At 31.5% G+C, this 45,969-nt stretch carries 29 protein-coding genes and 1 pseudogene; 14 read left to right on the forward strand and 16 right to left on the reverse strand.

Annotation, left to right across the window (positions count from 1 at the left end; all coding sequences use genetic code 11):
• Positions 1-181: 181 nt before the first annotated feature.
• The 12 genes from HN894_04870 to HN894_04925 form a co-directional block, all read right to left on the reverse strand.
• The gene (locus HN894_04870) at positions 182-3,940 is read right to left on the reverse strand and encodes a PKD domain-containing protein (GenBank protein MBT7142650.1); all 3,759 of its coding nucleotides are present in this window, start codon (positions 3,938-3,940) and stop codon (positions 182-184) included.
• Between the two features lie 263 nt (positions 3,941-4,203).
• Entirely contained in the window at positions 4,204-4,983 is a 780-nt protein-coding gene (locus tag HN894_04875) for a radical SAM protein (protein ID MBT7142651.1), read from the reverse strand.
• Between the two features lie 16 nt (positions 4,984-4,999).
• Positions 5,000-6,061 carry an MBL fold metallo-hydrolase gene (locus tag HN894_04880; protein MBT7142652.1) on the reverse strand — a complete coding sequence of 354 codons (1,062 nt, stop codon included), beginning with the start codon at positions 6,059-6,061 and terminating at the stop codon, positions 5,000-5,002.
• Positions 6,062-6,064: 3 nt separating this feature from the next.
• A complete protein-coding gene (locus HN894_04885; protein ID MBT7142653.1) occupies positions 6,065-6,883 on the reverse strand; it encodes an MBL fold metallo-hydrolase in 819 nt (272 codons plus the stop codon).
• Between the two features lie 160 nt (positions 6,884-7,043).
• On the reverse strand, positions 7,044-7,721 hold the full coding sequence (locus tag HN894_04890) for an HNH endonuclease (GenBank protein MBT7142654.1): 678 nt from the start codon (positions 7,719-7,721) through the stop codon (positions 7,044-7,046).
• Positions 7,718-9,004 carry an AAA family ATPase gene (locus tag HN894_04895; protein MBT7142655.1) on the reverse strand — a complete coding sequence of 429 codons (1,287 nt, stop codon included), beginning with the start codon at positions 9,002-9,004 and terminating at the stop codon, positions 7,718-7,720. Before HN894_04895 ends, HN894_04890 begins: the two co-directional genes overlap by 4 nt.
• Positions 9,005-9,113: 109 nt before the next feature.
• Positions 9,114-11,270 (reverse strand): S46 family peptidase, encoded by a 2,157-nt coding sequence (locus HN894_04900; GenBank protein ID MBT7142656.1) that lies wholly within the window; start codon positions 11,268-11,270, stop codon positions 9,114-9,116.
• Between the two features lie 49 nt (positions 11,271-11,319).
• On the reverse strand, positions 11,320-12,120 hold the full coding sequence (locus tag HN894_04905; GenBank protein MBT7142657.1) for a radical SAM protein: 801 nt from the start codon (positions 12,118-12,120) through the stop codon (positions 11,320-11,322).
• Positions 12,104-13,279 carry a molybdopterin molybdotransferase MoeA gene (locus HN894_04910; GenBank protein MBT7142658.1) on the reverse strand — a complete coding sequence of 392 codons (1,176 nt, stop codon included), beginning with the start codon at positions 13,277-13,279 and terminating at the stop codon, positions 12,104-12,106. Before HN894_04910 ends, HN894_04905 begins: the two co-directional genes overlap by 17 nt.
• A gap of 249 nt (positions 13,280-13,528) precedes the next feature.
• The gene (locus HN894_04915) at positions 13,529-13,807 is read right to left on the reverse strand and encodes a type B 50S ribosomal protein L31 (GenBank protein MBT7142659.1); all 279 of its coding nucleotides are present in this window, start codon (positions 13,805-13,807) and stop codon (positions 13,529-13,531) included.
• A 127-nt stretch (positions 13,808-13,934) separates the two neighbouring features.
• Positions 13,935-14,498, reverse strand: coding sequence for an aminoacyl-tRNA hydrolase (locus tag HN894_04920; GenBank protein MBT7142660.1), 564 nt, complete (start codon positions 14,496-14,498; stop codon positions 13,935-13,937).
• A gap of 111 nt (positions 14,499-14,609) precedes the next feature.
• Entirely contained in the window at positions 14,610-15,230 is a 621-nt protein-coding gene (locus HN894_04925) for a 50S ribosomal protein L25/general stress protein Ctc (protein MBT7142661.1), read from the reverse strand.
• A gap of 297 nt (positions 15,231-15,527) precedes the next feature.
• Here HN894_04925 and HN894_04930 point away from each other — a divergent pair, with 297 nt between their 5' ends.
• The 3 genes from HN894_04930 (at position 15,528) to HN894_04940 (ending at position 21,803) form a co-directional block, all read left to right on the forward strand.
• Positions 15,528-17,930 (forward strand): response regulator, encoded by a 2,403-nt coding sequence (locus HN894_04930; protein MBT7142662.1) that lies wholly within the window; start codon positions 15,528-15,530, stop codon positions 17,928-17,930.
• 133 nt (positions 17,931-18,063) lie between these two features.
• Positions 18,064-20,508: a YfhO family protein gene (locus HN894_04935; GenBank protein MBT7142663.1), complete on the forward strand. Its 2,445-nt coding sequence runs from the start codon at positions 18,064-18,066 to the stop codon at positions 20,506-20,508.
• Entirely contained in the window at positions 20,505-21,803 is a 1,299-nt protein-coding gene (locus HN894_04940; GenBank protein ID MBT7142664.1) for a glycosyltransferase, read from the forward strand. Before HN894_04935 ends, HN894_04940 begins: the two co-directional genes overlap by 4 nt.
• Here the strand turns inward: HN894_04940 and HN894_04945 are convergent.
• Positions 21,800-22,294, reverse strand: a complete 495-nt coding sequence (locus HN894_04945; GenBank protein ID MBT7142665.1) for an HAD-IIIA family hydrolase — start codon at positions 22,292-22,294, stop codon at positions 21,800-21,802. The genes HN894_04940 and HN894_04945 overlap by 4 nt on opposite strands.
• On the reverse strand, positions 22,284-23,060 hold the full coding sequence (locus HN894_04950) for a DUF2520 domain-containing protein (GenBank protein ID MBT7142666.1): 777 nt from the start codon (positions 23,058-23,060) through the stop codon (positions 22,284-22,286). The genes HN894_04945 and HN894_04950 overlap by 11 nt, the downstream gene beginning before the upstream one ends.
• Positions 23,061-23,204: 144 nt before the next feature.
• On the opposite strand from HN894_04950, the gene radA reads away from it, so the two are divergent.
• Together radA and HN894_04960 are read left to right on the forward strand one after the other, a co-directional pair.
• Positions 23,205-24,560: a DNA repair protein RadA gene (radA, locus tag HN894_04955; protein ID MBT7142667.1), complete on the forward strand. Its 1,356-nt coding sequence runs from the start codon at positions 23,205-23,207 to the stop codon at positions 24,558-24,560.
• 182 nt (positions 24,561-24,742) lie between these two features.
• Positions 24,743-25,867 (forward strand): annotated as a pseudogene (locus HN894_04960) (ATP-binding protein).
• 11 nt (positions 25,868-25,878) lie between these two features.
• On the opposite strand, the gene HN894_04965 reads toward HN894_04960, so the two are convergent.
• Positions 25,879-27,831, reverse strand: coding sequence for a tetratricopeptide repeat protein (locus HN894_04965; protein MBT7142668.1), 1,953 nt, complete (start codon positions 27,829-27,831; stop codon positions 25,879-25,881).
• A gap of 43 nt (positions 27,832-27,874) precedes the next feature.
• Positions 27,875-28,885: a class I SAM-dependent methyltransferase gene (locus HN894_04970; protein ID MBT7142669.1), complete on the reverse strand. Its 1,011-nt coding sequence runs from the start codon at positions 28,883-28,885 to the stop codon at positions 27,875-27,877.
• 108 nt (positions 28,886-28,993) lie between these two features.
• Here HN894_04970 and HN894_04975 point away from each other — a divergent pair, with 108 nt between their 5' ends.
• The 9 genes from HN894_04975 to HN894_05015 all read left to right on the forward strand — a co-directional run.
• Complete coding sequence (locus HN894_04975; protein ID MBT7142670.1) at positions 28,994-30,226, forward strand: spore maturation protein; 1,233 nt, start codon at positions 28,994-28,996, stop codon at positions 30,224-30,226.
• Between the two features lie 9 nt (positions 30,227-30,235).
• Positions 30,236-31,771 carry a polyamine aminopropyltransferase gene (locus HN894_04980; GenBank protein MBT7142671.1) on the forward strand — a complete coding sequence of 512 codons (1,536 nt, stop codon included), beginning with the start codon at positions 30,236-30,238 and terminating at the stop codon, positions 31,769-31,771.
• A gap of 457 nt (positions 31,772-32,228) precedes the next feature.
• Positions 32,229-33,230: a quinolinate synthase NadA gene (nadA, locus tag HN894_04985; GenBank protein MBT7142672.1), complete on the forward strand. Its 1,002-nt coding sequence runs from the start codon at positions 32,229-32,231 to the stop codon at positions 33,228-33,230.
• Positions 33,231-33,289: 59 nt separating this feature from the next.
• Positions 33,290-33,859, forward strand: coding sequence for a 3'-5' exonuclease domain-containing protein 2 (locus HN894_04990; protein MBT7142673.1), 570 nt, complete (start codon positions 33,290-33,292; stop codon positions 33,857-33,859).
• Positions 33,860-33,903: 44 nt separating this feature from the next.
• Positions 33,904-35,778 carry a tRNA uridine-5-carboxymethylaminomethyl(34) synthesis enzyme MnmG gene (gene mnmG / locus HN894_04995; GenBank protein ID MBT7142674.1) on the forward strand — a complete coding sequence of 625 codons (1,875 nt, stop codon included), beginning with the start codon at positions 33,904-33,906 and terminating at the stop codon, positions 35,776-35,778.
• Between the two features lie 74 nt (positions 35,779-35,852).
• Entirely contained in the window at positions 35,853-37,496 is a 1,644-nt protein-coding gene (gene ade, locus HN894_05000) for an adenine deaminase (protein ID MBT7142675.1), read from the forward strand.
• Positions 37,486-39,306: an excinuclease ABC subunit C gene (locus HN894_05005; protein MBT7142676.1), complete on the forward strand. Its 1,821-nt coding sequence runs from the start codon at positions 37,486-37,488 to the stop codon at positions 39,304-39,306. Before ade ends, HN894_05005 begins: the two co-directional genes overlap by 11 nt.
• Before the next feature lie 315 nt (positions 39,307-39,621).
• Complete coding sequence (locus tag HN894_05010) at positions 39,622-44,982, forward strand: hypothetical protein (GenBank protein ID MBT7142677.1); 5,361 nt, start codon at positions 39,622-39,624, stop codon at positions 44,980-44,982.
• Positions 44,983-45,107: 125 nt separating this feature from the next.
• The coding region (locus HN894_05015) for a hypothetical protein (protein ID MBT7142678.1) at positions 45,108-45,969 on the forward strand (862 nt) is incomplete at its 3' end.

The raw sequence follows: 45,969 nt of genomic DNA on the forward strand, positions 1-45,969 counted from the left end.
GGGTCAACATGCTCCGTTTCTCGAAAGCCGCCGCCGCAAAAAAGGGGTCAACATCTGCCGGAATGACAGACAAATTTCACTCAGAAAAACAACATTTTTTTTATCGCTCGGAGGGGGTCAGCTTGCTCCGGTATATCCAACAATAAAGAATATGAATTTTAAAAACCCTATGAAACAAAAACTACTGAACAAGCAATTTCCCAGTTTTCAGGACACTGTTTTGAGATTTTATTTTAAATAAATATGTGCCGCTTGACAAATTTCCTCTATTGATTTCAATTTTATTTTCGTAAATCGAATAGTCAATTTTTTGATTTTTCCCGATTATATCGTAAATATCGAAACTTATTTCTTCAAAATTCTGCATATTTTTTAGGAATATAAATGCCTTGGTTTTTATGGGATTCGGATATATTACACAAAAATCTGAAGTATTTATTGCTGAAACTGAAGTATTAAAAATTATTACATTTTCGCAATAGGGCAAACTTGATCCATCGGGGTTTGTTGCAGTCAGGCAAACATTATAAGTGCCGTCACCAATGAAACCATGAATTGGATTTTGCTCAACACTTACTGAATCATCTCCAAAACTCCACTGCCATTCATCAGGATTGTTTGTTGATAGGTCTGTAAATTTCACCAAAGTGTCGTTCAAATATTCGTAACTAAAAATTGCATATGGGTTTGGATTTGTATTTATATCGACATTCTGACAAAAAATATGGCTCCCGAGATAATTGCTCGCTGTGAGGCAAACTTCAAAAATTCCATTTGTAGAAAATGAATGTGTTGGATTTTCGGTATTCGAAGAATTCCCATCTCCAAAATCCCAAAGCCACTCATCAGGAATTCCTGTTGATTGATCGCTAAAAATAACATTTGGCGAACTGCCAAGATTATATGCAAAATCGGCAACAGGTACAGAATATGCATCAATTTCAATTGTCTGACACAGAGTATCGTCGCCATATGAATTTTCTACAATCAAGCATACCTCATAATTTCCATTTGTAGAATATGTATAAATAGGATTTAAGTCGTTCGAGGAGTTTCCATCTCCAAAATTCCAAGTCCATGAGTCGGGTATATTAATTATTGAATCGCTTGATTGGTCAAAAAATTCAATTTCCGGCGAATTTGAATTATTGTATGAAAAATCGGCAATAGGAAAGGTATAACAATTTATGACTACTGAATTTGTTACGCATAGATTGTCGCTACCTTCAGAGTTTGTTACAGTTACACAAACATTATATGTTCCATTTTGAGAGTAAGTATGCAATGGATTTTCTTCAATTCCAGTGTTGCCATCACCAAAATCCCAAAGCCAGGATGTTGGTATTCCTTGCGACATATCTGTAAATTGCACAATTGGACAATTGCTAGTATTATTTGTAAAATTTGCAGCCGGGACAGAGTAAATATTAATTTGTATAGTATCGCAAAAAGTATCGCTTCCTTCCATATTTGCCGAAGTCAGACAAACTATAAAAGTGCCATTTGTTAGAAATGTGTGAACAGGATCTTGTATATTGCTCGTTGTACCATCTCCAAAATCCCAAGTCCACTGTGTTGGCGAATTTGTAATGGAATCGCTCGACTCATCATAAAATTCGATGGTTGGCGAATTTGTTGAAATGTAAGAGAATCCGGCAGTTGGGGGAATATAACAATCAATAATTATGGTATCGCAAAATGTGTTGGCACCAATTTGGTTATCGGCAGTTAAGCATACAATAAAAGTATCATTTTGGGTAAAAACATGTCCAGGATTCATAAAATAGCTTGTAATTCCATCGCCAAAATCCCAAATCCATGAGTCTGCCGAATTTATTGTAGAATTAGAAATTTCGTTAACAAAATAGATGGCTGGCATACTGCTTGCATCGTAGGCAAAATGCGCAATAGGTGCAGTATAAATATCTACAACAATGGTATCGCAAAATGAGGAAGAACCAAAATTATTGTAAACAAAAAGACAAACAGTATAACTTCCATTAGTGCTGTAGGTGTGAACAGGATTTATCTCCGTACTTGTTGTGCCATCGCCAAAATTCCAACTCCATGTTAATGGATAATCAGTTGATAAATCGGTAAAAGAAATTGTTGGAGTAGAGTTTGTATCAATAGAAAATAAAGCTGTGGGTGGAGTATTTCCAACAATACTAACTGTACTATAAGCAGTATCGCTTCCAATTCCATTTGAAGCAACCAATTGAACATTAAAATTTCCATTGGTGCTAAAGTGATGTATGGGATTTTGCTCGTAGCTGTATGTTCCATCATCGAAAACCCATTCCCAATAAGTTGGGTTATCAATTGAAGTATCAGTAAAACTTACAATTGGATCGTTAATAGGATCGAAAATAAATCCTGCTGTGGGTACAACACAATTGTTTACTGTAACTATTTTGCAAATTGTATTGTCGCCGGCAAAATTTCCTGATGTCATGCAAACATTAAACGTTCCGTTGAAAGGAAAAACATGATTTGGATTTTGATCAGTGCTTGTAAATCCATCATCGAAATCCCAGAACCAGCTTGTTGGAACTGCCGAAGAGGCATCGGTAAAATTGATTATAGGATCGTTGTTCGAAAGGAAGGAAAAATCGGCTATAGGCGCTCCAGCAACTTGCGATGTTACAACTCTGAAATGAAAATCATCGTTTACAAGCATCCAGGCACTCGGAAAGAAAAAACTTCCGTAAATATATGAACGGTTTGCAATTCCTGGAGTTGTCTGGTTTAGCCAAACTTCTTGAGGAAAAGTATCTACTTCGAATCCAACAAAAATATCTCCTGAAATTCCTGCTAAAGAATCTGAAAATGGCCTTAAGTCAATTGTAGTAATTTGGTGAGGAAATTCTAAACTTGCAGCTGGAAAAACTTTAATTGGTTCAATCAAATCGGCTCCTGGAATTCCCGCATTTTCTGCCCAAATATGAACAATCATTGTGTCATTTGGCCGGTTTATATCGGTATAATTTCTAATTAGAGCATTAACCAAATCTGTGCTTCCGTTTAAAGAAAATCTCACAGCTGCCTTTTTTTCGGCTGATGTGGGAGCATAACCTACTGATGTAACAAAATCGACTTCGGCATTGTCATAACCAATATAATTTCCTGCAATATATTCGAAAACTTCAGAGGTATCCGTATTCAAACTATCTGTATTGTCGGTTGCAACAATTCTGTAATCGACATAAGCTCCGGGCGTTTGTTGTGGAACTGTGTATAAATAATTGTCTCCGTTGGTATTTATTCCTTGAACAGTTTGGGCTGCAGGAACTCCATCTACCGAATAAAATAAATATGTGTTAAACACTCCAGAAATATCAATGATTTCTGCTACAACAGTATGGTCGTACAATGAGCCTTCGTAATGAGCTTGAGGTTGATGAATAATAAATGGTGCTGTCATATCCATCGGGTAGCTTGTAATCTTTAGCTCATCGATATACATACCGTCTGTGAAATATCCCTGGTCGGAAACAAAACGAAAACGAACTTTCACATCCGAATTTCCAACAAATCCGGCAAGCGAAAATGTATATTTTACCCAAACTGTATCAACACCATTAAATGTAGTTACGACATCCCATGATTGTCCATCGTCTGACGATGCTTCGAGATACATAAAATCGAAACCTAATTCAATATCGTATCGTGCATAAAACTCAATTAAACAATCGAATGCTCCATCCAAATCGAAACTATTTGCTAAAGTTGCTGTTGTAGAAACTAAATTTTGGTAGTTGCCATTCGGACTTTCACTCATAGAATATTGTGGCGAAATAAAATTCATTGTTGACAAACCCCAATCGCCTGTAAAAACCCAATTCGATGAATTATCGAAACTGTCGTATAATAATTGTGTTTGTGAGTATGAGCTATAGATGCTTACAAAGATGCCTACTATCACTATTAACTTTTTCATTTTTTCTCAATAATTAAATCAATATTAGTGCTATAAATATAGGACGATTTTTTTTAACGACAAACTTGAGCTAAATTCAGGAAGTTGCAAAAATGAAATTTGCTGTAGATTTCTATATTTATAATCAAATTAAATGTGTGATAATCATAGTAATCTGTATCAGAGTTTTTGAAAAATTCAAGTTTAAGCTTTCAAAATATACCAAAATTTTTGATAACAACAATTGACTATTCTTATAGTTACAATTTACGAAAAATCGAAAATTATCCCGAAACCTGAACTTCAATATTTAATAATCGAACCATTTCGGCTATTTGGTTCAATTTTTCAATGGGGACTTTTTCGAGCCCTGAGCTTGGCGTGTCTCTATGGATGGTATAAATCATGACTCGTTTAGGTTTAATATCTTTAATAATATCTATCCAAGCCGCTATTTCTTTTTCTGTAGTATTGTCAACTATTCGATTTTCATAAGTTCCGTGAAGAAACATGGTTTGAATAGTTAAATTCTTCTTGAATGTTTTGAGGTTCGATATGTGATTTTTTAAATCGAATTTCCGCAATGGATTATTAAACAATAGGTTAGTTTCCTGAAATGCACTATCTATTTTCAGAATATTGTCATCGACTTTGTGCAGAGCATCGTAAACTTTTTGGTTTTTTATCATTGTTGCATTCGAGAGTACAGCAATTCTTGCATTCGGAAAATGTTGGTTTCGCTCTTCGATAGTATCGTCAATTATTTCAGCAAAATCAGGATGAATTGTTGGTTCGCCATTGCCGGCAAAAGTTATAACATCAAGATTGTTTTGATTTTGCTTCATGTCAGCTAGCTTTTTGCTTAGCTCAAGTTTTACTTTTTCTCGTGAAGGTAAGTTTTTTTTGAATTTGTCTTGAGAATTTGTCCAACCGCATTCGCAATAAATGCAATTATAATTACAAAATTTAGAATCGTTTGGCAATAAATTTATGCCTAGCGAAACTCCTAATCTTCTGCTAATTACTGGACCAAAAACTGTTTTATCAAATAGAAATGTTGCCATTGAAAAATTGTGTTATTTAATTGTTAAGTTTGAAAATATGACCAATGTTAGGAACAAAAAACTTAGATTTTATTCTATATAATTTTGCTTCTTCTATTGTCCATTTTAATAAATCGTCTTCACCCAAAACTTCCTGATTATAGTTTTTCATATCTTCATTTCCACTATAATGAATGAGCATAGTGTTTTCAATTCTCAACTCTTGCAAAAATTCAAAAACACTCATAAAGACATTTGTTTTAATAATATTTTCTTTAAGAAATGATTCGAAAAACGAATATGTTTCAGAATCAAATTTTCTTTTTAAGTGAGGCGAAATTAGACGAGTATAGGATAAATCCTTTTTATAATCGCTTAACTTTTTAGAAATATCTTTGCTATTTGGTTCGTTTGAAGTTATGCTCCAATGATTTGTTTGAATACTCGGAAAACGGTTGTTAGAATCGACATAAATAACTTTTGCATCTGACAAAAAATCTATATCTATATTTCGGAGAATAGGGCACAAAAGGTCTCCTGAAAAAATTGCCTTATGCTTATCATTTTTTTTGTCTTCTATCTCAACAACGAGCATTGCCGAACCAAGCACATTGTCGCCATGATATACAGGAAATGCAGTAAGTTTCATATTCTCAATTTCCGAAACCGAAGTTTCAATACCTGGTTTTAGTTCATGAAATTCAACCATATCTTCAAGATGCGAAAAAGACCTTAAAGTAAATTCCCAACATAATTTTGTAGCGTAAACAGGGAATTTCTTCTTGTTATATCTGTAGTAAGATTGAACTATCCAGTCGGTAGAAATTGTATGATCGATATGTGGATGAGTAAGAAAAAGAGCTTCAGGAATGCGATTATTCTCTTTAATTAAGTATTGAATTATTCCATGTCCTGCATCTATCAGAACCTCCCAATTTATTTTTTCGCTTTCATTTTCTTCTCCATTTTGAGAAATTATTGAAAAGGAAGAATTTGCAATTTCTTCAAATTGGTTTTGATTATAAAAAGCATGTTCTTTGCCAAGAGGAATGGGCCAGGCATTTCCTCTCCCATTTGTTCTGATATTTATATTTTCCATTATTTATTCATTTGAAGGTTTCAAAAATATTTCTTTATAGTTTTTTACAGCAGTAATTCCTTTGTATTCATACACATTTTTCTGATGACCAAAAAATTCGATTTGACTATGTGCTTTGAAACTATCTGTTTGAAAATGAATTATTGCATCAAAAGCTCTGCTCAATCGTTTATATCGCATCTCTGGTTTGCCATGGGCTCCAAAAATTTTGAAATCCGGATTAGTTTTTTCTATCAAAATTTTCAGGCTGTTTTCGTATTCGTTTATATCATCTATCAGCAACAGTCCATTGTATAACAAATCTCCGGTAAACAAATATTTTCTGTCATTGTCAATTATTGAAATTGATTCGGCAGAATGACCGGGGGTATGAATTATTTCAATAATTCTGCTTCCTAAATCGATTTTTTCATTTACCGGCAGCCATTTGCTCAATTTAACTTTCTTTGGAAAATCAGACAATACTTCAGAAAAAGAAAAATGATATATGCTATCGTTTGAAATTTTGTTTTTCAAAATTTCAAGATCAGGAAAAGCTATTTTATCAAATTCATGAATATTTTGTGTGTGATCGAAATGAAAATGCGATAGAAGCAGGTCTATTGGTACATTTGTCAATTTTCTAACAAGCTCAGATATTTTTAGGCTGTCGTGTGAAATATTCTCGCCAGTGCCCGAATCAAACAGAATTGCCTTATCGCTTCCAACAATTAAATAGCTAACATTTTGTTGAGAACTTTTGCTTTCGAAAATTATGAAGGTTTCATTATCAATTTTTTCTACAGAGAACCAATCTGCTTCATTTTTACATCTGTTGTTCATAGTACAAAAAAAAATCAGACTGCTTAAGAAAACTATTTTTTTTAATTTATAATTCAAAGTGTTAATGTTTTATACTTGATTTTATAACCTTTTTTTAGTTTACTTGGAGCTTTGTATCAAAACTAAAAAAAATTACATCAAGCACATTGATATGCTTAATTTACAGATTTCCATTTGTTCTTATCTTTCTTTCTGCTGTTTGAGAAAACATTTTATACAAACCTATATCAAAGTATAAATTATCAATTTCTTCTAAAACTATTTGCTCATTTTTAAATACACTAATCCAAATTGAATAATGGCCATTTAGTGAGGTTTTTGCAATTTGTTTTGCCATTTGCAGTATTGGTGCTTCTTTCCAATCGTTGTAACTTAATCTTGCTAAATTCCATGTCATTTGTCGCGAACGCCATCGAGTATCAGATTCCGTAGGGCTATTTTCTCCACCTGGAAGGCGGTCAAGTCCCATTAATTTAATTGAATTTTTAGTCAAAGTTTTTAGTGCATGAGATATGGAATGCTTCGGTTTTATTTCTTTTGTTTCTGAATAGCTAAATGCTAAATCTGTGTTATCTATATCAGGCCACAAATAGTCAGATAGATTATCATTATGGTCGTTTTTTATGGTATTACAATATTTGCATGAAAGAAGAAAATTATTCCAATCGAGCACTTCCCCGCCTCTATTTCTTGGTAAAATGTGTTCAACTTCAATACTATTCATTACTTTCATCTCGCAATAAGAGCAGTAATAACCAATTTTTTTAGCTAAGTCGTGCCTTGCCTCACCATATTTGGAATAAACTTTTGGTGCCTTACCTTTATCTACCGGTCTCATTCTATAATGTTTTTACGCTCTTTTTTTATTTTTAATTGCTCTATTATACTATAAAATGCAGTATCATTTGCAAAAGGAAGCATTACTTCATCTAACTTATCCTTCATTTCATCTGTGTCAGTTCCCTCATTTACAGCTTTATAATATTCGCCGGCTACTTCAAACATTTTTTGTCTGGTTTTACTCCATTGAGGATTTTCTACATATTGTATTTCTTCTGCAATATCTTCGATACTCAAATTTATTGCACTCCCAATTTTTTCGACTGAATTATCTTTTAGCATAATTAATTGGTTTATACCTGTTTCTTGTATTAAAAAAGGGGAATGACTTGTTACGATAAATTGAATATTTGGGAAAGTATTTCTTAGAGAATGTATAATTCTTTGTTGCCAGTCAGGGTGAAGATGTAGGTCTAACTCATCAATCAAAACTATTCCTCTTGTTTTTAACAGAGCATTATTTTTTAAATGAGGGTTTAATGTTACACATTTATAAGATATATCACCAATTATTGCCAAAAAATTTCTAGTTCCATCACTTAAGGAGTGAAAAGGAAGAATTCTTTTGTCTGCTAATTGAATTTTTAGACCTTGTTGCCTATCAGGGTCAATTTCGTAAAAAATATTTACGCAATTAGGAACATTTGAAATAATTGCTTCTTTTACAAGCTCGAAGTTAATGTCATCTTTTCCTTTTTGATTTTTAGACAACTCTTTACCTTTGAACCATTTGAGAAATATTTTATAAGTAGATTTTGCTTCAAGACATCTGTTATATGCTCTAAACCGTGATGCAATGTGGGTTTTTCCTTGCTTTTCTTCTTTATCACCGACTTCATCAAAAAGTCTTCCTGTGGTATAATAAACAAGTAAGGGTAAATATATTTCTGCGCCTTCTCTTATTTGATTATCAATGTCCTGAGCAAAACGTTTTATATCTTTGGCTTTTATAGAAGTTGTTTTATTTTTTAAGCCGTTTAGTTCTCTTGTCCATTTTAGTTTTTGATGATTTATTTCTCCCTCAGCTTCTATTATTACCGGAAAAAGATGTTCTTCATTGTATTCAAAATTATGAATATGAATGTCTTTGTTCAAAATATGTCGGGAATTCACATTTCTAATACCCAAAAAGAATGAACCAATTGCAACTGTAAGAGCTTCTAAAACAGCAGTTTTACCACTTCCATTATTGCCTATTATAAGATTGAAATTTTTGTTAAAATCTAATTTCAAGTCTTTGTAACCTCTAAAATTTTTTAATCTAATATTTTTAATATCCATTATTTCATGTTTTTAGCATATTATTTTAAAGTTATTTACAAAAATATTGAAAATTTTAAAATTGATTTGTTTTAGAGGCTGTAATACAATATATTCTAATTAAATATCCTTATTTCACAATAGTCATTTCTTCAATCAGATGTTTGGCTCCGGCAAATTTATCGATTATGAAAAGAGCATATCGAATATCTAATGTAATGTTTCGGCATTGGTCGGGGTCGTACATTATGTCGCTCATTGTTCCTTCCCAGTTTCTGTCGAAATTTACGCCTATCAATTCGCCATTTCCATTTAAAACCGGACTACCGGAATTGCCGCCTGTAGTATGGTTCGAGGCTGTAAAACAAACATGAATTTTACCATTTTCGGCATATTGTCCATAATCTTTTTCGGCGTATAATTCTTTAAGTTTTTGCGGAACTTTATAGTCATAAATATCGGGATTATCTTTTTCGATAATTCCACTTAGGGTTGTAAAATAATCGTAATGAACTCCATCTCGTGGATTATAATCGTCAACTTTGCCATAAGTAATTCGAAGCGTAGCATTTGCATCAGGATAAAACGTTTTGCTGGTTTGCATTTCCCGCAGTCCTGCTACATAAATCCTATTCATCTCCGAGATTTTTTGATTTAATTCAGTAAATTTTGCGTTAACTCCCAAATATGCACTTACAACACTTTTGTAAATTTTATATACAGGATCTTTTTCTATTTTTTTGAGGCTCGATTTTGAAATATTTTCCAATAATTTATTTACTCTTAGCTCATCTGCCATAAACGATTTTGCAAATAAATGTTCAGTAAATTCAGAATAGTTTCCTTTATACTTTTTTTCGATTTTATTGAAAAAATCCGGTTGAAACTTCTTATCCACATTTTCGGAAAACATTTTCAGAAATACTTTTGAAAACAATTTTTTGTCGGTTGGTTGATTATAATTTTTGAACATACTTTTTGAGTATGATTTCAATTTTTTCACTTCTATTTTCATTCTTTCTTCAGAAAAATTGCTTTTCAGCTTCACTATTTCATTACATCTCATTGCAAACAATAATAATTCGCTTCTGAATGCTGTTTCGTGAAAGTAATCTATAGCTTGGCTATACTCTTCAATTTCTGAATAAATTTTTTCATATTCCGAAATCAGACTTCCATATTTTTCTTTTCTGGCTGGATTTGAATTTGCCCAATCTACAAACTGTTTTTCAAGCTCCTGCTTTTTATCTATTGCATTTAATTTTCGCAAACCTCTGTTTTCGCCTATCCATTTTTTCCAGGCATTACTAACTCCCGCATATTTCGATGAGTATTGAATACGAACTTTATCGCTCTCATCCATATCGGTTTTCATAATATCTAAAATATTCCCTCTTATTTCTATTCTGTTTGGGTTGTTCACCTTGGTTTTAAGTTCCACGGCAAATGATGTCAAAAACTGGGTTGTTGTGTAAGGATAGCCATAAACCATTGTAAAATCGCCTTTTTTTACACCTTTCAACGAAATTGGAAAATGTTTTTTTGGTTGGTACGGTACATTATCTTTCGAGTATTCTGCAGGTTCGTTATTTTTATTTGCATAAATTCTAAACAACGAAAAATCGCCGGTGTGACGAGGCCACATCCAATTATCGGTATCGCCACCAAATTTGCCAATTGCCGATGGTGGAGCTCCAACAAATCGCACATCTTTATAAACTTCCGACACAAATAAATAATATTCATTTCCATAATAAAATGATTTGATTTCGGCTTTATAATTTGTTCCTTCTGTGCTTTGTTTTGAAATTTCTTCAATTGCTTCGGAAATTGATTTTTGTCGATCGGTTTCGTTCATTTCAGCAGTTACATTTTTTAATACTTTTTCTGAAACATCTTCCATTCTAACTAAAAAAGTAACTGTAAGTCCCGGATTGATTAATTCTTCTTTTGGCGACATTGCCCAAAAACCATTGGTCAGATAATCGTTTTCAACCGAACTATGTGATTGGATTTGTCCATATCCGCAATGATGATTTGTAATCAGCAATCCTTTGTCAGAAATTAATTCGCCAGTGCAACCTCGTCCGAAAATTACTATTGCATCTTTTAAACATGCTTGATTTATACTATAAATATCTTCTGGGCTAAGTTTCAAGCCTTTGGCTTTCATGTCGGCATAATTATATTTTTCGAGAAGAATTGGTATCCACATTCCCTCATCGGCTCTAATATGAGAAATTATGCCAAAAAGAGCTATCAAAATTATTAAAGTAAATTTTCTCATTGAACTAAGTTTTTATTATTATTTATTTTTCATTGTTGCTATTTACAATTTATCCTCCAATGTTATGGAATTTATTATGTTTGTTTTTTGTTCCTGATTTTGGTTTGTTATCCACTGCAAGTTCTAAAGCTTTTTCAGCTCCAAGCTCTCTTACACTATATTCTATTTCGCTAAAAAGGCAAGGTTTTATCATTCCTTTGGCTGTGAGTCGCAAGCGGTTGCATACGCCACAATCGCCACCTGTTCCTCCTTCCACAACAGAAAATTCACCAGTGAATAAATTCATTTGATGAATAAATCGAAATTGTAGGTCGTTTTCCAAACAATATTTTTTTATCATTTGTGCATCCTTTTCGCCCGAAGATTTCAGAACTACACAGTTAATTTTAACCGGTGATAAACCAACTTTTTTTGCGGCTTCAATTCCTTTGAAAACTTTTTCGATATCGCCACCTCTGGTAATTTTTTTAAACCCGTCAGGATCAACTGTATCCAGACTTATATTTACTCTTTGCAAACCTGCATGTTTTAAATCTTCGGCATATTTTTCCAATAAAATTCCGTTGGTTGTTAAACTTAGGTCTTTTACTCCTTCAACATTCCAAATCATTGAAATAAGCGAAACAATTCCTTTTCGAACTAATGGTTCGCCACCTGTTATTCTGATTTTATCAATTCCGTGTTTTACGCTTTCTTTCACTACTTCAACAATTTCGTCGTAGCTTAAAATATCGTTGTGCGAAAGCAAATCAATGCCTTCTTCAGGCATGCAATATGTGCATCGCAAGTTACAGCGGTCTGTAACTGAAATTCTTAGGTAGTTTATTCTTCTGTCAAATTTGTCTAACATTTACAAAATCTCCTTTTTTTAATGAAGTTTTTCCAACAGGAACATTTATTAAACCGTCTGCATATGTCAGAGCATTTATGTGTGCCGAACCATGATATTTTAAGGGAATAATATCGGAGTTTTCGTTTATACTAATTGGGATCCAAGACATTCGTTTTTTGTTTTTTCTCGAATAATCTTCACCCATTTTCAAACTTATGTTTGTTGCTTCGAAATTATATCCCATCATTTTATAAAGAAATGGTTTTACGAGAAGTTCGAACTGAACAAACGATGAAACAGGATTTCCGGGCAAACCAAAAACATATTTGTTCTGTCGGGTGCCAAAAGTTGTGGGCCTGCCAGGCTGAACTGCAATGCTATCGAAATGAATTTTTATGTTCAATTTCTTTAAAATTTTAGGCACAAAATCGAAATCGCCCATAGAAACTCCGCCTGTTAGCAAAACTACATCGTTTTGCTCAAGGGCTTTTGAAATATTATCATAGGTCGATTTTTCTGTATCTTCAACAATTCCCATATAATTTCCATTAATTCTAAGGCTGTCGAGTTGCGAAATTATTTGATAGGCATTGCTGTTTCTAATTTTCGAAATTTCTGGCTTTTCATATGGTTCAACAAGCTCATCGCCAGTAGATAGAACTGCAATTTTTGGTTGTTTGTAAACTTTGAGGTTTGTGTTTCCGGTTGTTGCCAACACTGCAATATGCTGAGGTTTTATAAATGTTCCTTTTGGTAAAATTTGTTCGTTTTGTTTTATGTCTTCGGCTTTGAAACAAATATTGTTTCGAGTTTCTTTATGCAAATATTTAATTTTATTATCTCCCGTTTCTTCAACATTTTCAACAATAATAACACAATCGCTGCCTTCTGGCATCATTGCACCGGTCATTATTTTTGAGCATTCGTTTTTGCCAATATTTTTTTGTGGTATCACTCCTGCCGGAATAATTTCTATCACTTTTAATTCGTTTTGAATGTCTTGATTTTTGCAGGCATATCCGTCCATTGCCGATTTGTTGAAGGGAGGCATTTCGATGTCTGAATAAACACTTTCGGCAAGTACTCTATTTATAGATTTTTTGAAATCAATTTTTTCTGTTTCCATCAAAATAATTGATTCCTCAATTTTTTTTATTGCTTCACTAAATAATATCATCTTACTTCATTTTTTTGCAAAAGTGCGAATTTCTTTTTGAATTTATTGTGTAAGTAATGTATTGTTTTCAAAAACAGTGCTTTAAATAATTAATAACAAAAAAGGGTAGCACAAACTGTACTACCCTTTTTTTCAGAAAAATTTCATTTTTCAAACTCATTAATTTGTTTAAAGACTCTATTAGATAGAATCTTGAAAACAATTTTACTAAAATTAAGTTGTTGAATTTTTAGCTCAACGTTCTATGTTTTAGTTGCTTTGAGCTGGAGCTTTTCTTTTGTCTAAATGCTTTTGATATTTATTCATAAACTTATCAACACGTCCTGCAGTATCAACAAGTTTCATTTTACCAGTATAAAATGGATGAGAAGTATTAGAAATCTCTAATTTAAATAGTGGATATTCAACACCATCTACTTCAATATTTTCTTTTGTTTTGGCTGTCGATTTTGTAATAAAAGTATATCCGTTCGATATATCTTTAAAAGCTACAAGTCTATAATTTTTTGGATGAATTCCTTTTTTCATTTTAATTATTTCTTAAATTTCAATTTTCAAAACGGCTTGCAAAATTATAAAAAATTTCTTACAAGCAAATTATTTATTAATTATTTTTTACTAAGTGTGTTCAAATCAGCGAATTTCAGTTTCATATTCATTTTTTATTATACAAATTCATTGTTCTTTCTATGCCAATTGAAGCAAAACTTAATATGATTTTTTTTGCTATATCAATTTTTTCGGGCAATTTTTCGGCTTCTTCTTCTAACCAATTTCCAAGAACATAATCTACCTGACTGCCTTGTGTAAATTCGTTGCTTATTCCAAATCGTAGTCGTGCATAGTTTTGATGCCCTAACATTTCATTAATGTTTTTCAATCCATTGTGACCGGCATCGCCACCTTTCATTCGCAAACGAAGTTTTCCAAATTTTAAAGCCAAATCGTCTGAAACAACAAGAAGTCTGTCGTCGCTAAGTTTTTCTTTTTTAAGCCAATAGACTATTGCTTTACCGCTCAAATTTACATATGTAGATGGCTTGAGTAATATTAGCTTTCTGCCTCTATGTTTTATTTCAGCAATATCGCCATATCTCGCCGATTGAAATTTTACATCCGATTGTTTCGAGATTTGTTCTAAAATATCGAATCCAATATTATGGCGAGTATTTTGATAATCAATGCCAATATTTCCTAAACCTACAATTAGGTATTTCAAAATATAAATTATTATAACAAATCGAAATTTGTATATTTGGACTTATGAAATATTACTAAAAACTATTGATTTATAACAAAAATTGCAAATATGAATTGTCGATTTAGAATTTTATTCTTCTGTAGTAGCTTCTTCAGTTTCTTCACCTTCAGTTTCTTCACCTTCAGTTTCTTCATCTAAGCTTTTTGCTACCCTTGTAAGTTTAACAGAACAAACTACAGAATTCTTGAAATCTAATAATTCAAGATCTTCAAATGAAAGATCGCCAACTTTAATAGTTTTTCCTAATTTCAATTCTGTTACATCCACATTAAGTATATCTGGTAAATTCTTAGGTAATGCTTTAACTCGCAATTTACGAGTTTCTAATGCTAATTTACCACCCTCTTTTACTCCTATCGAAAGACCATTTAATTTTACCGGAATTTTGATAATTACTTCTTTACCTACAAATATCTCATAAAAATCTATATGAAGAATTTCGTCGGTAACCGGATGATATTGAATATCTTGCATAATTGCACGGCATTCTTTTCCATCAATTTTTAAATTTACTAAGTACACATTTGGTGTATAAACTAAGTGCCGAAAATCATTTTTATGTGCATAAAAGTGAGTTACTTTCTCGCCGCCATAAATTACGCATGGTACGTTTCCTTCTTTTCTTAGTTTTTTGGTTTCTTTTTTCCCGAGAGATTTTCTTTCGGTAGTAACAATTTCTATTGTTTTCATTTACTAAACATTGTGCGCTACTTCAAACTACAGTGTAATTCGCCATCACGCGATTATTAAAATTATTTAAAAAAGTTTGCAAATATATATAAAAATTAAAACTAAAATATATTTACATAAAATATTATCTTAAGTATAATGCTCTCTATTATAATCAATTATATTATGCAAATTGATAAAAATCAATATTACTATACAAAATTTAAAGATTTAGACTTAATAAAAACAATAAAATTTAATATTATTTGTAATATTGTCAATTGTTTTTTTTGAATTTAGTTAAACTATTGAGTATTGATGATGAAACCTAAAGTACTAATTGTAGATGATAAGGTTGAGAATATTGTATTATTAAGAAATACTCTTAAAGCATTAGATATTGAGATAATTGAAGCTATGTCTGGCTTTGAGGCATTAAAACATGACATTGATGATAGTTTTGCTGTTGCAATTTTCGATGTTCAAATGCCTGAGATGTCAGGATATGAACTACTTGAAAAATTTCGAATATATGAAAGAACAAAGCATTTACCAATAATTTTTCTTTCAGCATTTTACACCAAAGAAGAATATGTAATAAAGGGCATAGAAAGTGGTGCTGTCGATTTCATAATAAAGCCCATTAATAGCTCAATTTTATTAGGAAAAATAAAAGTATTTCTTGAGATTTTTGTACAAAAACAAGAGTTAAAATCATTGATACAAGAAAAGGAAAAAAGCAATATACAATATGCAAAAACTATAGCTGAACTTCAAATATCGCAACAAAATGTAACAGAGAGTAAAGAAATCTTTAAAGGAATCACTTCTGCTGCAAACGAAAGCATAATTTTACTTACCAGTTGTGGAAAAATAAAATTCTGGAACAAAGCATCAGAACATATTTTTAAGTATAAGAAAAATGAAATAATCGGAAAAGATATTAATAATCTATTGGTACATAATGATGATTATCAGAGTTTTAAAATAGCATTTGAAAAATTTCAATCATTAGGAACAAACAAATATATTGGAAAAGACCGCGAACTTCTTGCAATTGATAAATACAAAAAACAATTCTATATTAATATTTCATTTTCTTCATTGAAATTGAAAAACGACTTAAATGTTCTTGGTATTATCCGCGATATTTCGGAACAAAAAGAGAGCAACGAAAAAATTCAAATCAGCGAGCAAAAATATCGTACAATTTTTTCTCAGGCAAACGATTCAATTTTTGTAATGGATAAAGACCATTTCATTGACTGTAACGATAAGACATTAGATATGTTTGGTTGCCGAAGAGAAGATATTATCGGGAAACAACCACATATTTTCTCGCCTGAAAAACAACCAGACGGAGAAAGTTCATTGCTTAAAGCCGAAAAAAAAATTACTGCAGCACTAAACGAAAAATCTCAGTTCTTTTATTGGAAACACATAAAATTGGACAAAACTCCCTTCGATGCAGAAATTAGTTTAAAAGTGATAGAAACCAATTCAAATAAATACATTCTTGCAATTGTAAGAGATATTACCGAAAGAAAAAAATCTGAAGAAAAGCTAAAGGCTGCAAAAGACAAAGCAGAGAAAGCAACTAAATCAAAATCGGCTTTTCTTGCAAATATGAGCCATGAAATTCGCACTCCAATGAATGGAATTATTGGAACAGCAAATTTGATGAAGCAAACAAGCTTAAACAAAGAACAAAAGGAATTGGTTAATATAATTGACTATTCTGCAAATAATTTGTTAACAATAATTAACGATATATTAGATATTTCTAAAATTGAATCGGGGCAGATAGAATTAGAAGACATAGATTTCAGTCTTCATAATGTTGTGAACGAATCAATTAAACTCCTATATTTGAAAGCAAAACAAAAAGGAGTTGAACTAAAGCTCGAACTTGCCAAAAACATTCCTCTGTATGGCAAAGGCGACCCGGTAAGATTAAAACAAATCATCATAAATTTATTGAATAATGCAATAAAATTTACAGAAAAGGGATGTGTAAAACTTTCTGTAGAAAAGATTAAAAATATTAATGAAGATCATTATATAAAATTCAATATTGTTGATACAGGAATAGGTATTTCGAAGGAAGGACAAAAAAAACTATTCAAAGAGTTTTCTCAGGCAGACACTACCATTACGCGAAAATTTGGAGGAACAGGCCTCGGTTTGATGATTTCCAAACGGCTATCGGAAATGATGGACGGCGAAATTGGACTTGAAAGCAAATTAGGTAAAGGCTCAACATTTTGGTTTACCGTAAAAATAAAAAAAGGTAAAGTTCCACCATACGAATTGGACAAAACCGTAAACAAAGAACAAACCTCTATCGGAAAACAACTTTCTATTCTTCTTGCTGAAGACAATCTGGTAAATCAGCAAGTTGCAATTTTTGTACTGAAACAATTAGGACACAAAATTGAAGTTGCCGAAAACGGAAAATTAGCTTTAGAAAAATTTAAAAATAATAAATATGATGTGATTTTAATGGACGTTCAAATGCCAGAAATGGACGGACTTGAAGCAACAAGCTGCATCAGAAAAATAGAAAAAGAAAATAATGTCAAAAAAGGCATAAAAATTATTGCAATGACAGCAAATGCAATGAAAGAAGATGCGGATAAATGCTTCGAAGTAGGTATGGATGAATACATTAGCAAGCCTTTCAAACCAGTAGAATTGGCAAGTGCTTTAGATAGAATATAGTTCGTTATTTCAAGAAACCCTAAAGAATTACTTACATTTATATTGATCATTATTAATATACTATTTCAAAAGTTAATGAGTTTTCACAGAAAAACACAATTGTTTGAAAATAAATAAACTATAAGATATTCAAATGAAAAAATCAATAATTAAACCCCTACTCCCATTTCTAATTTCGATAATCATATTTCTGTTGATTTCAGTAATATATTTCAATCCTATTTTGCAAGGAAAAAGGCTGAAACAAGGCGATATTGTAAATTGGCAAGGTGCTGCACAAGAAATTGTTGAACATAGAAACGAAACGGGTGAAGAGCCCCTTTGGACAAATTCAATGTTCGGAGGAATGCCATCTTTCCAAATCTCTACACTTTACCCTTCAAATCTTGTGAAATACGTCGATAGGTTTGTTTTTCGTCTAAACCTTCCTCGCCCAGCCGACTATATTTTTTTATACTTTATAGGTTTTTTTATAATGCTAATATTGCTGCGGGTAAATCCGTGGTTAAGTTTTGTAGGAGCACTTGCATTTGCATTTTCTTCATACTTTTTTATAATTATCGAAGCCGGACACAATTCAAAAGCTCATGCAATTGGCTATTTTGCACCAGTTATTGGTAGCATTATTTATACCTACAGAGGAAAATATCTGCTCGGAGGAGTTCTTACGGCATTGTTTTTATCTCTCGAAATTCAAACAAATCACTTACAAATAACTTATTATCTTCTACTTACAGTTATTATTTACGGTATTTCTGAATTAATTTTTCAGATTAGAGAAAAACAAATTGCAAATTTTATAAAAGCAACATTTGTATTGGTAGCCGCAGCGCTTCTTGCAGTGGGTCCAAACATTTCAAATTTGCTTGTAACTCAGGAATATGGAAAATATTCTACCAGAGGAAAATCTGAATTGACTTCCGATAAAGAAAATAAAACCTCAGGATTAGACCGCGATTATGTTACAGGCTGGAGCTATGGAATTGCCGAAACCGGAACTTTTATAATACCAAATTTTATGGGAGGTTCGTCTCACGAAGAGCTAAGCCAAAAATCTGCAACCTACAATCTTCTAAAACAAAACAATGTCCCAAATGCAAAGAAAATAATTAAACAAATGCCATTGTATTGGGGAGATCAACCATTTACATCAGGTCCGGTTTATGTTGGAGCTTTCATATTTTTCTTTTTTGTTTTAGGATTATTTATTGTGAACGGCAGATACAAATGGTGGATACTTGCTGCAACAGTTCTATCATTATTTCTTGGATGGGGGCATAATTTTATGGCTTTCACCAATTTTTTTCTCGACTATATTCCAGGCTATAACAAGTTTCGTTCGGTAACGATGATATTGATAATTGCAGAATTCACGATTCCGCTTCTTGCAATTTTTGCAATAAAAGAATTGTTTGAGCTGCATAAAAACAAAAAAGAATTGTTTAAAAAAATACAATTGGCATTTTTTATATCAGGAGGAATTAGTTTTATTTTCATTGTAATTCCGGGGGTATTTTTCGATTTCAGCGGAAACAACGATTCGCAACTCCCCGATTGGCTTATTGATGCATTCCGTTCCGACAGAGAATCAGCCCTTAGAATGGATGCTCTGCGTTCGTTCTTTTTTATAACAATTGCCGGTTTGATTAGTTGGGTTATTATCAATAAAAAACTAAAAACACAATATATCTATTTAATAATTATTGCAGCAGTAATGATTGATATGGTACCGATTGACTGGCGATATTTAGATCATTCAAATTTTACATCTCCTAAAAAAGTAGCTACACCTTATCAAGCAACCCAGGCAGATGTTGCAATTCTTCAAGATACCGACCCAAATTTTAGAGTTTTTAATCTTGCAGTAAATACTTTTAACGATGGCAGTTGTTCTTATTTTCACAAATCAATTGGTGGCTACCATGGAGCTAAACTTAAGAAATATCAGGAATTAATTGAGTTTCAAATAAGCAAGCAAAATATGTCAGTTTTGAATATGCTAAACACAAAATACTTTATAGTTGCCGATAAAAAAACAAAACAGCCTACTGCTCAACGAAATCCAGGAGCACTCGGGAATGCCTGGTTTGTTCAGCAAATAAAATTTGTTGCAAATGCCGACAAAGAAATGGCTGCTTTGAACGATTTTAATCCTTCGTATATGGCAATTGTTGATGTTCGTTACAAAAATCAAATTCAAGATTTTAAACCTGAATTAGATGCAAACGCTACTATAAAATTAACAGACTATAAGCCAAACTATTTAGTTTATGAATCGAAAACAAGTAGCGAGCAATTTGCAGTATTTTCGGAAATATATTACGACAAAGGTTGGAATGTGTACATAGATGAAGCTCCTGCTGAATATATAAGAAGCAATTATCTTTTGCGAGCTATGAAAATTCCTGAAGGAAATCACAAAATTGAATTCAAGTTTGAACCAAAATCATATTTTATTGGCGAAAAAATTGCCTTGATTAGTTCATTGGTTTTATTTCTGGCAGTTGTTGCGGGCTTGTTGTTTGAGATTAGAAAGTATTTGAAATCAGAAGAAGCATCAGTTTCAAACTTCAAATGAAAAAAGTCCTAATAATTTCATACTATTGGCCTCCAAGTGGAGGAGCAGGAGTTCAGCGTTGGTTGAAGTTTGTAAAATACCTTAGCCATTTCGGCTGGAAACCAATAATTTATACACCCAAAAATCCTGAATATCCCTCTGTAGATAATTCTTTGCAGAAAGATGTTCCCAAAAATATTGAGATTTTAACAAAAGAAATATTTGAGCCTTATTCAGCCTACAAAAAATTTCTTGGGAAAAGTAAAGATGAAAAAATAAACGCCGGTTTTCTTTCCGAAGAAAAAAAAAACAAGACAAGCGAAAATATTGCAGTTTGGATTAGAGGAAATTTTTTTATTCCAGATGCAAGAATGTTTTGGATAAAACCTTCTGTGAAGTTTTTGTCGGAATATTTACAAAAAAATCATATTGATGCAATTGTTTCAACTGGTCCCCCTCATAGTATGCACATGATTGCCAATGAGATAAAAAAGAAGTTTAACATTCCCTGGCTTGCCGATTTTCGCGATCCATGGACAAATATCGATTTCTATAAAGACCTTAAACTTACGAAATGGGCAGACAGAAAACATCACCGGCTTGAGCAAAAAGTTTTGAAAAATGCAAACCGTATAGTTGTAATTAGCAATTATATGGCTCAAGATATGAACTTTCTACACAACAGGAATTACAATGTAGTTACCAATGGTTTCGATTTTGACGATGTATCGAAAATACCGGAACTACCGGACAAAAAGTTCTCAATTTCGCATATAGGTTCTATGGTTAGAACCCGCAATCCAGAAATATTATGGAAAGCACTTGAGTCGCTTGTTAGCGAAAATCTGATTTCGAAATCGCATTTAGAGATTAAACTTGTTGGCAAAGTCGATTTTTCGATTATCGAAGATTTAAAGAAATATAATTTATTCGATTTTTTAAACAGAATAGATTATCTGCCACATCAGGAAGTAGGAAAAGTTCAGCAACAGTCGCAGGTACTTTTGCTCGTTGTGAACAAAACCCCAAATGCAAAAATGATACTTACCGGAAAATTTTTCGAATATCTTTCGGCCAAACGTCCAATATTGTGTATTGGACCCGAAGATGGGGAAGTAGCCAAAATCCTTGAAGAGACTAATTCTGGAATTTTATGTGATTATGAAGATTTTGAAAAAACCAGAAAGAGCATCTTGCATTTCTACAAACTGTATTTAAAAAACAATCTTAAATCAGAAAGTAAAGCTATAGACCAGTTTTCGAGAAAAGAGTTATGCAAATCTATTTGCAATATACTGGATGAAATGATAAACTAAACAGTTTTTACCCATTTTCCCTGCTCTTTCAAAACCATTTCTAAAACTTCTCTAACGCAAGCATTGCCTCCCTCTTTCTGCGAAATGTATTTTGACACAGCCTTTATTTCTGCTACCGCATCGGCAGGGCAAACTGCAAAACCTACAGTTTTCATTACTTCCAAATCGGGAATATCGTCGCCCATATATAATATTTCGCTGTCTTTCAAACTATATTTGTGTTTGAAATCTTCATAATCGTCCATCTTGTTTTCAGACTTGATGTAAACATCATTTATTCCAAGATTATTAAATCTAATCCTCACCGATTCTGAAAATCCGCCGGTGATTATAGCAATTGGAAATCCTTGTTCCGATGCATATTTCAAGGCAAATCCATCTTTCACACTCATTGTTCTCATCATTTCGCCACTTGGGTGAAGATAAACATTGTTGGTCGAGAAAACTCCATCTACATCAAATACTAATGCTTTTACGTTTTTAAATTCCATTTTTTTGATTTATAATTTTTTCTGACAAAAACTTGTATGTTTCGTAATACTCAGGAAATTTTTTAAGAATTTGAAGATGACTATTTATAGTTTTTTCATCACCTCTAAAAGCCGGACCTGTCTGCATTTTAGTCGGACTTTCGTTTTCAATTTTCGAAACAGTTTCGCGAATAAGTGGTTTCAAAATATCGAAATTTAAGTTGCTGCAATTCAGAATGCTTTCGGAAACTACAAACATATGATTCGCAAAATTGCATACAAAAACTGCTGCAAGGTGTATTTTTTTTCTTTCTTCCGAAGAAATATATTTTACATTTTCTGAAATTTTGCTTGCAATATCCCACAGCAAGTTTTTGATTTCTGTGGAATTTGCTTCAATACAAATTGGTATTTCCCCAAAATTCGGTCTTTTGTTTTTAGCAAAAGTCTGTAGCGGATAAAAAACTCCATAATCATTTGCAAACCCGTTGAAAATATCAATTCCGACACTTCCGGCAGTATGCACCAAGATTTTATTTTTAAAAGGCAATTTCTCTAAAATTGTGGCTATAGCATCGTCAGCAACTGCAAAAAAATACAAGTCGGCCGAATTATCAATTTTTTCAATTTCGGTGGTGAAATTTGTTTCTAATTTTTCTGCCAAAGTTTTTGCCGACATTTCGCTTCGGCTAACAACCTGCACAATTTCGTAAGCTGCTTCCTGAAGTCTCAGCGAAAGCTGGCTTGCGAGATTCCCGGCACCTATTAAAACAATTTTATTTTTCATTATTTTTGAAATTCTTTTCATACAAAACTAAAAAATTATAGTGAATGCTTTGATAAAAATAAAATCAACATAAATAAAATCAGGTATATTCTACAAAGTCGTCTGCTAACAAATTTTTGTAATTTTGCTGAAAAATAATTTTAAATGAAAAAACAAAAAACCTCCTTTTTCTGTCAAAATTGTGGAGTAGAATCTCTAAAATGGGTTGGGAAATGTCCATCGTGCAACGAGTGGAATACATTTATTGAAGAAAAAGTTATAAAAGAAAAAACGCAATCGAATTCGAAAAATACAAAGACAAAACCAGAATTAATTTCAAATATTAGCTCTTTGGGCGAAGAAAGAATTGATACCAAAATAAACGAACTAAATTTAATTTTGGGAGGAGGTCTCGTCTCCGGTTCTTTGGTTTTGATTGGAGGAGAACCCGGAATTGGGAAATCTACTTTGGTCCTCCAACTTGCGTTGAGCATGAAAGAACATAAAATACTCTACGTTTCTGGCGAAGAAAGCCCGAATCAAATAAAACTTCGTGCTGATAGATTGAATATCCCGAATGAGAATTGTTTTATCCTTGCCGAAACATTTTTAGATAATATTTTCTCTCATATACAAAATCTTGAACCTCAAATAATTATAGTAGATTCTATTCAAACAATATACTCGAGCAAACTCGAATCTTCGCCTGGCAGTGTTTCTCAAATTCGTGAATGCACGGCCGAAATTCTCGAATTTGCAAAAAAATCTAATACTCCGGTTTTGCTCGTTGGGCATATTACTAAAGATGGAGCCATTGCCGGACCAAAAGTTTTAGAGCATATTGTCGATACTGTTTTGCAATTTGAAGGCGACCATAACAATCTGTACAGAATTCTGCGAGCCACGAAAAACCGATTTGGCTCTACTTCTGAATTAGGGATTTTTGAGATGCAAAATTCTGGTTTGCGAGAAGTATCTAATCCTTCGGAAATGCTGCTTTCGCAAAATTCCGAAAAACTTAGCGGAACAGCTATAGCTTCTTCAATTGAGGGAATCAGACCTTTTCTAATTGAAATTCAGGCATTGGTGAGTACGGCAGCCTATGGTACACCTCAACGTTCTTCTACCGGTTTCGATTTGCGAAGACTAAATATGCTACTTGCTGTTCTCGAAAAAAGGGCAGGATTCAGACTTTCGTCAAAAGACGTGTTTTTGAATATTGCCGGTGGACTAAAAGTAAATGATCCGGCAAACGATTTGGCTGTGATTGTTGCAATTATGTCATCGAACCTCGATATTCCTATCGAAAAAGATATTTGTTTTGCCGCCGAAATTGGTTTAACCGGCGAAATTAGGCCAGTAAGCCGAATTGATCAAAGAATTGCTGAAGCAGAAAAATTGGGATTCAAAAAAATATTTATTTCAAAATACAATGAAAAAAACATCGCATCCGCTAAATACAAAATCCAAACTATTTTTGTTGGGAAGGTTGAGGATGTTTTTAAGCAATTGTATAGTTAATGGCTTTACTCAACCATAAATCTGCAAGCAGATTCTTCTTATCCACGAATTACGCAAATTTCACTAATTTTTATTCACTTTATTGAGTTGTGATAAAATGTCTATTTTTCTGATTTATTAGCACTAATATATACCCTTGCGGATTTTAGGCTCAAAATAATATTTTTATAAATGACGGCATTATGAAATATTTAGTAAGAAAATCTTCGCAAAATATAATGAAAAAAATACAAGCAAACAATAGTTTTGGGTGCACGTAGGGTGGGAAAAACAGTTTTAATAAAAATATATTATCACAAATAAACGAGCGGGTTTTAATCCTTAATGGAGAAGATATTAATGTACACGACAAACTTTCCGTTTGAACTGTAGAAAATTACAAACAAATTTTAGGCTCGCATAAACTTTTGTATATAGATGAAGCACAAAAAATACCGGATATTTGTCAGAAACTAAAATTAATGATTGATGAAATTGATGGTTTAAAAATTATTGTATCCGGTTCATCTTCGTTCGACATAAACAAAGATGTGGGTGAACCACTTACCGGCAGAAAATATTCGTTCCATCTCTATGCACTTTCTGAAGCAGAATACAATCAAACGGAAAGTAATATTTCTAAAATTGATAAAACAAAAGAAAGGCTCGTTTTTGGAAACTATCCCGAACTTTTGCATATTCCTTATAGAGAAGAAAAGAAAGATTATTTGAACGAAATGGTGAGTAGCTATCTGTTGAAAGACATTTTAGTTTATGAGAACATAAAAAATTCACAAAAAATATTTAATTTGTTACGATTGATTGCATTTCAGATTGGGGGAGAAGTTTCTATGCAAGAAATAGGGAAACAACTTGGAATAAGTAAAAATACTGTCGAAAAATATTTAGATTTGTTGAGCAAAGTTTTTATTCTTCATAAAGTTGAAGGATATAGTCGCAATCTTCGAAAAGAAATTACAAAATATTCGAGATGGTATTTTTTAGACAATGGAATAAGAAATGCTGTGATTGCAAATTTTAACTCAATTGTTTCGAGAAATGATATTGGTCAATTGTGGGAAAACTATATGATTATCGAAAGAATAAAATTCCAAAACAATAACAGGATTTCTTCAAATAATTATTTTTGGCTTACATACGATCAACAAGAAATTGATTGGGTTGAAGAGCGTGATGGGCAATTATTTGGCTATGAATTTAAATGGAATGAAACAAAGGTTAAAACTCCATAGCAATGGAAAAGTGCATATCCGGAAGCAACATTTGAAGTGATAAATTCAAATAATTTTGAAAACTGGCTCAAATAATTTTAGAACTATTATTTTGATTTAACTAAATCTTGAATCTGATTAATATAACTATCCTCAATTTTTCTACCAAGTTTTCTTGATTGAAGTGCCTGATCTAACGCTTTTTCATAGTTTTTCAATCGCAAATTGCACACCGACATATTATAATATGCCCCAGCATGTTTCGGGTTTAGCTTTAAAACAATTTCAAAATTTTTATTGGCTTCGTCAAATTCGTTTTTTTGAAAATATGCAAATCCTTTGTTCAAGTATAAATTTATATCATTCGGATTTACTCTTATCATAATATCGAAATCGGTAATTGCCTTATCGAATTCACCACTATATAAATATGCAAATGCACGATTTCCAGCAACTTTATCGATACGAGCTCCTCGCTCCAAAGCATTTTCAAAATCGACAAAAGCATCGTCATATTTTTTTAAAATCGAATTTATAATTCCTCTGTTTATGTGAGCGTTGATTTCATGAGGGCCCATTTTCACAGCCTTATCGTAACACTCGAAAGCATCTTCGTATTTTTCCTGCATTCGATAAATATTTCCCAGATTTCCCCATGTTTCGTCGTCCATCTGATTGTTTGTCATTAAAACCTGGTAATCTTTCATTGCAAGATCTGGCCTGTCGGTTTTACCATAATAATTTCCACGATTTCTATATGCCATATCTGCATCGGGATAATTTTTCAAAACATCGGTCCATAATGTTTCGCTGTTTTCCCAAACTTTAATTCTTTGGTGTGTCAGGGCAATAATAAAAACTGCATATATAATACCAATTAATACTAAAATTGATTTCATCACTTTAGCTTTTTTGCCAGTAGCAAAATCGTTTGCAGCATAAGCAATTATAAAAAATATACCTAAATATGGAATATATGTATATCTGTCGGCTATAAGTGCCTTTCCTACAGATAGAAATTGTAATACAATTGAAATTGTTGCGGCATAAAACAAAAATCCAAAAATAATTACCCGAGCATATTTTTTCGACTTAAATACAATGAGTCCTAACAAGGAAACTACAATTAATGATATAATAGGTGCCAAATAAAAAATAGTGGGTAGATAGCCACCAATTTCATCGTAGCGGGGATATGGATAAAATGTGGATAGTTCTGTTGGTACAAAAATTCGATATATATAAATATTCAAACCATAAAACCCAACTAGGAATTTTTCTACATACGAAACGGCTCCTTCTTTTGCGATAGCACCTTCCTGAATTATTATCGCAATTATTCCGAATAATAATGCTAAAACGAAAAATGGAACTTTTTCTAAAACTAATTTTGTATTGAATTTTCTTTTATAAAAATAATCGAGAAGAACTAAAACAACCGGCAATGTTACGGCCATTGGTTTCGATAATAATGATAATATGAACAAAACTATTGTGAAAATATACCATTTTGTATTTTTGTTTTCAATAAATTTCACATAAGTGATTAACGAGCCCAGAAAAAAGAGTGCATAAAGTACATCTTTTCGTTCGGCAACCCAGGCAACACTCTCGACGTGCATTGGGTGAAGTGCAAACAAAAAAGCTACGGTTGATGGTATTATTAAATTTCGTTTTGATATGAAATAAAACAAAATAAAAACTAGTACGATATTTAATAAATGAAATATATAATTTGTTGTATGATAGACTTTTGGATTAATTTTATCGTAGTTGTATTCCAGGGCATACGACAAAATTGTTAATGGATGATAATTCATAAAGTAGGGCTCGCTAAAAATCTTTATAATATTTTCGAACGACAAATCCTGAATTATTTCGCTTTCGGTAACATATCTTGGGTCGTCCCAGTTTGTAAATCCATTTTTTAATGAAGGATAAAAAACTATTGCTGAAATAATTACAATAATTGCAACAATTATAAAATGTTTATAATTTTGTTTGGTTCGAGTTTTCTTTAGCTGCGAAGGTTTTTTTAATTGCTTTTTTGCTTTTTTCATTTTTATTATTTTCTACAAATACTGAAATTCAATATCAAAAATTTCAATCAATTTTCCTAAAAGTAAATTCAACAGTAGCTCCTTTTTTCATCCAACTCATAAAAATATCTGTTACAATAAAAACCGGAAAGCTTACAGCAAAAAATAGTTTTTGCATTAAAATACTGAATTTTGAATATTCTTTTGCATAATCGGTATTTCCTTTTAAAAGCTCGAACAAAACCTCTCGCTTTTTCAGAAATTTGTTTAATAAACTTTGAGTCATTCCATATGGATTTTGCTCCGACGATAGATAATTTTCGCTTACTATTTCGAAACCATATTCTTTTAAAAGCTTGATGAAATCTGTTGGTTCGAAAAACAACAAATGTCGTGGAGGATCTAAATGCAGCCAATCTCCCTTAAATTTTCTACTTTGGTAGCTGTCGATATTTGGGAAAGAAATCAGAAGAATTCCATCCTTTTTTAATAATTCAGAAATAGTTTCTAAAGTTTCTTTTGGATTCGATAAATGTTCGAAAACATGAAATAATGTAACCGCATCTAAACTATTTTTATCGAAATCTGATTTTTCCAAAAAGCCAATTTTCAAATTAATTTCGGAATGTTTGGCTGCACGCTTTGCAGAGTTGCCATCTAATTCGGTACCATTGAGCCTATATTTTCCATATTTCTGCAAATACAACAAAAATCTACCATTTCCGCAACCAATGTCTAAAACATTTGCTCCCTCTTTCAAATATTTGCTCAATTTTTTAGCCCGTTTTTTTCTAAAAAAATCTAATACATTTTCTACCGAAGACGATTCGAATTTTTCGTCCTTTTCGCCATAGTACGAATCGTCATAAGCTCTTGCCAACTGTTCGTTGGTAGGTTGTGGCGACAAAAAATATGCTTTGCATTTTCTACATTTATGAATATGAAATGTATCTTCAAATATGTCTTTTGTGCTATAAAGTTTTTCAGAATTCTGGCTTTTACAATATACGCAAATACTATGATTTTCTACCATGAAATATTTTGATTTTATTATCAATTTCAATTTATTTGGCAAAAATATATATTTTTATGAATATAGAAATACTGTTTAAATTAGAGTATTTTTACATTTTTTATTGCAATAAGCAAAGTTAAAAATTGGTTTTTCTGTTGTAGTTCTAAAATGGCACTAAATTATATCTGGATATTCTTTTTTGTAGTAGCATTTATTACTGGCTTGATAAAACTTATATTTTTTGGAGATGTAAATGTATTTCCGGAAATGGTAAGCAGTACTTTCGATATGGCAAAAACCGGATTCGAAATATCATTATTTCTTACCGGTGTATTATCATTATGGCTTGGGCTAATGAAACTTGGAGAAAAAGGAGGAATCGTAAAAATATTCTCGAAGGTTATCGGACCATTTTTTCAAAAATTGTTTCCTGAAATTCCAAAAAATCATCCTGCAACTGGTTCGATTATGATGAATATTGCAGCTAACATGCTCGGTCTCGACAATGCTGCAACTCCTATTGGCTTAAAAGCCATGAAAGAAATGCAGGAAATAAATCCTAATAAAGATACAGCTTCGAATGCTCAAATTATGTTTTTGGTTCTCAATACCTCTGGTTTAACCTTGATCCCTATAAGTATAATGGTTTACAGAACCCAACTTGGAGCTGTAGATCCCTCAGATATTTTTATACCTATTCTGCTTGCTACATATTTTTCTACTCTTGCCGGCTTAATTAGCGTTTCTATTTATCAGAAAATAAATCTTTTCAACAAAACAATTTTACTTTATCTCGGAATTCTTACGAGTATAATTGCTGGTATTATTTACTATTTTTCAAATTTACCTAAGGAAAAAATTACTGAAATTTCATCGGTCGTCAGTAATGTTTTTTTATTCTCAATAATTATGATTTTCATATTTCTGGCATTCCGGAAAAGAGTGAATGTTTACGAAACATTTATTGAGGGAGCGAAAGACGGATTCAAAATTGCTGTAACAATTATTCCATATTTAATAGCAATTTTAGTGGCAATAGGAGTTTTTAGAGCTTCGGGAGCAATGAATATTTTTATTGATGGAGTTTCCGCAGTTTTTAGTTTTTTTGGAATTAATACCGATTTTATTGCTGCTCTGCCAACCGCTCTTATGAAACCTCTTAGCGGCAGCGGAGCACGTGGAATGATGGTTGATGCAATGAACACATACGGAGCAGATTCATTCGTTGGTAGAGTAGCATCAACAGTTCAAGGAGCAACCGACACAACATTTTATATTATTGCAGTTTATTTCGGTTCTGTCGGGATAAAAAAAACCAGATATGCAATTACTTGTGGTTTGATTGCAGATTTTACAGGAATAATTGCAGCAATTATTATCGCATATTTATTTTTCCATTAAAATCAAATTTTGAAATTAAAATCAAATATTCTCAAATTTTCTCTTTTTGCAACCGGTTTGTCTGGAATTGTTGCAGAGTATATTTTGTCAACCTTGGCAACTTATTTTCTTGGAGATTCTGTTTTTCAATGGACAATGATAGTTTCTATAATGCTATTTTCTATGGGATTAGGAAGTCGTATTTCTAAGTACTTTAAAACTAATTTGTTAAGAAGTTTTTTATATATCGAATTTCTATTATCAGTTTTAGTATCATTTTCATCACTTTTTGTCTATTCTGCCTCAGCATTTTCTATTTATACAGGACTTATAATTTATACTTTAAGTATAAGTATAGGTATTTTGATAGGTATGGAAATCCCAATCGTAGTTAGATTAAACGATGAATTTGAAACCCTACGCATCAATGTTTCTTCAGTAATGGAAAAAGACTATTATGGTGCATTAGTAGGAGGATTGTTTTTTGCATTTTTTGGCTTACCATATCTTGGGCTAACTTATACTCCTTTTGTTCTTGGAATTGTAAATTTCACAGTTGCCCTCTTACTTTATTTTTTGCTTTGGAAGCAAATTCAGAAAAAAATACTAATAAATTTTCTTGCAATTTCTATTGGTTTATTGATAGTTATTGGAATATATTTCTCGCAACCTGTAATTTTATGGGGAGAACAGGTAAAATATAAAGACAAAGTAGTTTATTCCGAACAATCGAAATATCAAAAAATTGTAATTACACAATGGCAAGATAATTATTGGTTATTTCTAAATGGAAATCAACAATTTTGCACTCTTGATGAAGTAATGTATCACGAACCATTGGTTCATCCTGCTATGAAACTTTTAGTTGAGCCAAGCCATGTTTTAATTCTTGGAGGTGGCGATGGTTGTGCTGTAAGAGAAGTCCTAAAATATAATTCTGTAAAAAACATAAAATTGGTAGATTTAGATCCATCTATGACGGAACTTTCATTAAATCATCATGTTTTACTTAAGGCAAACGATTCTTCTTTACACAGCCCAAAAGTTCAGGTTTTGAACAATGATGCTTACAATTTTTTAGAAAATAATACCGAATTTTTCGACATAATAATTATTGACCTACCAGACCCAAGAACTGTTGAACTAAACAGACTTTATACATTTGAATTTTATAAAAAATGCTATAAATATCTTCGTCCTAATGGTGTTATTGTAACACAAGCCGGAAGCCCATATTATGCAACTAAAGCTTATAAATGCATTGAAAAAACTCTTCAATATTCTGGATTTTCTACTGTTCCTATTCACAATCAAATATTAACTCTCGGAGAATGGGGCTGGATAATTGGACAAAAAATAGAATCAGATAATAATATAAAAAATCATTTGCAAAATATTAGTTTTGAAGATGTTGAAACAAAATGGCTAAACAAAGAAGCAATGAAACTAATGACATCGTTTGGAAAAGATATTTTCTCAAATTCTATTGATTCTATAGAAATAAACAAAATACATAATCCTGTTCTATATAAATATTATTTGAAAGGAAATTGGAGTATTTATTAATTTTGCAAAAATAAAATATTAACATATAATTCTATAAATAAATGAATTATAAGAATAAACTATTTATTAACAATTTGTTTCAAATCTTGTTAATTACTTTTATAAATAAAATGAAAAATAAATTTTGATATTAATATTTCAATTTTGTTTATTAATTAAATATTTTGAACCAAATTTATTTATTAAAACTTAAAATAATTTTCACACATCATTTACACATTTAATGCAACAAAAATTTCAAAAAAGATATTACAAGTTTTATACTAACAAGGTGTTAAAAACTACGATATATAATTCTAATTCAAATATATACAAAATGACAATTTGTTAACATCATGTTTCAAATTCTTAATAAAATAAAAAACAATATTTTTGCAACAAAAATATTAACAGTACTAACAGTATAATAGTATTAGTAGTTTTATATATTTTTAAAATTTTAAATTAATTAAATATTATGAATGTTAATAAAGTCGAAATTCAAAAAAAAGGGTTTTTGGAAATTGATATAGATAAAAGTCTGAATTTAGTCTCCGAGATAAAAAAAATGAAAGAGGAGAAAAATGCTGTAATTTTGGCTCATTATTATCAAATCCCTGAAATTCAAGACATTGCAGACTTTGTTGGAGATAGTCTTGCACTTTCACAAAAAGCTGCAGAAACCTATGCAGATATAATTGTTTTCGCCGGCGTTCATTTCATGGCTGAAACTGCAAAAAGTCTTTCACCTGAAAAAATGGTTTTAATCCCGGATTCTAAAGCGGGTTGTTCATTAGCCGATTCTTGTCCACCAAAAGAATTTAAGGAATTTAAAGAAAAATTTCCTGAGTATAAAGTAGTTTCATATGTAAATACAACATCTGAAATAAAAGCATTGACAGATGTTGTTTGCACTTCTACAAATGCAAAACTCATAATTGATAGTTTTCCTTTGGATGAAAAAATAATTTTTGCACCAGATAGAAATCTTGGTAATTATTTGAATAGTATTACAGGACGAAATATGAAACTTTGGGATGGAGCATGCCACGTACATGAAGAATTCTCGCTTGAGAAAATTTTGGATATTAAACAAGAATATCCAAATGCTAAAATAATTGCTCATCCTGAATGTCAAAAGCAAATATTGATTGTTGCCGATTATATAGGTTCAACTTCAGGATTATTAAAATTTATTGAAAATGATGATTGCGATACATTTATAGTGGTTACAGAATCTGGTATTCTTCATCAAATGCAGAAAAGCAGACCAAACAAAAATTTTATTCCGGCTCCTCCAAACGATTCTACTTGTGCTTGCAACGATTGTAAATATATGAGATTACATACAATAGAAAAATTATATACATGCTTGAAATACGAAATTCCGGAAGTTACACTTGACGAAGAGCTTAGAAAAAAAGCTGTTAGACCAATTATTAAAATGCTTGAAATTTCAAAAAAGCAGAACAAAATATAATTTTAAAAAAACTGAAAAAAGTGTATTTAAGCAATATTTCAAATAGCGAAATAGATAAATTGGAAATATTAAAATTTGAGGGACAAATAGATGTAATTGATAATAATGAAAAATTATCAAAATCTCTGCAAGAATTAAAAAAATGCAAAATTCTTGGTTTTGATACCGAAACTAAACCAAATTTCAAAAAGGGGATAAAAAACAGAAATCATATTTCTTTAATTCAGTTGGCAAATGATAAAAAGGCATATTTGATTAGAATTAACAAAATTGGTTTTCCAAATTCGCTTTTACAAATATTGGCAGATCCAAAAATACTGAAAGTAGGGATCGGATTAAAAGATGATTTGAAAGGATTATTAGAAGTCTGTAAATTGAACAATGGTTCATCAAAAAATTGTTATATAAATTCTGATTCTTTTTTAGATATACAAAATATTGCTTGCAATTTTGGAATAGAAGCTTTAAGCCTTAAAAAGTTGAGTGCTATAGTTTTAGATTATAAAATTTCTAAATCTGCACAATTGTCTAATTGGGAAAACACTATTCTGACCAAAAAGCAACAACAATATGCAGCAATTGACGCTTTTGTTTGTTTGAAAATATATTATAAATTGTTTGATAATTAAGTTGTTACGAGTAAAATTATTTTATGCAAGAATTAAATATTTAGATGTTGTTAAAGTATGATATTATAGTTGTAGGAGCTGGACATGCTGGTTGTGAAGCAGCTGCAGCAAGTGCAAATTTAGGTTCCAAAGTATTGTTGATAACCATGGATTTAAGCAAAATTGCTCAAATGTCTTGTAATCCTGCTATTGGTGGAATAGCTAAAGGACAGATAGTTAGAGAGATAGATGCCCTTGGTGGATATACAGGAATTGTAACTGACGATACTATGATACAATTCCGTATGCTAAATAAATCGAAAGGTCCTGCAATGTGGAGTCCAAGAGCTCAAAGTGATAGGCACGAATTTTCTAAAAAATGGAGAATTGAATTAGAAGGGATTCGGAATATCGATTTTTGGCAAGATATGGTTGATAGTTTGATTTTTGATAACAATACAATTTCTGGAGTTAAAACTCGACAAGGTGTAAAGTTTTATTCAAAAGCTGTAATACTTACTAACGGAACATTTTTGAATGGATTGATGCATATTGGGAAAAATAGAGTTATTGGTGGAAGAGATTCAGAAAATTCATCTATCGGAATTAGTGAACAATTGGCGGAATATGGGATTGAATCAGGTAAAATGAAAACCGGAACTCCAGCGAGAATTGATGGTAGAACAATAGATTTTTCAAAAATGCTTGAACAAAAAGGTGATGAAGAACCATCAAAATTTTCTTTTTTGAATGACACTAAAAATATTGCTAAGCAAGAGAGCTGTTACATTACTTATACCAATGAAAATGTTCATGATATTTTAAGAGAAGGGTTTGAAGATTCTCCGCTATATAATGGAACTATACAAGGGATAGGACCACGTTATTGCCCTAGCATAGAAGACAAAATTGTTACTTTTGCTGATAGAAATAAACATCAGTTGTTTTTAGAACCGGAAGGACGAAAAACGATTGAATACTATATAAATGGATTTTCATCTTCATTGGCCTGGGATATTCAAATAAAAGCAATTAATAAAATTTATGGATTAGAGAATGCTAAAATATTTCGTCCTGGTTATGCAATTGAATACGATTATTTTTCACCAACTCAACTAAAAAGTACATTAGAAAGTAAATTCATTTCTAATTTGTTTTTTGCAGGTCAAATTAATGGTACTACTGGATATGAAGAAGCGGGAGCTCAGGGATTGATGGCCGGCATAAATGCTCATTTGTTGATAAATGAAAAAAAGGAATTTGTTTTGAAAAGAGACGAAGCCTACATAGGTGTCCTTATAGACGATTTAGTTACGAAAGGAGTTGATGAACCATACAGAATGTTCACTTCAAGAGCAGAGTATAGAATTCTTTTGAGGCAAGACAACGCTGATATTAGGCTTACCGAAAAATCTTATAAATTAGGCTTAGCAACTGAAAAGAGGTATGATATTTTAGAAAAGAAAACTAAATCAATAAATGAAATAATTGCGATTTTTAATTCATTCAGTGTAAAACCTGAAGAAATAAATAAAAAATTGAAGGAATTAAAAACTTCTGAAATTAAACAAAAAGTAAAATTAAGTAATATTATTTTGCGGCCTCAGGTTTCAATTTTAGATATTGCAAGTGTTATTTCTCCTATTCAAGAAATGATAACAAAATTGAAATCCAACTCTAATGAATATATTGAAGCTGCGGAAATATTAATGAAGTATTCAGGATATATTGATAGAGAAAGAAAAATTGCCGATAAACTAAAAAGACTTGAACATATTGAAATATCAGAGAATTTTGATTACAATAGAATATATTCTTTATCAACCGAGGCAAGGCAAAAATTAACAAAAATATTGCCAAGAACAATTGGGCAGGCAAGTAGAATTTCTGGAGTATCACCATCTGACATAAATGTGCTTTTAGTCTTTCTTGGAAGATAAACAAAATGTTCCACGTGGAACATAGGTTCAAATAATTATATATGTAATAGTTAACAAAAAAACATACTGAAATTATGAAAAATATTGAAACAATTATTTCAGGAAATATAGTTGATATTGTAAAACGAGAAATTTATAAAGGCAAAGTTTTTATTAAAAATGATAAAATAGAAAAGATAATAAAATGCGAAGTAGTTGAGAATGTCTATTTGCTACCTGGCTTAGTAGATTCTCATGTTCACATCGAAAGTTCAATGCTTACGCCGACAGAATTTGCTAAAATTGCTGTAAAACACGGAACAGTTGCAACAATTTCTGATCCTCACGAAATTGCAAATGTATTGGGAATTCAAGGTATAAATTTCATGATAGATGACATTAAGGATGTTCCATTCAAAATGTTTTTTGGAGCTCCATCGTGTGTTCCAGCAACTGATTTTGAAACTTCTGGATATAAATTGAATGATACTGATATAGACAAATTATTGTCAAGAAATGACATTTATTATTTATCTGAAATGATGAATTTTCCGGGTGTTATTTATAATGACAAAAGCGTGATTAGTAAAATTGAAAGTGCAAAAAAATATAATAAAAAAATTGATGGACATGCTCCAATGCTTTCAGGCAAAGATTTGGAAAAATATATTTATGCAGGAATAAGTACAGATCACGAATGTTCAACAATTATTGAAGCCGAAGAAAAATTGAAACTTGGAATGAAAATCCAAATTCGGGAGGGTAGTGCTGCCAAAAATTTTGAGAATCTTCATAAACTAATTGATAAGTTTCCTAATGAAATTATGCTTTGCAGTGATGATATTCATCCTGACAATTTGGTAGAGGGTCACATAAATAAATTAATAAAAAAGGGAATTGATAAGAAAATCGACATTTTTAATTTACTTCAATCGGCTACATTAAATCCAATAAAACATTACAATTTAAATATAGGATTGCTTCAGGAAGGAAATTCTGCCGATTTAATAATGATTGATAATTTGGATTCATTCTATGTTTTGAAAACTATCATTAATGGCAATATAGTTTACGAAAACGGACATTCTAAGATTGAATCGAAAAATAAAATTTCTATCAATAATTTTAATTCAAAAACTATATCGGAAGAAGATATTATCGTAGCTGCAAAATCAAAAAAAATTAGAGTAATTGAAGCAATTGACGGAGACTTATTTTCAAACGAAAAAATTTGTGAGGCAAAAATTGAAAATGAATGTGTAGTTCCAGACATAAATAATGATATACTTAAAGTTGTAGTACTTAACAGATACAAAATAGAAAAACCTATTGTAGGATTTATTTATGGATTCGGATTAAATCATGGAGCTATTGCAAGCAGTATTGCACACGATAGCCATAATATTATCGCTGTTGGAGCAGATGATACTAGTATTGTAAGAGCAATAAATACAATTGTCAATTCCAAAGGCGGAATTGTTGTTATAGATAAGAATGAAGAATTTGTGCTTCAATTGGAAATTGCCGGATTAATGTCTGCAAAAAATGGAAATGAAGTGGCTGAGAAGTATAAAAACATTGACAAAAAAGCCAAGAATTTAGGAAGCAAATTGTCCGCACCATTTATGACTTTATCGTTCATGTCATTATTGGTTATACCTAAACTAAAAATTGGAGACAAAGGATTGTTCGATGGAACTAAGTTTCAATTCACCAATATTTTTGTTGATGATGACTAACCGAAAAGCTCTTCATAAATTTAAAAATACAATACAATTCTTACCAGAAAAGCCTGGCGTTTATCAATATCTAAATAACAAATCGGAAATTATTTATATTGGGAAAGCTAAGAATTTAAAAAAGCGAGTATCCTCATATTTCAATAGAAATTCAGAAAATACTAAAACAGAAATTCTTGTTTCAAAGATATTTGAAATTAAGCATATTGTTGTAGAAACTGAGCAAGATGCCTTGTTATTAGAAAATAGTTTAATCAAAAAGTATCAGCCAAGATACAATGTTTTGCTAAAAGATGGTAAAACATTCCCATGGATTTGTATTAAAAATGAAAGATTTCCACGAGTTTTTAGTACTAGAAATTACACTAAGGATGGCTCTATTTATTTTGGTCCATACACTTCAGGAAGGTTAGTAAAAATCATTCTTGAATTATTCAAACAAATGTACAAATTGCGAAATTGTAGGTTCGATTTGTCGAAAAAAAATATTGAAGAAAAGAAGATAAAAGTTTGTTTAGAGTTTCATATAGGAAATTGTTATGCTCCTTGCATAGCAAAACAAAGCGAAGAAACTTATCTTTCTAATATTGATGAAATTAAAAACATTCTTAAGGGAAATATTTCGTCTGTAATAAAAGATTTGAAGAAAAAAATGATAATTCTTGCAGGTGAATTTGAGTTTGAATTAGCACAGGATATTAAGGAAAAAGTTAAACTCTTAGAAAATTATCAGAGCAAATCTACAGTAGTAAATCCAAATATTGATAATGTCGATGTTTTTTCAATAGTAGAAAAAGAAAATTATGCATATGTAAATTTTCTAAAAGTATTGAATGGTTCAATCATTCAGGCACATACAATTGAGTTGAAAAAAAAGCTTGATGAAACGGAAAAAGAGTTGCTATTGCTGGCCATTACTGATATAAGAAATAGGCTTTTTAGTAATTCAAAAGAAATAATCGCTCCTTTCAATTTAGATTTTTCTATTGAGAATGTGAATGTTGTAGTTCCAAAAATTGGTGATAAAAAAAAACTTTTAGATCTTTCAACTAGAAATGCTAAATATTTTTTGCATGAGAAGCAACAACAGCTTCTGGTATCAAAGCATAAATCAAGCAAGAATAGAATTCTTGAAACAATAAAAAAGGATCTTCATTTATCAGAAATTCCTGAGCAGATTGAGTGTTTTGATAATTCAAATATATCTGGCGAAAATCCTGTTGCAGCTTGCGTTGTGTTTAAAGATGCCAAACCTGCAAAAAGCGAATACCGACACTTCAATATTAAAACTGTAGAAGGAATAAATGATTTTGCCTCTATGCAAGAAATTGTTTATCGGCGCTATAAAAGATTATTGGACGAAAAGAAAAAATTACCGCAGCTCATTGTAATTGATGGCGGAAAAGGGCAGTTAAATGCTGCTTTAAACAGTCTTAGAAAATTGAACCTGCAAAATATAATTCCGGTTATTGGAATTGCGAAAAGACTTGAAGAAATATTTTTTCCAGACGATCCTATTCCATTATACTTGGATAAAACTTCTGAAACATTAAAAATTATTCAACAATTAAGAAATGAGGCTCATAGATTTGGCATTGAATTTCATAGGCAAAAACGCTCCAATAATTTCATACAGTCAGAATTATCTAATATTCAAGGAATTGGACCAAAAACTATACAAAAACTTTTGTCTAAATTTGGTTCAGTTGAAAGAATTATTAATGCAGAACCTGCTGATATTAAAGAGATTATAGGAAAGGATAAATTTGATAAGCTGGAGTTTTATTTTAAAAATAAGAAAATAGAATAAAAACAATTGTAATATATTGACAATTAATATATTACAATTTTGTTTTAAAAAAGATTTCATCATTATGATGGAATCTTTTGTTTATAACATAGTTATTAAAGTGAAACAAAATTAGCTATATTAACAACTTATGAACAATTATTGAAATGTATTTATCAGGAAACTAATTAGTTAAAAAATATTCTAAATAAATGAAAAGATATATTTTGTAAGTTTGTTTTTTCTTACATATATTTACTCGCTAATTAAAATTGTAGATTTAAGTTAAATGTTTTCGGATGTTTAATGATAGTAAAGTACTGGTAAATAATATATATGGTGAAATTTTTACTTAAAATTTTATTGATTATTTCTTTAGTTCTATATGCTAATTTTATGTGTATTGGTCAAATTCCTGTACATGTTTCAGTTTATTATGGAATTGATGCTAGTGAATGTTCATGGAACATTTGGAACAATTCTGATAGCACTATCGTTTTAAGCGACAATGGTTCAGCAATCAACAATTCATTTTCTTTCAATGACACAATAAATTTAGCACCTGGCGAATACACTTTCAATGCCTACGATTCGTATGGAGATGGCTGGAATGGAGGAGGTTGGTATCAAATTTCACCACTTTTTGGAACTTCCACAAACCAAGTGTATTTTTCAAATGGAAATATTCAGAATACCGTATTTTCAGTTTTTCCTATGACTGTGATTGACATGGGAATAGTTGCGTGGAATTCCCCTATATCGGGAATTTCTTTAGATTCAAATGAAACAGTTACAGTTCAGATACAAAATTTTGGACTTGCTACCCAATCGAATTTTACTCTATCTTATTCCATCGACAATGGCAATTCTTTTCAAATCGAGAATGTAAATCAAAACATAGAATTTGGAGAATCATATATTTTTTCGTTTCAACAAACCGCCCATTTTTCAACATATGGATCATATAATTGCATAGTAGCAATAAGTGCAAGTGGAGATTCTAATAGTTCAAATGATACTTTAAATATTGAAATATCGAATTTCGAAATAATATCAAATTTTCCATGGGCAGAGAATTTTAGTAATGGAATTAGTTTTGGTTGGAGAAATGAAGGAATAGAAAATTGGATTATTGAGAATGATTACTTGTATTGTGATTTTTGGAATTGGGCAAATTCTGAAAATGCTACACTTATTTCTCCTCCGCTACAAATTGGTAATTCTAGTGTCTTAAGTTTCGATTGGTCGAGTTCCAGTTTTTCGATATACGATTTAAGCGAATTTAATATTTATATTTCGACAGACACTTGTAGTTCGTGGCAAATGGTTTGGGAGAAATCCGGAACAGATTTGAACTCCAATGATGGAGCAACAAATACTACACCTGGAAGTTTCATTTCAGAAGTTATTGATTTAACAAACTATATAAATAATCTCATTTTTATTAAATTTGAGGGAGTCTCTGGCTGGGGTCCAAATTTGTATCTCGACAATATTTCAATAGAAGAATACGATCAAGTAGATTTATCAATTGAAGAAATAATTTCTCCACAATCCGGATGCGGATTAAGCGATCAAGAGGAAATTTCTATTTTGATAAAAAATAGCGGTTTATTTGAAATATCAGATTTTGAAGTTTCATTTAGCATTAATAATGGAAATAGTTTTATTACAGAAATAGTAACAGATACAATTTTTGCTGGAGATAGTCTCCAATATTCATTTAATCAAACTATTGATATTTCTTTATCTGGAGAATATCAAGCAATATCGGGTGTTTCGTTTATCTATGATTTTAATTCTCAAAATAATTTAATTCACGATACAATTGTGTCTGTAGAAAGCTTAAGTTTTTCGGGCTTAGAAATTGGATTGGGCTTAGTTCCGGTTTATGTTCAGGTATTTTATGATGCGAATTGGTCATTCGAAAATTCTTGGGAAATATTAAACGAAAATGGTGACACAATTTTATTTTCCACAACCGGAACAAATTTATCAAACGATTTTTCATATAATGATACAATAAACTTACCAATTGGGAATTACACTTTTGTAGCTCACGATTTGTATGGAGACGGTTGGGGAGGTGCAAATAGTCAGAGTTGGTACGAAATTTCATCTTCCTATGGAAATTCAACAGGTTATCAAACATTTAATCAAGGAAACATACAAACATCAACATTTTCAGTTGGAGGAGTAATTCCATTTTGCGATAATGCTGAACCTGTTGTTTTAATCGGAAATCTGCAATCTGCAATTTTCTCCGGTAGCGGAATATCCGATAATACATTTTATCCTTCAAATGCTGGATTTGGCTATCATACAATTTTGTATTCTTTCGTTAACAACGAAGTTAGTTGTATCGATTCTCAATCAGTAATTATTGCCGAAGCTCCAACTTTAGAATTGGGTTTAAATCAAAATTTATGTGAAGATGAAAGCTTAACTATTGATGCCGGAATAAGTGATTATTATTTGTGGAGCGATGGTTCAACCAACCAATTAATAAATATTGGCACGAGCGGAACCTATTCAGTTACTATCTCATTAGAAAACGATTGTGAAGCAAGCGATCAAATTGAAGTTGAATTTTCTCCACTACCTTCTATAAATTTAGGAAACAACCAGGAGATTTGTGATGGAGATACTTTAATTCTAAACGCCGGGAATGATTTGTCTTATTTTTGGAATACAGGATCAATCAATCAGTATATTAACATCAATCAACAAGGGACATTTGCAGTTACTGTTACCGATTCAGCAGGCTGCGAAAACTTTGATACTATTATTGTTTCAGTAAATCCAATACCAAATGTATTTTTAGGATATGATATAAGCATATGTGGAAACGAAATTGTAACAATTGTAGCTGATTCGGGATATTCATATTTATGGAACACAGGATCAAACAATCAATCAATTTCTGTTGTTGAGAGCAACACATATTCAGTTACTGTTTCTGATTCTAATTTGTGCCAGAACCACGATGAAATAAATGTTTCATTCAATCCAATACCAACCATAAATTTGGGAAATGATACCTCAGTTTGTGATAATGACTCTTTACAAATATCTATTAGTGGATTTAGCAGTTATTTGTGGAACACTGGGACATCAAATCAAACTATCGATATAAACCAAACTGGCAACTATTCTTTGACAATAACCGATATTTATAATTGTGTAGCTACTGATAGTATTTATGTTACATTTCTAAATACTCCAATAGTCGATTTGGGCGAAAATCTCACTTTTTGTGAAAATGAAATTTGTATTCTGACTGCTGACAGCGGAGACACATATATTTGGAATACGAATTCTATAAATCAAAATATAATAGTTTTTGAATCTGGAAATTATTCAGTTACAGTTTCGAATAACAATGGATGCTCTGATTTCGATGAAATAAATGTTGTATTCAATCCTTTACCAATAATAGATTTAGGAGAAAATCAAACGATTTGTGATGGTGATAGCATTATTTTAGATGTTGGTTTTTTTAGTGAATATCTTTGGACGAATAATGTTTGGACCGACACAAATCAAACTATTTCAATATCAGAAAATGATTTTATATATGTTACTGTTATTGATAATAATAATTGTCAGGCAAATGATGAAATTGAAATAAATGTCCAAATTTTACCTTCAGTTGAATTAGGTTCAGATACATTTTTGTGTGCGGGAAATACAGTATCGCTAAATGCGGAAGGTTCACACAATTATTTTTGGAATACAGGTGAAACAACTCAAGTCATTCATGCACTAAATTCAGGTGTTTATAGTGTGATTATTTCAGATTCAGTTGGTTGCGAATCAATTGATAGTATAAATGTTTTGTTTTATACCTTGCCTAATTTAGAACTTGGAGACAATCAATTAATCTGTAATAATTCTTCATATGAAATTGAAGCGGGAGATTTTTCTTCATATTTATGGAATAATGGAACCATCGGTCAAAGTCTTATAGTAGCACAAAATGGAATTTATTCTGTTTTAGTTACAGACTCTAACAATTGCCAAATGACTGATACCATAAGCATTTTATTTGGCCAAAATCCAATTATATATTTAGGAGCAGACCAAACAGTTTGCGAGGAAGACAGTTTTGTTATTGATGCAGGTACAGGTTTCACTTATTTATGGAACAATACTTACACATCTCAAATTATAGATATTTCTCAAACAGGAATTTATTCCGTTACTATTACTGATTCTATTGGATGTGAAGCCTCAGATACAATTTCAATTATTGTAAATCTTTCACCAATACTTGATTTAGGTGCCGATCAAGGAGCTTGCCAAGGCACTGCAATTGGTTTAAATGCTGGATTCCATGATGCTTATTTTTGGAACACCGGGCAAACTACACAAACAATATCAGTTTTTGCAACAGGATTGTATGAAGTTACTGTATCAAACTCTTTTGGCTGTCAGGCATCTGATGAAATTAATATTACAATAAATCCTTATCCTGTAATTGATCTTGGACCAAATCTTGTTGGATGCGAAGGTTCGTATATAACTCTTGATCCTGGTGGGTCCGGATATTTGTTTTATTGGAGTAATGGAATTATTGCACCAACACTTAACGTAACTGAGCCAGGATTATATTCAGTGATTGCAACAGATATGTATGGATGTATGGCAACAGACTACATCTATGTTTCATTTGTTACTTCTCCAACTGTCGATTTGGGAACAAGTCAAATAATTTGTGAGGGTATCTCTACGATTATAAGTCCGGGAAATTTTGTTTCTTACTTATGGAATAACGGAGAAACAAGTGATTCATTGGAGATATTTATAGCTGGAGAATATTCTGTTTCTGTAACCGACATTAATGGATGTTTAGGAGCCGACACCTTAACACTTACAGTAAATCCATCACCAAATGTTGATTTAGGGATCGATTTATCTATTGACACAACACAAAGTATTGTTATAGATGCTGGCTCAGGATTTAATTCATATTTGTGGAGTAATTTTTCAAGCAATCAAACAATTTCTATTCAAGGCAATTTGCTTTCTATAGGAAACTATACATATTCAGTTGTGGTAGCAAACAATTTTGGATGTTTTGGATACGATACTATTAATATTTCTGTATTGCCTCCTGTTTCATCTCAAATAATCGTATTACCACAGGGCTGGAGCATGTTTTCTACATACATTGATCCAAATTTGCCTGATATTGCTGATGTTTTGAGTACTATAAGTTCTGAAATCGTTTTAGTGAAAAGCGACATGGGCTTACTATTTTGGCCAAGCTTTGGAATAAACCAAATTGGCAATTTAACTATTGGTAATGCATATTTAATCAAAGTCAATATTAGTCAGGCCTTTAGCGTAGATGGAATAGCCCTAATTCCTGAAAGCACACCTGTTAACATTCCTCAAGGATGGAGCATGCTGGGATATCTTAGACAGAGTGTAGCTCCAATAAGCACTATGTTAAATTCAATAGAACCCAGTATTTATTTAGTAAAAAATTCTATGGGATTGCTCTATTGGCCTCAATATGGAATTAATACTATTGGTACAATGGTTCCGGGAGAAGGTTACCAAATTAATCTTTATAATAGTGAAATATTTTCATACCCTGCAAATAATCAAAATAATTACAAAACTGGAAGTTTAAATCAAAATAATATAATAAAATTTAGAAATATAACAAATACAAACAAAAAAATCTAAAATGAAAAAAGACATAAAAATAGTGTTTTACAAGCTTCGATATTCACCATAATCTTGGTGTGATTGGAATTCAAAAATTTAAACAAAAAAATTAAATATTAATTAATAAACTAAAAATTATTCTTATGAAGAAAAATTTATTACTTAAAAGCGTATTTATGTTTATCATTATGGTGGTCATAAATGCAGACTTGTATGCTCAACCCGGATGGACATATAATATTACTTCCGGTAATCATACCATTTTATTACAGCCAGGCACTATCACAATTAATGGCCAGGCTATTGCATCAGGCGATTATATTGGTGTTTTCTATGATCAATCAGGCGTATTAGCTTGTGGTGGATATATTGAATGGGCAGGCACTAATACAGCAGTAACCGCTTGGGGCGCTGAAGCAGGATATGATGATGGTTTCCAGGCTAATGAAGCATTTTCGTGGAAAATATGGCGAGCTTCAGACCAACAAGTATTTGATGCTACTGCAACTTATATGGCTATGCCTAATCAAGGTACATTTGCGGTAAACGGTATAAGTGGACTTGCTTCTCTTGCTGCAACTGGTTCTGGACCTGACCCGGTTGTTTTAAGCTACACTTCCGTAAATGTTTTATGTAATGGTGGAGCCACTGGTTCAATTGACCTTACAGCGTCTGGAGGAGTTGCTCCATATACATTTATTTGGTCAAATAGTGCTATTTCTGAAGATTTAAATGGATTAATCGCAGATACATATTTAGTTACTGTTACTGATGATGTTGGTACAACAGCTAATGAAAGCATTACTATTTCTCAGACAGCTAATGCTCTTGGTGTTACTGGCGTAGTAAGTGATGCAACAACTACAGGCGGCAGCGATGGTTCCATAGACCTATCCGTAACCGGCGGCACTGCCCCTTACACATATTTATGGTCTAATTCTTCGGTAAGTGAAGATATAAATGGTTTAATCGCCGGCACTTATTCAGTCATTGTCAGTGATAATA

Source organism: Bacteroidota bacterium (genome assembly GCA_018692315.1).
Classification (GTDB): Bacteria; Bacteroidota; Bacteroidia; order Bacteroidales; family JABHKC01; genus JABHKC01.

Bases quoted from the DNA above. Each gene is read 5' to 3' on its own strand.
- HN894_04870 (MBT7142650.1), bottom strand. From the start codon at position 3,940: ATGAAAAAGTTAATAGTGATAGTAGGCATCTTTGTAAGCATCTATAGC.
- HN894_04875 (MBT7142651.1), bottom strand. From the start codon at position 4,983: ATGGCAACATTTCTATTTGATAAAACAGTTTTTGGTCCAGTAATTAGC.
- HN894_04880 (MBT7142652.1), bottom strand. From the start codon at position 6,061: ATGGAAAATATAAATATCAGAACAAATGGGAGAGGAAATGCCTGGCCC.
- HN894_04885 (MBT7142653.1), bottom strand. From the start codon at position 6,883: ATGAACAACAGATGTAAAAATGAAGCAGATTGGTTCTCTGTAGAAAAA.
- HN894_04890 (MBT7142654.1), bottom strand. From the start codon at position 7,721: ATGAGACCGGTAGATAAAGGTAAGGCACCAAAAGTTTATTCCAAATAT.
- HN894_04895 (MBT7142655.1), bottom strand. From the start codon at position 9,004: ATGGATATTAAAAATATTAGATTAAAAAATTTTAGAGGTTACAAAGAC.
- HN894_04900 (MBT7142656.1), bottom strand. From the start codon at position 11,270: ATGAGAAAATTTACTTTAATAATTTTGATAGCTCTTTTTGGCATAATT.
- HN894_04905 (MBT7142657.1), bottom strand. From the start codon at position 12,120: ATGTTAGACAAATTTGACAGAAGAATAAACTACCTAAGAATTTCAGTT.
- HN894_04910 (MBT7142658.1), bottom strand. From the start codon at position 13,279: ATGATATTATTTAGTGAAGCAATAAAAAAAATTGAGGAATCAATTATT.
- HN894_04915 (MBT7142659.1), bottom strand. From the start codon at position 13,807: ATGAAAAAAGGAATTCATCCAAAAAATTATAGACTTGTAGCTTTTAAA.
- HN894_04925 (MBT7142661.1), bottom strand. From the start codon at position 15,230: ATGAAAACAATAGAAATTGTTACTACCGAAAGAAAATCTCTCGGGAAA.
- HN894_04930 (MBT7142662.1), top strand. From the start codon at position 15,528: ATGATGAAACCTAAAGTACTAATTGTAGATGATAAGGTTGAGAATATT.
- HN894_04935 (MBT7142663.1), top strand. From the start codon at position 18,064: ATGAAAAAATCAATAATTAAACCCCTACTCCCATTTCTAATTTCGATA.
- HN894_04940 (MBT7142664.1), top strand. From the start codon at position 20,505: ATGAAAAAAGTCCTAATAATTTCATACTATTGGCCTCCAAGTGGAGGA.
- HN894_04945 (MBT7142665.1), bottom strand. From the start codon at position 22,294: ATGGAATTTAAAAACGTAAAAGCATTAGTATTTGATGTAGATGGAGTT.
- HN894_04950 (MBT7142666.1), bottom strand. From the start codon at position 23,060: ATGAAAAATAAAATTGTTTTAATAGGTGCCGGGAATCTCGCAAGCCAG.
- radA (MBT7142667.1), top strand. From the start codon at position 23,205: ATGAAAAAACAAAAAACCTCCTTTTTCTGTCAAAATTGTGGAGTAGAA.
- HN894_04965 (MBT7142668.1), bottom strand. From the start codon at position 27,831: ATGAAAAAAGCAAAAAAGCAATTAAAAAAACCTTCGCAGCTAAAGAAA.
- HN894_04975 (MBT7142670.1), top strand. From the start codon at position 28,994: ATGGCACTAAATTATATCTGGATATTCTTTTTTGTAGTAGCATTTATT.
- nadA (MBT7142672.1), top strand. From the start codon at position 32,229: ATGAATGTTAATAAAGTCGAAATTCAAAAAAAAGGGTTTTTGGAAATT.
- mnmG (MBT7142674.1), top strand. From the start codon at position 33,904: ATGTTGTTAAAGTATGATATTATAGTTGTAGGAGCTGGACATGCTGGT.
- ade (MBT7142675.1), top strand. From the start codon at position 35,853: ATGAAAAATATTGAAACAATTATTTCAGGAAATATAGTTGATATTGTA.
- HN894_05005 (MBT7142676.1), top strand. From the start codon at position 37,486: ATGATGACTAACCGAAAAGCTCTTCATAAATTTAAAAATACAATACAA.
- HN894_05010 (MBT7142677.1), top strand. From the start codon at position 39,622: ATGGTGAAATTTTTACTTAAAATTTTATTGATTATTTCTTTAGTTCTA.